Consider the following 57671-nt stretch of genomic DNA (forward strand, 5'->3'; position numbering starts at 1 on the left):
GAGCGGCGTCACGGCGGGCATCGCCGCGCCGGCCGCGCTCGGCATTCCGGTCACGCAGCGCGGCGACGCGCAGGGCGTGATCTTCGTCACGGGCCACGGCGCGAGCGCCGATGAACCCGACTGGCGCGCGCTCGCGGCCACGCGCATGACGATCGTCGTCTACATGGGCATCCGCCGGCTCGACACGATTGCAGCCGCGCTGCGCGAAGGCGGCCTGCCCGGCGACACGCCGTGCGCGGCGATCGAGAACGCGACGCGCCCCGAACAGCGGCACGTGCTCGCGACGCTCGACACGCTCGTCGAGCGTGTCGGCGCGACCGGCATCGGTTCGCCGGCGATCGTCGTGATCGGCCGCGTCGCGGCGTTCGCCAACGATCCCGCGGTACGCGCCGCACTCGGCAGCCGCGCATGATGCGCGTCGCGATCGGTGTCGGTTTCCGCGCGGGCGTGACGGCCGCGCAACTCGATGCCGCGATCCGCATCGCGCTGATGCGGTACCCGGCTGCCGAACCGGCGCTCGTCGCCACGCTCGCCGACAAGGCGCGCGCACGCGCGCTGCGCACGCTGTGCGCGAGACGCGGCTGGCCGCTCGTCGCGTTCGACGCGGCACAGCTCGCGAGCCGCCCCGAACTGGCCGTGAGCGGCCCGTCGGATGCCGCGCTCGCCCGCTTCGGCGTCGCGGGCGTGGCCGAGCCGTGCGCGCAGCTCGCGGCGCCGCACGGCCGGCTGCTGGGCCCCAAATCCATCCGGGACGGCGTGACGGTCGCACTCGCCGGCCCGCTCTGAACCCTTTGTTTCGCTTTCTTTCGACAGGACGAATCCGATGAAAACCGACGCCGAATCCCATCAACGGATGACCGAACGCCGCCGCGCGGGCCACGAGAAGAAACAGGCCGCCGCCGTCAACGAAAAGGGCCTGCTGATCGTCAACACCGGCAACGGCAAGGGCAAGAGCACGGCCGCGTTCGGCATGGCCGTGCGCGTGCTCGGCCACGGCATGCGGCTCGGTGTCGTGCAGTTCATCAAGGGCGCGCTGCACACGTCCGAGCGCGACTTCCTCGGCGCGGTTGCCGAGTGCGATTTCGTGACGATGGGCGACGGCTACACGTGGAACACGCAGAACCGCGACGCCGACATCGCGACCGCGCGCAAGGGCTGGGACGAGGCGCGCCGGATGATCGAAAGCGGCGACTACCGGATGGTGATCCTCGACGAGTTGAACACGGTGCTGAAGTACGAATACCTGCCGCTCGACGAAGTGCTCGCGACGCTTGCCGCGCGTCCCGATTCGGTCCACGTCGTCGTGACCGGGCGGCATGCGCCCGACGCGCTGATCGACGCGGCCGACCTCGTCACCGAGATGCGGCTCGTCAAGCATCCGTACAAGGAGCAAGGCGTGAAGGCGCAGCGCGGCGTGGAGTTCTGAGCATGCCCGCCTGCCCCGCGCTGTTCGTCAGTGCGCCCGCGTCGGGCCAGGGCAAGACGTCGGTGACGGCCGGCCTCGCGCGGCTGCACCGCCGGCTCGGCCGCCGTGTGCGCGTGTTCAAGACCGGGCCCGACTTTCTCGATCCGATGCTGCTCGAACGCGCGAGCGGCGCCCCCGTGCATGCGCTCGATCTCGGGATGGTCGGCGAGGCCGGCTGCCGCGCGTTGCTTGCCGATGCCGCACGCGATGCCGACCTGATCCTGATCGAAGGCGTGATGGGGCTGTTCGACGGCACGCCGAGCAGTGCCGACCTCGCGGCTGCGTTCGGCGTGCCGGTCGTCGCGGTGATTTCAGCGAAGGCGATGGCGCAGACGTTCGCGGCGATCGCGTTCGGGCTCGCCCGGTTCCGGCCGGGGCTGCCGTTTCACGGCGTGCTCGCGAACCGCGTCGGCTCGGCCCGGCACGCGGAACTGCTGCAGCAGGCGCTGCCCGAGGACCTGCGCTGGCTCGGGCACGTGCCGGCCGATGCGGGCATCGCGCTGCCGGAGCGGCATCTCGGCCTGCACCAGCCGGCCGACATCGACGATCTCGACGCACGGCTCGATCGCGCGGCGGACGTGCTCGCGCAGACGGCGCTCGCCGAATTGCCGCCCGCCGTCGCGTTCGCCGAACCGGACGCCGCGGCGCCGCTGCCGCGTGCGCTCGCCGGCAAGCGGATCGCGATTGCGCGCGACGCGGCGTTTTCGTTCATCTATCCGGCGAATCTCGCGCTGCTCGAGGCGCTCGGCGCGCGGTTGCGCTTCTTCTCGCCGCTCGCCGACGAACCCGTGCCGGACGATTGCGACGCGCTGTTCCTGCCGGGTGGCTATCCGGAACTGCATGCGGCGACGCTCGCGGCGAATGACGCCACCGCACGGACCCTTCGCGCGCATGCGGCGGCTCGCCGGCCGATCGTCGCGGAATGCGGGGGGATGGTGTATCTGTGTGAATCGCTGACCGACGTCGACGGTGTCACGACGTCAATGCTCGGGCTGTTGCCGGGGCGGGCGACGATGCAGCGCCGGTTCGCGGCGCTCGGCATGCAGCAGCTCGATACGCGTACCGGGCCGATGCGCGGCCATACGTTTCATTATTCGACGCTCGCGACGCCGCTGGAACCGGTCGCGAACGCGGCGCGCCCCGACGGCAAGCCGGGCAGCGGCGAAGCCGTCTATCGCCACGGCGCGATCGTCGCGACGTACATGCACCTGTACTGGCCATCGAATCCGGAGGCGGTCGTGGCGCTGTTCGGCGGCACGGCGTTCTGACCGAAAAACCGGCGAGGCGCCGCGATGTCAGGGTTTTTCGCGGCCCGGCGCTTCCGAGCGCGAAGTGCGGATCACGGTGCCGTCGGGCGAGAAATGCGCGTTGAACATCGCGTCGCCCGATACGCCGCCCTCGGCCCAGTGCCAGCTCCACACCTCTTCGTGGCTCAGCGCGTATTGCGCGATCTCGGTCGGCTTGCCGAGCAGTTGGCGCACGTCGTCCTTCGACATCCCGGGCACGACCTTCGCGATGTTCGCCGCCGTCAGCGCCTGCGTGATCGACACGAGCCGGCCGTCGGGCCCGAAATCGAGCATGTAGGTGCTCGTGCCGTACGGGCCGCGCGGATATTCGAACCGTTGCGAGCCGTCGTCGCCCTGCCTGACCATTTCCGGCTTGCCCGCCTGGCGGAGTACGTCCTCGGTCGTCGACACGCCCGGCTGCAGATTGCCGAACGCCATCGGATCGGGCTTGATCGCATTCACCGCGTCAGCTACTTTCTGGTCGTCGCACCCGGCTGCCAGCATGGCGACCGCACAGGCGGTCAGCACGGTCAGAAACTGTTTTCGCATTTCATCCACACCTGTATTCATCGCGCCGGTCCGGCGTCGCGCGCAGCGTAGCACGCGACCTGTTCCGTCGATGTCAAGGAGCGTCAAATGCGGTCACGGCCGCCAGGGCAATCGCATGAAGGGGCGTTAACAATCAAGGAGTTACGCGCGGGGTTGTAAACCGAGGCGAATCAAGCGTTTACTACTATCTTTTGCGGAGGCATCGGATGGAGGAAACGCAAGCCTTGAGCATCGAAGACGCGTTCGGCGAGTTACGCGATCCGCGCAGCCGAACGCCTGCGCACGACCTGTCAGAGATGCTGGTGGTGGCGCTGTGCGCGATTCTCTCGGGAGCGGATAGCTGGGTAGCCATTCAGATCTGGGGTGAAGAGAAACTGGAGTGGCTACGCGGCTACGTGCCGCTGCGCAACGGCATCCCGTCCCACGACACGTTTGGACGGGTGTTCGCGGCCCTGAACCCACGTCAGTTCGAGGCGTGCTTCACGCGCTGGATGAGCGGTGCGTTTCCAACCTTGTCCGGCGAGGTCATCGCGATCGACGGCAAGACGGTGCGTGGCTCGCATCGCAATGGGGAGCGTGTCATCCACCTTGTTTCGGCCTTTGGAAGCGGCCTGGGCGTTGTACTGGGGCAGGTGCGCACGGCCGACAAGAGTAACGAGATCACGGCGATTCCGGAACTGCTCGATGCACTACTGCTCAAGGGTGCAATCGTAACGATCGACGCCATGGGCTGCCAGCAGGCGATTGCTCGCCAACTCGTCACGAGCGGAGCCGACTACGTGCTGGCGGTCAAGGAAAACCAGCCGACGCTGCTGGTGGAAGTTCGCACCACGCTCGAAGCCATCGACCGTCTTGCATCCGATGACCGATGGGACTGTTCGAGTGAATATCGGGAGGTCGAGAAGGACCACGGCCGGATCGAAACACGTCGTTGCCTGGTCAGTGATGTGATGAACACATGGCGCGCGGCCGCGCTCTGGCCGGGCATGCGCTCGATCGCTATGGTCGAGGCCACGCGTGAGATCGGCGAGACGGTGTCGGTCGAGCGCCGATATTACGTGAGCAGCCTGCCCGCCGATGCAACGCGCATTGCACACGCCGTACGCTCGCACTGGCGGATCGAGAACTCGATGCACTGGGTGCTCGACGTGGCGTTCGGCGAAGATCAATGCAGGGTGCGGGTCGAACATGCGGCGCAGAACTTTGCAATTCTGCGCCGCATTACGATGAACCTGCTGCGCAAGGACACGCAAACCAAGGCGGGCCTCAAGATCCGCCGGCTCAAGGCCGCCACCAGCGACAACTATCGCGCTCAACTCCTTGGCTGGTAAGCCCCTTCATGCGATTGCCCTGTCACGGCCGCCGCGACCGGTTTTGCAGGCGCGGCTGCTTGCACGCCGCCGCATCACACCAGGAACGCCTCGGCCAGCTTGACCCAGTACGACGCGCCGGTAGGCAGTGCCGCGTCGTTGAAGTCGTAGCCGGGGTTGTGCACCATGCAGCCGCCCTCTCCGTCGCCGTTGCCGATGATCAGGTAGCAGCCCGGCCGCTTCTCGAGCAGGAACGCGAAATCCTCGCTGCCGGTGAGCGGCACCATCCCGTCGATCAGGTTCGCTTCGCCCAGCCACTCGCGCGCGACGCCGCGCGCGAACGCGGTCATATCCGTGTCGTTGACGAGCACCGGGTAGCGGCGCTGGTAGTCGATCGTCGCGGTCGCGCCGAACACGGCGGCCTGCGCATGCACGACTTCCTTGATGCGCGTCTCGAGCAGGTCGCGCACCTCCGGCTTCAGCGCGCGCACCGACAGGCGCATCTGCGCGCGATCGGGAATCACGTTCGGCGCCTCGCCCGCGTGGATCGCGCCGACCGTGACGATCGCCATGTCGAGCGGCGACACGTTGCGCGACACGATCGTCTGCAGCGCAATGACGATCTGCGCGCACACGACCACCGAATCGACCGCCTTGTGCGGCACCGCGCCGTGGCCGCCGCGGCCCTGCACGTCGATGACGACGGTATCGGACGACGCCATGAACGGCCCCGGCAGGAAGCCGAATTTGCCCGTGGGGAACCCCGGCATGTTGTGCATCGCGAAGATCGCGTCGCACGGGAACAGCTCGAACAGCCCTTCGTCGAGCATCTTCTTTGCGCCGCCGAGCCCTTCTTCCGCCGGCTGGAAAATCAGGTTCAGCGTGCCCGAGAAGCGGCGCTCGCGCGCAAGATGCTTCGCGGCGGCGAGCAGCATCGCCGTGTGGCCGTCGTGACCGCATGCGTGCATCTTGCCGGCGATCTTGCTCTCGTACGGCAGGCCCGTGGCCTCGTGGATCGGCAACGCATCCATGTCGGCGCGCAGGCCGAGGCGCTGCGTGCCGTTGCCGACCTTCAGCTGCGCGACGACGCCCGTGCCGCCCAGCCCGCGATGCACCGTGTAGCCCCACGACTGCAGTTGCTCGGCGACGAGGTCGCTCGTCGCGAATTCCTCGAAGCCGAGCTCGGGGTGGGCATGGATGCGGTGCCGGATCTCGATCATTTCATCGGCGAGGCCTGCGGGAATCACGCTGTGCGTCACGGTGTCGTCTCCTGTCTCTGCGGGGAATGTGCAGGCAAGGATAGTCGGTTCGCCAGCAACCGGAAAGACGAAAAGTCGTCGCGGTAGCAACCGATGGTTGCCGGACAGGGTACCGCGCACGATATGAGCTGACCGGCCATCCGGATGACTGCCGCACATGGTTCGGGCGAGCGAGACTGTGGGCTTGACAGCGATTTGACGAGCGCCAGGATTCGACGATGACCGTTCAAGCATCCGGAATAATGCCGACACATCAACGTGTTACAGGTAATTGTTCACTTTTTGACGCCTGTACATTTTTTGTGTACGCTGATGAGGAAGTGAACAAGCAATCGCCGCCGATGCCCGAGAACGCCCCCCTTCCTCTGTCGGAACAGCACGTGCTCGATGAAGCCTGCGCCGCGTTCGAACGCGCGACCCGGCGCTTCGGCGCGCGGCCCGTGCGCGTGCCGGCCGCGTATGCCGGGCAAGCCGACGCGATGATCCGCTTCGACGTTGCCGGGCACGTATTCGAGATGCCGGCCGCCGTGAGCCTGCGCGTCGAATCGCTGCCGGGCGCACTCGCGGCACTGCGCCGCCGCGGCGGCGCGACCGCGACACCCGGCGAGCGGCCGCTGATGCTGATCGCCCCCTATCTTTCGGCCGAACTGGTCGCCGGCCTGACCGACCAGGGCATCCCGTTTCTCGACACCGCGGGCAACGCATGCCTGATTCAGCCGGAAGCGACCGTGATGATCGCGGGCCGGCCGAAACCCGCACGCACGCCGCGCCGGCAGGCATCGCGCGCGACGACGCCGAAGGGGCTGGCCGTGATGTTCGCGGTCGCGACACAGCCGGGCCTCGTCGCGCAGCCGTATCGGGCGATTGCGACCGCATCGGGTGTCGCGCTCGGCACGGTCAACCTCGCGATGGACGACCTGATCGCGCGCGGCCTCGTCGGGCAGCGCCGCAATGGCGAGCGCCTGATACCCGACTGGCCGCGCTTCGTGCACGAATGGGTTGCGCTGTACCCGAGCCGCCTGCGCGCGAAACTGCCGAGCCGTCGTTATGCCAGCCTCGCGCCCGACTGGTGGCGCGATTTCGATTTCGCGTCGTTCGATGCGCGGCTCGGCGGCGAACCGGCGGCCGACCTGCTGACGCACGATCTGAAGCCGGCCGGGATCACCGTCTATACGCACGGCGCGGCATCGAACCGCCTGCTGCTCCAGGCCCGCCTGCGCCCGGACGACCACGGCGACGTCGAAATCGTCGAAGCATTCTGGCCGCACTCGCCCGCGCTCGATTGGCACGAGCCGCGCATGCCGCTCGTACCGCCGCTCCTGATCTATGCGGATCTCGTCTCGTCCGGGGACAGCCGCAACCTTGCCGCCGCCGAACGGATCCATGACCGATACCTCGCCCATCCGCCCGCTTGAAGTCGACGCGCGCCGGCCGCTCGACCCGGCGGCCGTCGCGCTCTTGCAAGCGGTGAGCCGTGCCTGCGCGCGCGTCGATGCGGCCTTCGTCGTCGCCGGCGCAACCGCGCGCGACATCCTGATGTGGCACGTCCACGGCATCCGGCCGGTGCGTGCGACACGGGACGTCGACGTCGCGGTGTGCGCGGTGAGCTGGCCGTTTCACGCGCAGCTCGTCGATACGCTCGTTGCGACCGGGCAATTCACGCGAGCACCGAAACAACAGCAGAAACTGCTGTTCGACAGCGGCACGCACGGTTTTCGCACCGAACTCGATCTCGTGCCGTTCGGGCCGCTCGAAACGCCGCCGGGCGAGATCGCTTGGCCGCCGGGCGGCGAATTCGTGCTGAACGTGCTCGGTTTCCAGGAAGCGGTGGACACCGCGCAGTCGGTATCGATCGACGCGCGCACCGTCGTGCCGGTGGCCAGCCTGCCGGCGCTCGCGCTGCTGAAGCTGCTCGCCTGGAAGGACCGGCGGGCACGCCAGAACAGCGATGCGTACGACCTGCTGTTCCTGCTGCGGAATTTTCACGATGCAGGCAATCGCGAGCGCATCTGGGACGCCGCCCCCGACCTGCTGGAGCTGCATGCGTTCCAGCCCGGCCTTGCCGCCGCCGCGCTGCTCGCGCGAGACGCGAAACGGATTGCCTCGCCGCACACGCGCGACGCGATCCGCGTGCTGTTGTCCGACGAAGCGACCTATGCCACGCTCGGCCAGGATCTGCTGGCACGTGCGTTCGCGCTGTTGCCGGGTGAATTCAGCGATGACGCCAACCGGTATCTCGACGCATTCCGCGACGCCTTTCTCGCGGATTCACCCGCACCGCACGCATGACACGACGCCGTGGATGTGAAGCCGCGACGTCATCCCGCTTTCGCACTGCCGCGCTCAGGCCGCCCAGTCTTCGAGCGACAACCCGGCCACCCGGCCGAATTCCCGGCCGTTGTTCGTGACGAGCACCGCACCGGCGGCGATCGCATGCCCGGCGATCGACGCATCGTTCGCACCGATCGGCGTGCCGCGCGCGGCGAGATCGGCACGAATCGCGGCCGTCGCATCGACGGCCGCCGTATCCCACGACAGCACGCCATCGAGCCGCGAGACAAAGGCCGTCACGAGTTCCGCATGCTTCGGCGACGCCTTCCTGCCGACTGCGCCGAACCGCATTTCGGCATAAGTGATGGCCGACACGACGATCCGGTGCTGCGCATTGACGCACGATTGCAGCCGCGACAGCACTACCGGCGGCCGCTCGCGCATGATGAACGAACAGATGTTCGTATCGAGCATGTAGAGCGTGGTCACTGGCCGGACTCCGTCGGCGCGGTGCCGCCGGAAAGGTCGAAGCGGCCGGACTCGATCACGGCGGGGCGTTCGACGAGGAAATCGGCGTCGGCCAGCGGTTCGCTCGCGAACGAGAGCCACGTGGGCCGCACCGGCCGCAGCATCAGTGTGTCGCCCTCGCGGCGGATCTCGAGTTCCGTCACCCCCTCGAACTCCATGTCCTTCGGGATGCGGATTGCCTGGTTACGGGCGTTCTTGAAAATGGAAACGGTGCGCATGAGCCACTCCATGGGAGTACGATGCGCCCATTCTAGACATATGCCAGCATATGTCAAATTGAGAGGACGCAAATCGGACGTCGCGCCCCACGCTGCCACGGGTGTTTTTGTCATGTTGCCGGCCTGTCGTCGATGAGGAGAGCGATCCATTCTTCACGAGGCAGGCCACGCAGTCCATATCCCGAACGGCCGATGCCGGTGCGGCACCGCACCGCGCGCAACGTCGCACCGACGCTGCGCACCCGCGCCGTCACGGCAACCGGAAAGTGTCGAAGAATGTGTCTCGCTCGATCACGGTGAGCGCCGCGCGCTTGTGCGGGAAGTCGAACTCCTTCAGCGTGTAGAACCCGAGCCGGTGCATGTACGCGATGTGCCGCACGTGATCGACGCGCGGCTCGCCGACGAGCCGCTGCGTGCGCGGTTCGTCGACGAACATGTAGTGCAGCACCCCGCTCCACCATGCATGCAGCTTGCCGGCGCTCTGGAACCGCGAATCGCCGATCAGCAGGTGCAGCCCGCGATCGTAGTCGTGCGCATCGTAGAACGGCGCGAGACGATCCTCCTTCGCCCAGTAGAACTCGAAATAGCCGAACGGCGTGTCGTCGAAATAGCCGATCATCGGGTGCATGTGCGGATCGGCGAGCCGCTCGGCAAGATACGCCGCATGCTCGTCGCGCGTGCCGCGCTGGTCCCAGAAATGCGCGACGCGATCGAGGTTCATCCAGCCGCTGAACAGGTCCGCATGCGCGTCGATGTCGACGGTGCGCAGGCTGAACGTCATCCCGACCTGCGGCATATGGCGTGCATAGATCTCGCCGGCCGGCGACGGCGGCCGCACCGGGTGCCGGTGCCCGTTCGTGATCGCATGGCGCAGCGGCATCCCGCCCGACGCGGGCGCCTTCAGCCACGGTCGCGGGTTCTGCCAGAAGGTCGTGCGCGATACGGTGAACCGCAGCGTGTCGCCCTCGGCCTGCGCGCCGTCGATCACGCCCTCGCGCACCGCGCGCGCCACGTACGACGCAACAGCCGCCGCATCGGCGCCGCCGAGCGGCACCGTGATCGTCGCCGCGTCGTATCGCGTGTCGGTGTTGAAGAGCGCGACGAACGCCGCGAGCAGTGCCTCCGGCGAATCGTCGGGCCGCCACGCGTCGAGCGAGCGCTCGGCGACCGTCAGCGCCGGCCCGTGCGCGGCGCCGTCGAGCGCCGCGGCCACTTCACCTTCGACGGCGTCGGCGGCGCCGGCCGGTTTCGTCAGCGTGTCTTGCATCACAGTGCTCCCGCGTCGTGGCGATCGGCGAGAACGTGCAGCCCCCGCTCGAGCGCCGGAAACAGGCTGCGCTGGAAGTTGTTCCAGCGCAGTTCGAGAATCGTGTCGCCCGGTGCGATCGGCGTGTCGAGCACGTCGCAGATCACCTCGCCGGAATCGATGCCGTTGTCGACGTAGTGGAACGACGCGCCCGTCATCATCACGGGCTCGACGGACGACGTCGCGCCGCTCGCCCAGTCGACCCGTTCGCCGCGCGCGCCGTGCAGCGCGTCGAGCGTCGCCCATGCGCCGCGCCGCTGGTACGGCGAACCGTCGGCGGTGATGCCCGGGTGGATGTTGGCGATGCGCCGGTGAAAGCGCGCGCCGGGCCGTACGAGCTCGTCGAGGATCACGAGCAGCCCGTCGAGCACGACGACATCGGCTTCGAGTTCGAGCAGGCGCTCGAGCAGGCGGCGCTCGAACGCCTGTTTGCCGGCTGCACGCTCGCGTGCGTCGCGCGGCAGCCGCCGGTATGTCGACGCAATCGTGCAGAACAATTCGTCGACCGGCCGGCCCTGCACCGTCAACCCTTCCGGCAGGATCCACGGGCGGCCCGGCGTACGGGCGAAGCCGTAGTCGGCCACCTTCGCGCGGTCGGCCGGCGAACCGTCGTCGTCGTCGACGATCACGCCCTTGAGCGTGTAGCGCTCGCCGAGCAGCGAGTCGTTCAGGCGCTCGACGAGGAATTCGAGCGGCGCCTTCATGTAGCGCGTGCCGCCCTGATAAGCGACCGGCTGGCCGGCGCGATCGGCTGCGCCGTTGCGCAGCGACTGGATGTAGACGAGATTTTTCTTCGGCATGGATGCGTCGTGGAAAAGCGGACGAAGGCGCCGCGACCGGCCCGCGCCGGCCACGAAGGCCGGCCGGCGGGCCGCGGCGCGCATCGTCACCAGTTGTATTTCGCGGTCGCGATCACCGTGCGGTCGGTGCCGAACACGCAGACGTTCATCGACTGGCAACCGCTGATGTAGTGGCGGTTGAACAGGTTCGTCCCGTTCACGGCGAAGCGCCAGTTACGCGTGTCGTAATGCACGCCCGCGTCGAACAGCGTGACGCTCGACACCGTCAGCGAGTTGTCGGCCGCACCGGCCGACGCGCTCTGGTAGCGAACGCCGCCGCCAAGGCCCAGGCCCGACAGCGGCCCCGTGTGCCACGTCCAGTCGGCCCACAGCGACGCCATCTGGCGCGGACGCGGAATATCGACCGGCCAGTTGTTCAGCGACACGTCGTTCGCCTTCACGTTCTTCACGTCCTGGTACACGTACGACGCGATCAGCGACAGGTTCCGCGTGACCTTGCCGGTCGCGCTCAGCTCGATCCCGCGCGAACGCACTTCACCGGTCTGCACCGACTTCGTGCCGGTAGGGTCCTGATCCGGCAGCGCCGGCGTGAGCACGTTGGTCTGGTTGATCTGGTAGATCGCCGCGTTCAGCATCAGGTTCTTGCCTGGCGGTTGCCAGCGCAGGCCGGCCTCGATCTGCTTGCCGCGCGTCGGCTGGGGCAGCCCGCCGCCGAGCAGGTTCACGCCGATCAGCGGGTTGAACGACGTCGCGTAGCTGACGTACGGCGACAGCCCGTAGTCGCCCTGGTACGTGAGGCCGACGCGGCCGGTGAACGCCGTCACGTCCGCCTTCGTCGACGTGCCGCCCGCGCGGTCGTCCATCCGCATGTTGACCCAGTCCTCGCGGCCGCCGAGCGTCAGCGTCCAGCGGTTCCACTTGATCTGATCCTGCGCGTACAGGCCGAACGTGTTCATCGCCGTGTACGTGTTCGTACGGAACGTGGTGTCCGGATTCGAGAACACCGACAGCGTGACCGGCGTGTAGACCGGGTTGTAGATGTTCAGCGGCGACGCGGCGGCGAGCCATTCGCTGTCGGTCGCGGTCTGGCGGTTGTACTGGAAGCCGAGCAGCAGCGTGTGCTGGAGCGGGCCCGTCGCGAAGCGGCCCTCGACGTTGTTGTCGATGTCGAAGCGGCTGTAGTTCATCTGGAACACGCCGGCCCAGCGCGACACGTCGGTCGTGCTGCCCTCGACGAAGCCGTTGCCGAACACCGAGCCGTTGTCGAGCGACAGGTGCATCAGGCGGACGTTCTGCCGGAACTTCCACGCCGAAGTCAGGTTCTGCTCGAACTGGTAGCCGACCGACCACTGCTTCTTGCGGTAGTAGTTGAAGTTCGGGTCGCCTTCGTAGACGTCCTTGTTGATTTGCCCGCTCGGGTTCGGCAGCACCGTGCCCACCGCCGGGACGAAGTTCGACGAGATGTCGCCCCAGTCCTGCAGGTACGTCGCGGACAGCGTCAGCGACGTATCCGCGTTCGGGCGCCAGCGGAACGACGGCGCGAGCGCGACGCGCTGGTCGTTGTTCGGGCCGGTCAGCGCGTTGCCGTCGCGCGCGACGCCGACGAACCGGTACGCGTACTTGCCGTCCGGGTCGAGCTTGTCGCCCACGTCGATCATGAACTGCTTGCGCGCGTAGTTGCCGATCTGCACGCCGGCCTCGCGCACGCGCTCGCCGTCGGCGAGCTTGGTCTGCACGTCGATGATCGCGCCGGGGTCGCCCGCGCCGTACAGCACCGAGGTCGGCCCGCGCAGCACGGTGATGCTGTCGATCATGTACGGATCGACGCGCCAGCTCGCGAGGTTGATCGTGTTCGGCACCTGCAGCCCGTTCACGTAGGCGGTCGGCGTGAAGCCGCGCAGTGCCGCGTACCAGTCGGAACGGTTGTCCGAGCCGTACGACGAGAAACCCGGCACGTAGCGCAGTGCCGCGTTCACGTCGGTCGCGCCGGTCATCTCGATCTGCTGCGCGGTGACGACGTTGATCGTCTGCGGGATCTCGTTGATCGGTGTATCGGTCTTCGTGCCGGTCCGGCTGCGCTTCGCGACGAGCCCGACCGTGCCGTCCCCTTCCGAGGCCGCGTTGACGTTGATCGTCGGCAGCGTACCGGTCGACGCACTGGCCGCCGCACCGCCCTGCGCACTGCTGGCCGACGCCGCGGCGCCTGCGTTCACGGCCGGCGCCGTCTGGGCATATGCCTGCCCCGCCGCCGCACCGAACGCCACGCTTGCCGCGGCTGCGATCGCACGCAAACGCGTGCCTGTTGCCCACTCCATCTTTCTCTGCTCCACTTTTTTCATGCGGTCTCCGACCGCGCCTTTGTCAAAGAGCGAAAGCCATCCGGCCCGCGCTCACCCCGTTTTCTTGTCTTGCCTTGGCCGCGCCTTCGTCATGGGCGGGCGCGATCCCGTCTTCGAGCGACGCGCAGATTTCGTCCGCGCGGCATGCCAGTACCGACAGCAACGTGTCGGACAATCCATGGCTGTCTTCGCAGCAGCCTTGCAGGTAGATGCGCGGCGCGAAGTGCGCGGGCGTCGCGAGCAGGTAGTCGCGCGTCACGTCGCCACGCTCGAGCGCATCGCCCAGGTGCGGCGCGAGCCCTTCGAGCAGCGCCGAATGCGTGTCGCGGCGGTAGCCGGTCGCGAGCACGAGCGCGTCGAAGCGCTCGACGCGCGTCGCGCCGCTCATCCGGTCGCGCAACGTCAGCTCGATGCGGCCGTCGGCGGTGCGCGCCGCGTCCTCGATCGCGCTGTTCGCGAGCAGCGCATGACGCGGCGTGCCGTCGATGCGCTGCAGGTACAGCATTTCGTAGATCTGTTCGATCAGCGGCCGGTCGACCACCGCGTAGTTCGTGTCGCGATAGCGCTCGAGCAGCGCGCGGCGCGCGTCATGCGGCTGCGCATAGACGACATCGGTGAATTCGGGGCTGAAGATCTCGTTGACGAACGGGCTGTCGTCGGCCGGCTTGAGCGCGCCCGCGCGCATCACGAGGCTCGCGTCGACATGCGGGAAGCGGCGCGCGAGATCGATGAACACCTCGGCCGCGCTCTGCCCCGCGCCGATCACCGCGACGCGGCGGCGCTCGCCGTCCGGCGATGCGACGAGCCGGTCGATGTCGGTCAGGTAGGACGACGAGTGGATCACGCGGTCGCGGCCGAGCGCGGCGAACGCGTCCGGGATCGCCGGCGTCCCGCCGACGCCGACCGACAGCGCGCGCGTGACGCGTTGGCGCTCGTGGCCGGCGGCGTCGCGCGACAGCACGCGCAGCGCGTCGATCCGCGCGCCGTCGCCGCGCACGGGCTCGATGCCCAGCACGGTCTCGCTGTAATGGACGCGATCGTCAAACGCGTCGGCCACCCAGCTCAGGTAGTCGTGGAATTCGACGCGGGTCGGGTAGAAGTTCTTCAGGTTGACGAATTCGTTCAGCCGGCCGCGTTCGAACAGGTAGTTGATGAACGTGTAGCGGCTTTTCGGATCGCGCATCGTGACGAGATCCTTCAGAAACGAGATCTGCATCCGGCAGTCGTCGAGCAGCATCCCGCGATGCCAGCCGAATTCAGGCTGGCGCTCGACGAAGCAATGGGCGAGCGTACGTGCGCCGCCGCGCTCCGCGAGGCGCACGGCCAGCGCCAGATTCGACGGCCCGAAGCCGACGCCGATCAGGTCGAATACGGTTTCTCTCTGCATGTCTCAGCTCCCTTGTCGGTGAATCCGGCCCGTCAGACGTGACGGCCGGAGAAGAACGTCTCGCGCAGCGTGCGCATCCACAGCGGCTGCGCGTCGGCCAGCGCGAGACGGCGCTGCCGCGCGAAGCCATGCCGCGCGAGATGGTCGGCAACCCGCGCGTGGCCGGCCGGAACGGCACAGCCGACCGCTTCGGTACGCGGGTCGTCGAGAAACAGGTAATGAACGACGGACGGCAGCCAGCCCGCCACGCAATGCGGGCCGCGCCAGCGCGATTCGCCGACCAGCATCCGCAGCCCGCGGTCGTAGTCGCGCGCCGCGACGTGCGGCGCGAGCGCGTCTTCCTTCAGCCAGAACGCCTCGAAATACGCGAACGGTTCGCCGTCGAAGCAGCCGACGAGCGGCGTGACGTGCGGGTCGGCATCCGGCGCCGCACCTTGCCCGCCGTCCACGCCAGGCTGCGCGCCCGGCCAGCCGTCGCGCACGCGCGGCTCGTCGAACCAGCGCGCGACGCGTTGTGCATCCTCGGCCGGCTGCCAGCCGCGCAGCGTGAAGCGCACGCCGAGCGCCGGCAGGTCGCGCGCATACACTTCGCCGCGCGGCGCCGGCGGCCGGCGCGGGTGGCGGCGGCCGTCGGTGAACACCGGCAGCGTCGCGCACGGCAGATGCGGGCCGACGAGCCACAGGTCGGCCTGCTGTGCCCAGCCTTCGCGCATGCAACGGCCGGCGTCGGCGAGCACGCCGCTCGCGCGCAGCGCATCGAGCGCGACCGCCGGCCATGCGGCCGGGTCGAGCCGGATCGACGCGTGGCGCGCGCTGTCGGAAAACGCCGCGGCCAATGCGGCCAGCAGCGCACGCCGCTGGTCGGTCGGCGACGCGCGATGGTTGTATGCGACGAGGCGCAGTGCGCCGTCGTCGCCGAGTTGCGCGCGCAACAGCTGCGCACCGATGCCGTCGCCCTGCGCGACGCGGATCTCCGCGCCGTCGCGCACGGCGAACAGGCCGTCCGCGAACGCGAGGCGGTAGGTATCGAGCATCGTGAATCCGTCCGGACGCACTTCAGCCAGCATGGCGTTCCTCCTGTCCCGTTTCCGTGCATGCCTCGAGCCGCGCGCCGAGTGCTGCGAAGGTCGGCGACGCGAACAGGTCGGCGACCGTCAGCGCGTGACCGGCCCGGCTGGCCGCGTCGACGAAGCGCACGACGTCGAACGACGTCGCGCCCGCTTCGAACAGGTCGGCATCGGGCTCGGGCGCGGCCGTCGCGAACGTGTCGGACCACAGCGCCGCGAGCGCGGCAGCCGCATGCGGTGCGCGTGACGACGTTGCGGCGCGTGCGTCGCCTGCCGCGGGCGCGCGCGGCGATGCTTGCGCAGCGGCATGCGTGTCGGGCGCGCCGAGCGCGGCTTCCGACGCGCCGGCGAAGCGCGCGACTTCGTCGTGGTAAACGTCGACGAGCGCATCGACGAAGCTGCGGTCGAGCAGTTCGTCCGCATACGAGAACGCGGCGCTCACGCGCCCGTCCGGATGCTCGACGACGTCCAGCTCCAGCGTGAACACGACGCGATGGCGTACCTCGTCGAACCCGGCCAGCGACAGGCCGGCCCAGTCGCGCGCGGCGGCACCGGTCGGGCGCAGGTAGTTGAACATCACCTGGAACAGCGGATTGGCCTGCGCGGCACGCGGCGCGCGCAGCGCCGCGACGACGTCCGCGAACGGCACGTCGGCGTGCGCATAGGCCGCGAGCGCCGTGTCGCGCACCTGTGCCAGCACGTCCGCGCGACGCGCGGCCGGGTCGATCCGCGTACGCACGACGACCGAATTGATGAAGAGGCCGAGCGCCTCGCGGGCCGCGTCGCCCGTCAGCTCGCGCGTCGACGCGAGCACGCCGACCGGCTGGTCGGCCGCACCCGTCGCGCGGAACAAGGCGGTGTTGAGCGCCGCGTGCAGCAGCATCGGCAGCGTCGCGTGCGCGGCCGACGCCGTATCGCGTGCGGCGCGGATCAGCGCGCCGTCGAATTCGAACGCGATGCGCGCCGCGCGCCATTGCGGCACGGCCGGCGCGTTGGCGCGCTGCGGCAGCAGGCGCACCGGCAGGTCCGTCAGCGCATCGCGCCAGTAAGCGACGCGGGCCGGATGGCACGGCGCGGGCAGCACGAGCGGCCGGGCGACCGGCTGGGCGATCTCTCCGGCTGCCACAGCACCGCCCTGCATGCGGGCGACATAGCGCGCGCGAACCGCATCGAGCCACAGCTCGATCGATTCGCCATCCGACACGATGTGATGAATCGTCAGCGACAGCACGTGATCGTCCGCGCCGAGCCGCAGCACCCGCGCGCGCCACAGCGGCGCATCGGCCGCGAGGTCGAACGGCGCGAGCGCATCCTCGTCGGTCAGTGCCGCCGCGCGGGCAAGCACATCGGCTTGCGCCGACAGGTCGATCACCGGCAGTTCGACGGAAACGCCTGCGTCGATCCGCTGGCCCGGCAGCGCGCCGTCACGCGCCACGAGCCGCGCGCGCAGCGCCGGATGCACGGCCACGACGTCCGAGAAGGCCGCACGCAGCGCATCGACGTCGAGCGGGCCGCGCACCCGCAGCGCGACCGGAATGTTGTACGCGGCGCTGTCCGGCTGCGCGCGCCACAGGAACCACAGGCCGAGCTGCGCCGGCGACAGCGGCCATACGCCGTGGGCGTCCGGTTTCGCCACCGCAACACCCGGCGCCGCGGCACCGGCATGCGCGGCGCGCGGGGCATCGGCCACCTGACGCGCGTACTGCGCGAGCACCGGCGCTTCGAACAGCGCGCGCACCGGCACGTCGCGGCCGAGCCGTTCGGCCACGCGCGTCGCGACGCGCACGGCGGCGAGCGAATGGCCGCCGAGATCGAAGAAGTGATCGCCCCGGCCCACACGCTCGAGATTGAGCACGTCGCACCAGATCGCCGCGAGCGCGGCTTCGTCGCCGTCCTGCGGCGCTTCGTACGCGCGTTCGACGCGCACGGGCGCCGGCAGCCGTGCGCGGTCGACCTTGCTGTTCGCGTTGCGCGGCAGCGCGTCCAGCACGATCAGCTGCGCGGGCACCATGTAATCGGGCAGCGTGCGGCGCAGGTGTGCGTCGAGCGTCGCGGCTTCAACCGGCTGCGCGGCCGCCCGTGCGTCGGCGGTCAGCTCGACGTACGCGACGAGCTGCGCGAGTGCGCCCTGCCCGTGCACGACCGCGCATGCTTCACGCACCGCGTCGTGCGCGGCAAGCTGTGCCTCGATCTCGCCGAGTTCGATGCGCAGCCCGCGCAGCTTCACCTGGTGGTCGACGCGGCCGATGAAGTCGAACACGCCGTCCGCGCGGCGCCGCACGAGGTCGCCCGTGCGGTACAGCCGCGCACCCGGCGCGCCGTACGGATCGGGCACGAAACGCTCGGCCGTCAGCGCCGGGCGGTCGAGATAGCCGCGCGCGACGCCGATCCCCTCGCCGCCCAGATACAGTTCGCCGATCACGCCGACCGGCAGCGGATGCAGCCGCTCGTCGAGCACGTGCGCGGTGCGTGCGCCGACCAGCGTACCGATCGGCAGGTACGCGGCGTCGCCGAGCTTCGCGAGATCGTCGCCGGGCCGGAACATCCACAGCGTCGGCGTGATGACCGTCTCGGTCGGCCCGTAGCCGTTGACCACGCGCACGTTCGGCAGCGCGCGGCGCAGCATCGCGAATGCCTCGCGCGACGTCGCTTCGCCGCCGACGGTCAGCGACCGCAGTGTCGGCGGCGCGCCGTGCGCGAGCGCCCATTCGGCGAGCTGCGCGGCGCAGCCGGGCGGCACGTAGGTCATCGTCACGCCGTCGCGGACCATCATCGCGCAGGTCTGCGCGGGCGGCCACAGCACGTCGGCCGTCACCGACACGGCGGCGCCCGACATGTATTGCGAGAACCAGCCTTCATGCGCGCCGTCGAAGTTGACCGACTGGAACAGCAGGAACACGTCCTGCTCGCCCGCGCCGTAGCGTTCGGCGATCGCCGCGCAATGCAGCGCGAACGATGCATGGTCGACGATCACGCCCTTCGGCTTGCCGGTCGAGCCCGACGTATAGATCGCATAAGCCGCGTGCCCCGGCAGCACGTCCGGCAGCACGACGTGCGCCGCTTCGTCGAGTGCAGCGACTTCATCGGCGCGCCACACGCGCAGCGCCGGCAGCTCGGGCAGCGACGCGGCGCTCGCGCCGTCGGTCAGCACGTGCGCGATGTTCGCGTCGCCGACGATCTGCGCGAGCCGTTCGCGCGGATGAGCCGGATCGAGCGGCACGAACGCGGCGCCCGACTTCAATACCGCGATCAGCGCGACGAGCAGGTCGACCGAGCGCTGCAGCGCGACGCCGACCCGCATTTCCGGCCGTACGCCGGCCGCCACCAGATGGCGCGCCAGGCGGGCCGCGCGCGCATCGACTTCGCCGCGCGTGAACGCACGATCGATATCGGCGACGCCGCGCGCGTCGGGCCGTGCCTGCGCATGCGCGGCGATGCGTGCATGCACGGGCACGAACGGCTCGGCATCGGTCGCGCCGGCCGGCGCGTTCCATGCAAGGAGCTGCGCGCGCTCGGCGGCGGGCAGCCAGTCGAGATCGCCGACCGGCATGTCGGGGCGCGCGAGCGCATCGGCGAGCAGCGTGACGAAGCGCGCGGCCAGCCGTTCGATCGCATCCGCATCGAACAGGTCGAGCGCGTAGATGAACGCGGCGTCGAAGGTGCCGTCCGGCGTCGCTTCGACCGACAGCGTCAGGTCGAATTTCGCGGAGGGCGTACCGGACGGCAGCAACGCGGCCGACGCCGCGCCGAGCGCCGGCAACGCGCGACGCTCGCCGTACGCGGCCATCACCTGGAACAGCGGATGGTGGCTCGCGCTGCGCGGCACGCCGAGCGCGTCGACCACCTGCTCGAACGGCACGTCCTGATGCATCTGCGCGTCGACGAGCGCACGCTGCGTGCGCGCGACCAGCGACGAGAAATCGCCGTGCGCGGGCACGTCGACGTCGATCGCCAGCGTGTTGACGAAGAAGCCGATCAGGCCGGCGACTTCCGCGCGTTCGCGGTTCGCGGCCGGCACGCCGACGCAGATCCGCGCATCGCCCGTCGCGCGCGCGAGCAGCGCATCGAGCGCGGCGAGCAGCACCGCGAACGGCGTGGCGCCCGACGCGGCCGCGAATGCGCGCAGTTGCGCACCGATGCGCGCGTCGAGCGAAAACACGTGGCGGGCGCCGCGCGCACTGCGGCGCGCGGGTCGTGCGGCCGCGCCCGGCAGCGTCAGCACGCCGCGCTGCGGATCGAGCCGTTCGCGCCAGAACGCGAGCTGGCGTTCGCGCTCGCCGGCGTCGAGCCAGCGGCGCTGCCACAGCGCGTAGTCGGCGTACTGGATCGGCAGCGGCGCGAGCGGCACCGGCCGGTCGGACGCATACGTGCGATAGAACGCCGCGAGTTCCTCGAGCATCACGCCCGACGACCAGCCGTCCGACACGATGTGGTGCACGGTCAGCGCGAGCCAGTGATGCGTCGCGTCGAAGCGCACCAGGTGGGCACGCACGAGCGGCGCCACGCCGAGATCGAACGGTTCGGCTTCCTCGGCCGTCGCGACGGCTTGCGCGCGCGCCGTGCGCTGCGCGTCCGGCAGCGCTTCGAGACCGGTTTCGCGCCACGGGCAGCGCATCGGCGCGTGGATCGTTTGCGCGACGCCGTCCGGCGCTTCGTCGAAGGTCGTGCGCAGCGCCTCGTGGCGCGCGATCAGCGCGTCGCATGCAAGCCGCAACGCGTGCGCGTCGAGCGGGCCCGTCAGGGCCAGGCGCTCGGTGATGTGGTACGCGTCGGGTGCATCGATCAGCCGCGCATGCAGCCACAGCCGCGTCTGTGCGAACGACGCCGGCACGCGGTCGCTGCGCGGCGTACGCGGCGGGATCGGCAGCACGCGAAAATCGATGCCGGCCGCGCCGAGCTTGTCGATGAACACCGCGCGCTGCGCGTCGGGCAGTTGCGCGAAACGCGTCGCGAGCGCCAGCCAGTCGGGTTGAACCTTCGTCATCCGTCGTCCTTATTGGGTTTCCAGTTCGCCGAGCAGCGCGTCGATCGCGCTCGCCGCATCGGTCGCGCCGCGTGCCGCGCAGGCCGCATCGATCGCTTCCGCGCAACGCGCCAGCGTGCGCGTGTCGAACAGCGTGCGCAGCGGCAACGCGAGCCCCCAGTGCAGGTTCGCCTGCGCATGGGCCTGCGTCGCGAGCAGCGAATGGCCGCCGAGCAGGAAGAAGTCGCCGTCGCGGCCGATCGCGTCCACGTGCAGCACGCGTTGCCAGATCACGGCGAGCGCGCGCTCCGTGTCGGTCGCGAGTGCCGCTTCGGCCGCCGTCTCGCGTACCGGCGCGGGAAGCGCATGGCGGTCGCACTTGCCGTTCGGCGTGACGGGCAACGTGTCGAGTTCGACCAGCTGCGACGGCACCATGTAGGCCGGCAGTTGCGCGCGCAGCGAGTCGAGCAGCGCCGCCCGGTCGAGCGGAGCCGCATCGCCGCGCGCGACATAACCGACCAGTTGCTCGTCGCGCACGATCACGACCGCATCGTTCACGCCGGGCGCCGCGCGCAGCAGCGCCTCGATCTCGCCCGGCTCGATCCGCTGGCCGCGCAGCTTGACCTGCGTATCGACGCGGCCGAGGTAGTCGAGCGCACCGTCCGCACGCCGTCGCGCGAGGTCGCCCGTGCGGTACATGCGCGCGCCCGGGACGAACGGATCGGGCACGAAGCGCTCGGCGGTCAGCGCCGGACGGCCGAGATAGCCGCGCGCGAGGCCCGCGCCCGCGAGATACAGTTCGCCGGTCGCGCCGGCCGGCACCGGCTGCCATGCGGCATCGAGCACGTGCAATTGCAGGTTCGCGATCGGATGGCCGATCGGCACCGCGACCGCCTGCGCGTCGTCGGGGCCGCACGTCCAGTGCGACACGTCGATCGCGGCCTCGGTCGGCCCGTACAGGTTGACGAGCGTCGCGTGCGGCAGCAGCCGCGCCATTTTCTCGACGAGTTCGGGCGCGAGCGCCTCGCCGCTCGCGACGATCAGGCGCACGCTGTCGCATTGCGCGGCGGCCGCGAAATCGTCGAGATGCGCGGCGAACGCGGCGAGCATCAACGGCACGAAGTGCAGCACCGTCACGCCGTGCGCATGGATCGCGGCCGCGAGACGCGCCGGATCGCGATGGTCGCCGGGCGCGGCGATCGCGAGCTTCGCGCCGATCGCCAGCGGCCACACGAATTCCCACACCGACACGTCGAAGCCGAACGGCGTCTTGTGCAGCACGACGTCGTCGCGCGTCAGCCGGTACGCGTGCTGCATCCACGCGATCCGGTTCGCGAGCGCGCCGTGCGTGTTGCCGGCGCCCTTCGGCTTGCCGGTCGAGCCGGACGTGTAGATCAGGTAGGCAAGCTGTGCGTCGTCGACCTCGGCGGTCACGCCGGCGTTGTCGTCGACCGTTTCGTCGACCGTTTCGTCGACCGTTTCGTCGACCGTTTCGTCGACGGTTTCGTCGACGGTTTCATCGGCCAGCAGGTCCGCGACCGTCAGCAGTTGCGTCGTTGCACCGTCGCCCAGCGCCGCCTCGACCTGCTCGCGCAGATGGGCCTGGGTGATCGCGACGGCCGGCCGCGCGTCGCGCAGCAGATACGCGATGCGTTCGGCCGGATAGTCGGGATCGACCGGCAGGTAGGCCGCGCCGGCCTTCAGCACGCCGACCAGCGCCATCACCATGTCGAACGAACGCTCGACGCACAGCGCGACCGGCGTATCGGGCCGCACGCCGCGCCGGCACAGCGCGGCCGCGATGCGCGACGTACCGACGTCGAGCTCGCGATAGGTCGCGCGATGCACGCCGCCGTGAACGTCCGCGTATTCGAGCGCGATCGCGTCGGGCGTCGCCCGCGCCGCATCGGCGAATTGCAGGTGCAGCGGCTGCCGTTGCGAAGCCGGCCATGTGCGCGCGGTGTCCTGCGCCCGCGCCAGTGCGTCGCGGGTGGCGTCGTCGGCGATCGACAGTGTGCCGAGCAGCGCATCCGGCGTGCGGGCCAGCGCATCGAGTGCGCAGGCGAACGCGCGGTGCCAGGTTTCGACCTGCCGCGCATCGACGCGCGCGGTGTCGTAGCCGTAGTCGATCGTCAGCCCGGCGCCGCTCTCGATCACGAGCGTCAGCGCGAAATCGGTGGCTTCGATGCTGCGCACGCCGCTCAAAACCAGCGCGCGCGGATCGGCGTCGCGCGCCGTGTCGTCGACCGGGTAGTTCTCGAACACGACCAGCGTGTCGAACAGTGCGCCTCCCGCGCCGCGCGCCCAGCGCTGGATGTCGGCAAGCGGCGTATGCGCGTGCTCGGCGGCCGCCGCGTTGTCGCGTTGCAGGGCCTGCAGCCAGTCGGCCGCGCGTTGCTGCGGCGCCGGCGCGGTGATCACCGGCACCGTGTTGATGAAGAGGCCGAGCACCGAATCGACGTCCGCGAGTGCGTCGGGGCGGCCCGCGACGGTCGCGCCGAACGCGACGGCCGGCTGGTGCGTCATCCGTTGCAGCGCGAGCGCCCACGCGCCCTGCACCAGCGTGTTGACGGTCAGCTTCAGCGCCCGTGCCGTCTGCGCGACACGCGTCATCGCGTCGGCATCGAGCGTCGCGCGCCACGTGACCATGTCGGCATCCGCGCGGTCGGCCGTGCGGTCCGCGATCAGCGTCGGGGCGTCGAGCCGTGCGAGGCGTTCGGTCCAGAAGCGTTCGTCGGCGTCGCGGTCGCGCGTGCCGAGCCAGGCGATGAAGTCGCGATACCGGAGTGCCGGGCGGCTCGCGAACGGCGATACGGCGTCCGGGTCGCGATAGTCGCGCAGCACGTCCGCCAGCAGGCGCGCGGTGCTCCAGCCGTCGAGCAGCACGTGGTGACGCGTCCACACGATGCGCCATGCGTCGTCGGTCACGCGGATCAGCGTGACGCGCATCAACGGCGGCTCGCGCCAGTCGAAGCCGCGTGCGCGATCGGCCGCGAGCCATGCGTCGAAATCGGCGTCGAGCGTGTCGCCGCGCGTGCGCCAGTCGAGCTGTTCGACCGGCATCCGGGCATGGCGATGCACGCACTGCAGCGGCGCGGCTTCGTCCGGCATCACGCTCGTGCGCAGGATGTCGTGGCGCGCGACGGACGCTTCGAACGCGGCGACGAGCCGGTCGGCATCGAGCGCGGCCGCGGTCGCGACGAGCTGGTTCACGTAGCTGGCGTGACCGGGTGCGAACAGCGCATGGAACAGGATGCCCTGCTGCATCGGCGACAGCGGATAGACGTCGTCGATCGTGCGCCAGTCGAGCGGCGTGCGTTCGATCGCGGCCTGCGTGAGACCGGCGGCCTGCGCGAGCGGGAAATCGCCCGGCGTCGCGCCGGCGCCGCGATGCGCGACGCGTGACGCACACGCATCGACGAGCTCGCGCAGCGCCGCCGCGAAGCGTTCGGCACATGCGTCGATCGTCGTGCGCTCGAATTGCGGCGCACCGTAGACCCAGTGCACTTTCAGCGTGCGTGCGCCGTCGCGATCCGTATCGAGGTACGCGTGGATCGCGAGCGCATTGCCGAGCGGACCTTGCGGATCGCGCTCGACGCCGGTGCCGCCGAAGCGCGGCACGAGCACGGCATCGCGCGGTGCGTCGAACTGGCCGAGATAATTGAACGTGACGCGCGGACGCGGCACGGCGGCCAGCACCGCGCGCGTCGCCGCATCGCCGTAGTGCGCGAGCACGCCGAAGCCGAGCCCCTTGTGCGGCACGGCGCGCAACGTGTCCTTGACCGCGCACAGCGTGTCGCGCGCGGTGGCCGCGACCGGCAGCGTCACCGGGTAGTGGCTCGTCAGCCAGCCGATCGTGCGGCTCGCATCGGCATCGTCGAACAGCGCCTCGCGGCCATGCCCTTCCAGTTCGATACGGCACGAGGCGGCGCCGCTCGCGCCGGCCAGCGCCATTGCGAGCGCGGCACCGAGCAATTCGATCGTCTGCGTGCGATAGGCGGCATGCGCATCGGTCAGCGCCGCGCGGGTCAATGCCGCGTCGATCGTCTGCACGACGACGGCTGCATCGGCGTTCGTCGCCGTCGCGTCGGGATGGTCGGGCACGACGTCGTCACCCTGCGCCATGCCGGCCCAGTACGTCGCCTCGGCCGCGAACGGCGATGCCGGTTCCGTCGCCGCACGGACCAGCCGCGACGCCCAGGCATCCGCGCGCAGGCCCGGCTGCGACAGCCGGATGGGCGTGCGCTCGCATGCCGCGCGGTAGGCCGAGTCCAGGTCGTCGAGCAGGATGCGCCACGACACGCCGTCGACGATCGCATGGTGAATCGCCAGATAGAGCTGCGTCGAGCCGTCCGGCAAGCGAGCCGCGCATGCGCAGGCCAGCGGCCCGCGACCGAGGTCGAGGCGGCGCTGCAACGCGTCGAAGCGCGTGAGCGCGTCGGCTTCGTCATGTGCGGCGACTTCGACGAACGGCAGCGCGTCGTACGGTTTCGCGGCATCGCTGGCGTGCCACGTGCCGTCCGCGCCGCGTGCGAAACGCTGGCGGAATGCGTCGTGATGCGTCAGCAATGCGTCGAAGGCGCGCGCGAAAGCATCGGCGTCGAACGGCCCGCGCACGTCGAATGCGACCGACTGGTTCCAGTGGCCCGGGCGCGGGATGTCGAGCGCGAAGAAGCGCTGCTGCGCGGGCGTCAGGACCTGCGCCGTCACCGGTGCGCCGGCAGCAGATCCGGCAGCAGGCCGCGCGACGGCGGCGGCGACAGCCACGTCCTCCGTCTTCGCGATGCGTGCGAGTTCGGCGACCGTCGGGCCGTCGAACAGCTGCTTCGGCGTGAAGCGCACGCCACGCTTGCGCGCACGGGCGATCACCTGCAGCACGAGGATCGAATCGCCGCCGAGTTCGAAGAAGTTGTCGTCGCGGCCGACCTGCGGCGCCTTCAGCACGGCCTGCCAGACTTCGGCGAGCATCGTTTCGACCGCGCCCTGCGGCGCATTCCCGGGCGCCGTCGCGACCGGCGCGGCCGCCTGTTCACGCAACGCGGCACGATCGATCTTGCCGTTCGCGGTCACGGGAAGGCGTGCGAGCGCGACGAACTGCGCGGGCACCATGTAGTCGGGCAGCTTCGCGGCAAGCGCCGCGCGCACGGCGGCCTCGTCGAAGGTCGCGCCGTCGCGCATCACGACGAACGTCGCGAGCCGCAGGCGGCCATCGTGTTCGATCGCGAGCGTTTCGGCCTGCGCGACCGGCCCGGCCGCACGCACGGCCGCACTCACCTCGCCCGGTTCGACACGGTAGCCCCGAATCTTCACCTGGTCGTCGATGCGGCCGAGGAACGCGAGACGGCCGTCGGCGCGCAACCGGACGCGGTCGCCCGTGCGATACAGCCGCGCACCGGGCGTAAACGGATCGGGCACGAAGCGCTCGGCGGTCTGCGCCGGGCGCCCCAGGTAGCCGCGCGCGACGCCCGGCCCGCCCAGATACAGCTCGCCCGTCGCGCCGGCCGGCACGCACGCGCCGAACGCGTCGAGCACCAGCGCGCGCGCATTGGGCAACGGCAGGCCGAGCGGCACGCCGCTCGCGGGATCGCGCGCATCGGCGGGGATCGACGCCGTATCGCACGCGATCGCACCGACCGTCGCCTCGGTCGGCCCGTAGTGGTTGATCACGCGACAGGCCGGCGCAAGCGCGGCCAGGCGCGCGACGAGCGCCCACGTCAGCGTTTCGCCGCCGGTCACGAGCGCATGGCGCGGCAGCACGTCGGCCGGCACGCGCGCGTCGAGCAGCGCCTGCAGGTGGCTCGGCACGATCTTCAGCACGCCGACGTCACGGCGGCGCATCTCGTCGGCGAACAGGTCCGGATCGAACGCGCACGCGGCCGGCAGCAGGTGCAGCGTGCGGCCCGCGCACAACGCGCCGAACAGCGTCGTGTGACCGAGGTCGGCCGCGACGGTCGATACCATCGCGAACGATGCGTCCGGTGCGAACGCGAGTTCGTCGAGCATCCCCTGCACGTAGTCGGCCAGCGCGCCGTGCGACACGACGACGCCCTTCGGCGTGCCGGTCGAGCCCGACGTATAGATCAGGTATGCGCCCTGTTCCGGGTGCGGCGCGACGCGCACGCCGGCCGCGAGCGTTGCGTCCTGCGCGAGCGTGTCGACGTCGAGCGGCTGCGCGTCGATGCCGGCCGGCCACGCCGCGGTATCCGCGACGAGCGCCCAGCGCGCGCCGCAGTCGGCTGCCGCCGCGGCCAGCCGGGCGGCCGGCTGCGCGGGATCGAGCAGCACGGCGAGCGCGCCGGCCTTCAGCGCGCCGAGCAGGCCGACGACGAAGCGTGCGGAGCGTTCGATGCAGACGATCACCGGCGCTTCGGCGCCCACGCCTCGCCCGGACAGCGCGCGTGCGAGGCGGTTCGATGCGTCGTCGAGTTCGCCGAACGTCAGCGACGCCGACGCATCGGCAAGCGCGACGCGATGCGGATACGCGGCCGCCTGCCGCGCGAACGCGGCGACGATGTCGGCATGTTCGATGCGCAGCGCACGGCCGTCGCGCGGCTGGCGCGCAGCGGCCGACGCGTCGCACGGCAGGACGGCCGTCGTCTGGTGCGGATCGCGCGCGGCGGCACCGACGAGCGCCGCGTAGCTGTGGAGCCACGCGCGCGCGGTGTCCGCATCGATGCAGTCGGTCGCATAGGCCGCGACCAGTTCGATGCCGTTCGCATCGTCGGTGAAATCCACCGCGAAATCGAAGCGTGCGGCGAGATCGGGGCCCGGCGTCGCAACGGCCGTCGCGCCCGGCAGCACGCTGTCGTGCCGCGCGTCGAACTGCTGCGCGAATTTCACGCGCAGCCATTCGTCGCCGCGCTTGACCGGCGGCTTCACCGCATCGACGACACGCTCGAACGGCACGTCCTGGTGGGCGACCGCGTCGAGCGCCGCCGTGCGCGCCGCATCGACGAGCGCGCGGAACGGCAGCGTCGGCGCCACCCGCACGCGCAGCGCGACCGTATTCAGGAACAGGCCCAGCAGCGCACGCGTTTCGGGGCGCTGACGATGCGCGACCGGTACCGCGACCACGACATCCGTTGCGCCGGTCAGGCGCGACAGCCATGCGTCGAGCGCGGCCAGCAGCACCGTGAAGACGGTCGCCTGCGCGTCGCGCGCGAGTTGCCGCACATCGGCCGCGACCGCGTCGGGCAGCCGCACCGACACGCGCGCGCCTTGCAGCGTGCGCGCCGCGCCCGGCTGGCGGTCGACCGGCAGCGCGAGCGGGCCCGGCACGTCGCGCAATGCGTCGCGCCAGTAATCGAGCTGACGTTCACCCTCGCCGCCGGCCAGCATGTCGCGTTGCCAGTCCGCATAGTCGGCGTACTGGATCGGCAGATCGGGCAGCGACGGCGCGCGGCCTTCCGCATACGCGCGATAGGCGGCCGACAGTTCGTCGAACGCGCAGCGCGAGCTCCAGCCGTCGGTGATGGCGTGATGGGCGGTCAGCAGCAGGCGGTGACGGTCGCCCGCGAGCGCGACCAGCGTCGCGCGCAGCAGCGGGCCGCGCGCGAGGTCGAACGGTTCGGCCGCCTCGCGCTCGGCAAGACGCGCGGCTTGCGCGTCGCGGGCGGCGGGCGGCTGGTCGCGCAGGTCGACGTCGGCGATCGACACCGGCAGATGCGCATGAATCCGCTGCATCACCACGCCGTCGTCGTTGTCGACGAGCGTCGTGCGCCATGCCTCGTGCCGGCCGATCACGTGATCGAGCGCGCGTTGCAGCGCGTCGCGATCGAGCGTGCCGTCGATCGTCCAGTGCGCGGCGATGTGATAGGCGGCGCTCGCGTCACGCGTTTGCGCGAGCACCCAGAAACGTTGCTGCGCGAGCGAGGCGGCGCGATCGACGTACGGCGCGCATGCCGCGGCGGCATCGGCCGCATCCGTCGTCGAACGGCGCGCGGCGATCGTGGCCAGCGGTTCGCCGGTTTCGCGTTCCGCACGATCGACCGCTTCGGCCAGTTCGGCGAGCGCCGGATCGGCGAACAGCGTATCGAGCCGCAGGTTCACGCGTACCGCGGCACGGATCGCGGCCTGCAACTGCATCGCGGCGAGCGAATCGGCGCCCAGCGCGAAAAAGCGGTCGTCGCGCGACGGTGCGGCATCGAGGCCGAGCAGCGCCTGCCAGAGGCCGGCGAGCTGCTGTTCGGTCGGCGTGCGCGGTGCGTCGCCGCCACCCTGCGTCGTGTCGCGCGCGGCGACAATCTTCTCGCGCAGCGCGGCACGGTCGATCTTGCCGTTCAACGTATACGGCAGCGCATCGCAACGCACGAACCGGTGCGGCTGCCATGCCGCCGGCAGTTGCTCGGCCACGTGCGCCTTGAGCGCCGCATCGTCGGCCGCCGCGCGCAGTGCGACGCACGCGATCAGGCGCGTCGGCCCGTTGCCGGTTTCGGCGACCACGGCCGCATCGGCCACGGCCGGATGCGAGCGCAGGCACGCGGCGATTTCGGCCGGCTCCACACGCACGCCGCGTACCTGGACCTGGTCGTCGAGGCGGCCGATATAGTCGAATGCGCCGTCGTCGCGCAGCCGTGCGAGGTCGCCGGTACGGTACACGCGCGCACCGGGTTCGCCGTCGGCATCCGGAATGAAACGTTCGGCCGTCAGCGCCGGGCGGCCGTGATAGCCGCGCGCGACGCAGGCGCCGCCCAGCAGCAATTCGCCCACACCGTCGCCCTCGCCGCCCTCGCCACCGTCAACGCGCGCGACGCGCGGGCCGATCACGCGGCCGATCGGCAACGACGCATAAGCATCGTCGGCGGCCAGCGCGGGCGTCTCGCCCGGTTCGACCGGCCACAGCATCGGCGAAATCACGGCCTCGGTCGGCCCGTAACCGTTGATCAGGCGGACCGACGGGAAGGTGCGGCGCACGAACTCGAACGCCTGCTGCGGCAGCGCTTCGCCGCCGAACGCGAGCACGCGTAGCGCCGGCGGCACGCCGTCGCGCGCGGCCACCGCGGCGAATTCGCGCAGGTACGCGGGCGGGAACGCCGCCACGTTGACCGCTTCGCTCACCATCAGCGCATGCGCGGCATCCGGCGCGAACGGCTGCGGCGGTGCGACGACGATGCTCGCGCCGGTCGCGAGCGGCGCGAGCCAGCACTCGTGCGCGGCGTCGAAATTGACCGACGCGAAATGCAGCAGGCGGTCGCCGGCCTCGATCGGCAGCGCGGCCGCGAGCGCGTCGCAGTGCGCGGCGAGCGGCCCGTGCTCGACGACGACCGCCTTCGGCGTGCCGGTCGAACCCGACGTGTAGATCATGTAGGCGGCCGCACGCGGGTGGACGGGCGCCGCCTCGTCATCCTGGGTGACCTCCTGGCCGTCCGCCGCATCGGCTGCCGCGTCGAACGCGTGCTCGAACGGCGCGCCGAGCGCCGCGCGGCCGGCCGCGTCGACGATGCCGTGCCGCAGCTGGGCATCCCGGACGATCCAGTCGAGGCGCGCGGCCGGATGGCGCGGGTCGAGCGGCACGAACACGCCGCCCGCCTTCAGCACGGCCAGCAGCGCGACGAACAGTTCGCACGAACGCTCGACGCACACGCCCACCCGCACTTCCGCGCCGACACCGGCCGCGCGCAGTTGCCGGGCCAGCCGCGACGCCCGCGCGTCGAGCGCGCCGCGCGACAGGCGCAAGCCGTTCTGGAAAGGTGCCGCGATTGCGGGTGCGTCGGGCGCGATGCGCGCCAGTTCGCGGATTCGGTGATGCAGCGCAGTCGGGAAACTCGTCATGTGCGTGAAGTCCTTCGGTCCGGCCGCTTCGGCCAAGTCTCGGGGCCGCTTGGGGCGGCTTCACTGGTGTGACGAACGGCGCGGCCGATTTTTTACCGTTTTGTGCGCAAAGTGCGGGCGGACGCTTTTTTTGAACGCGCGGCTAAATATTTGCGCGGCCCGTTCGTCTATCAGGGAGGAAAGCCGCAACGGGGCCCCGCCTCGCCCGCCGCTTTCGCGCCAGTTTTGCCGTTCTGGCGTTTTCGCCTGCCTTCCCTTTACCGACGTTGCCGATGACCGCTGCCCACGAGCCTTCTTCCCCGCCGTCCCTCGACGCCTCCCCCGCCCGCCCCGCGGCGCGGCTGATCCTCGCGCTGCTGCGCGAAAGCCGCGCGTCGCTCGCGCTGGCGCTCACCGCGTGCGTGCTGAACGGCGTCGCGAGCGTGCTGCTCGTCGCGACGCTGAACCGCGCGCTGTCGCAGCCGGGCGCGGCCGACGCGTCGCTCGCATGGCGCTTCGCGCTGTGCGCGGTGATCGCACTCGTCACCCGGATCGTGTCGGGCACGCTGTTCGCGCGCCTGTCGCAGGACACGATGGCGCGGCTGCGCGTGCATCTCGCGCGGCGCGTCGGCGCGGCCGAGCTGCGCGACATCGAGCGGATCGGCGCGGCGCCCGTGCAGTCGGTACTGACCGACGACGCGACCAACGTGTCGATGCTGTTCTTCGCACTGCCGAACCTGGTCATGCACGGCTCGATCGTGTTCGGCTGCCTCGGTTATCTCGCGTGGCTGTCATGGCCGGTGTGCCTGCTGGCGCTGGCCGCGATCGTCGCCGGCTCGCTCGGCTATCACACCGGCGATCGCCGCGCGATCGCGTCGCTCGAGGCGGCCGGTCAGGCGCAGGACCGCCTGTTCGGCTATCTCGGCTCGCTGTTTTCCGGCGCGAAGGAGCTGAAGCTGCACGATGAACGCGCAAGACAGTTCGTCGACGGCCAGCTCGGCGCCGCGATCGGCGAAGTGCGCGACCACCGCCGCCGCGCATTCAGCGCTTACGCGGTCGGCGTCGGCTGGATCATCTTCCTGTTCTATGCGTTCCTCGGCGTCGCGTCGTTCTGGCCGCAGCTCGGCGTGCATGCCGATCCGGCCGCGGCCGCCGGCTACGTCGTCGTGTTCCTGTTCATGCTCGTGCCGCTCGACGGGCTGCTGAACAACCTGCCGACCGTCAACGCGGCACGCGTGTCGCTGACGCGGATCGAAGGCGTGATGGCCGAATTCGGCGCGCTGCGCACGGTGCCGCCCGCGGCCGACGCACCCGACGTGCCGCCGGCCGGCGCCGTCACGCTGCGCGGCGTCACGCATGCGTACTTCCACGAACGCGACGAACGGATGTTCAGCGTCGGGCCGATCGACCTGACGATCAGGCCGGGCGAGCTCGTGTTCATCGTCGGCGGCAACGGCAGCGGCAAGACGACGCTCGCGAAGGTGCTGACGGGGCTTTACGAACCGGAGGAAGGCACGATCGAGGTCGACGGCCGCCCGATCGGCTGGCGCGAGCGCGCCGCCTATCGGCAGCGCTTCAGCGCGGTGTTCAACGATTTCCACCTGTTCGATGCGCTGCTCGGCATCGTCGATCCCGACGATCCGTCCCGCGCGCAGGCCGATGCGCGCGCGAACGCGCTCGTCGCGAAGCTCGCGCTCGATCACAAGGTGAAGGTGGTCGACGGCGCGTTCTCGACCCGCGCGCTGTCGACCGGGCAGCGCAAGCGGCTCGCCCTCGTCGTCGCGTACCTGGAGGACCGGCCGTTCTACCTGTTCGACGAATGGGCGGCCGACCAGGATCCGTCGTTCAAGGCCGTGTTCTACGAACAACTGCTGCCCGAGCTGCGCGCGCGCGGCAAGGCCGTGATCGTGATCACGCACGACGACCGCTACTTCGATCTCGCCGACCGCTTGTTGAAGCTCGACAACGGACGTATCGTCAGCGACACGATGCCCGCGCGGTCACGCGCGCAGGACGGCGTCGACGCGCTGAGCGCGTAATCCGGCAGCCGATGAAAAAATCGCCGGTGGGCTGCAATGGCAGCGCACCGGCGAAATTCGTTTCGGAAGGAAATGTGGGTGGCGCGCGGCGCGATCGTCGCAATGCCCCAGCCGTCCAGCGCGAGTCGGGGCTACCGCCACACCCTGCCCGCCCGGGCGGCAATCGACCGCCGCACACTCAACGCACGGCCGGCAGCTTCAGCATCGTGTCGGTCATCACGTCGGCCAGTTTCAGTGCCGACATCGGCCCGCCGAACCCCCAGATATTGCGTTCAATCAGCGCGATCCGGCGTTCCTTCATCGCGGGAACGAAACGCCACACCGGCGAATCGAGTTTCGCGGACAGCGGCACGTCCATGCCCGATGCGGTCACGAACAGCACGGCCAGCTCGCGCTGCCTGAGCAGATCGGCCGACGTCACGTACAGCGTGCCTTCCCGCGTCGGTTTCTTCGGCCACGGATCGAGCCCGAGCGCCCGCGCGAGGCCCGCCGACGTGCTGTTGCCCGTATAGGCCCAGTAGCGGTCGGGCAAGCCGAGATCCTGCAGCAGCGCGATGCGCTCGCCTTTCCTGCCCGCGGCCGCGAGCCGCGCCGCATTGCGCGCGATGCCCGCATCGAGCTGCGCATCGACCGCCTGTGCGCGCGCGTCGCGCCCCGTGACCGCACCGATCGTCCGGAAGATCTGCCGCATCCAGTCGAGCTGCGTCACCGGCACGCCGCCGTCCGACACGTTCGGGCTGAACTGGAACAGGATCGTCGGCGCGATCCGGTCGAGCGCATCGAAAATCGGCGCATGACGAAAGCCGACGCCGATGATGAGATCGGGCTTGACCGCCGCAATCGCCTCGAGGCCCGGCTCCTGGCGCGAACCGATGTCGGTCACGTTGGCGAGCCGGTCGCTTTGATAACCGAGCCAGCCCGGATAGAACGCCGTATCGGCCATCCCGACCGGCACGAGATCGAGCGCGATCACGCTTTCCGCGAACATGAAGTCGAGCGCGACCACGCGCTGCGGCCGCACCGGCATCGTCGCGCTCGCCTGCGACACGACGGGATTGCCGGCCAGCGATACCGCACCCGGCGCGCCCTGCGCGCGACGTGCATCGAGGGCCGCGGCAACGGCGCCGGACGAGGCCGACAGCGCGCCGCAACACGCGGCGCCGAGCGCCGCGAGTGCGCCGATCGCGCCGAGTGCGTGCCGGCGGCCGGCATCCGTCACCGGATCGCGTCCTGCTCGGCCAGCGCCGCGTCGTCCATCGTCAGTAGCAGGGGGCAGCTTCCACACAGTTGCGTTTCTCCAGGAATTTCATAGCGCAGGCAGCACACGCGTCGCGCGCGGAACGGCGTGGGCAGCAGCGCCGAACGCGGCACCGCATCGCGCACGGGCATGCGCAACGGATTCGGTTCGCACGCAAAGCACGTCGCACCGAACAGCCAGCCCGCGTCGCGCACCGGATCGGCCGCGCATGGCAGCGCACGATACGTATCGAGCAGATAGTCGAGCAGGTTGCCCGCGTTGCTCCACAGCACGCGCGGCGTGACGCGCCCCATCGCGGCGAGCAGGTCGATCACCGCGCCGAGATGCGCGACGAGCCCCGCGTAGCGTGGCGCCGGGTCGTCGCAGGGTTCGCCGAGCGCATCGTGCGTGAAATACAGCGCGGCGGGCATCCCGTCGTCGAGCGCGACGAACGTGCGCTCGGGTGTCATGTCGAGCGGCCGGCCGAGCGTCAGCGCGGCGACGACGCCGGCCGGCGCCGCGCGGCCGAAATAGTATTTGCTCCATTGCGACATCAGCGCGCGCGCGTGCTGCGCCGGATCGCCGCCGTAATGGCGGACCATCGCGTCGAGCACGATGTCGCGGTGCGCGGGCAACGCGCTGACCGGCACGACGAGGCGGCCCGGCGCGTGCGCGTCGTCAGGCAAACCGAGCCAGACGACGTCGAGATGGTCGGCGAACGGTTCGGGCGCGAACGCCGAAAAACGCGTGGCGCGCGCGCCGTCGAGCGGCAGCGTCATCGCCCCGCGCGCCGGGCGCGGCGCCCCTCGAGGATCAGGAGCCCGAGCAGGTACGGCGCGCCGATCAGCGCGGTCAGCACGCCGGCCGGCACTTCGCGCGGCGCGACGACCGTGCGCGCCGCGAGGTCCGCCACACCGAGGATCAGCGCGCCGCACGCGGCCGCGAGCCACAGCCGCGTACGGTGCCGGCGCGCGCCGAGCATCGTCGCGACGTGCGGCGCCATCAACCCGATGAAGCCGACCGGCCCGACCGCCGCGACGGCCGCACAGGCGGCGAGCGTCGCGATCGTCAGCGCGAGCGGCCGCAGCACAGCCACCGGCAGGCCGAGCGCGGCCGCCTGGTCGTCGCCGAGCGCGAGCATGTCGAGCGGTTTCGCGAGCCACGCGAACACGGGCACCGCGAGCACGCACCACGGCAGCAGCATCGACACCTCGCCCCAGCTGCGGCCGTAAGTCCCGCCGACGAGCCACACGACGAAGCGCGCGGGCTGCACGCTTTCCTGCGTGATCAGCCATTGCGCGAGCGTGGTCCACAACGCGCCGATCACGATGCCCGTCAGCGCCACCGCGAGTGGCGCATAGCGATGCCGGTGATTCAGCGCGAGCGTGATCGCGAGCGACAGCCCGCCGCCGATCAGCGCAGCCGCCGCGAGCGTCGCGTGGCCCATCAGCGGCCACGTCGACAACGCGAACAGCGTGACGAGCCCCGCACCCTGCGTGACGCCGAGCACTTCGGGGCCCGCGAGCGGATTGCGCACGACGCTTTGCATCGCGACCCCGCTCACCGCGAGCAGCGCGCCCGCGAGGAGCGCGCACAGCAGCCGCGGCATGCGCAGGTCGATCAGCATCCGCGCGAGCGCATCGTGGCCGGACAGCGCAGCGGACCAGCGCGCGATCGACAGCCACTCGGGGCCGGCCGACACGCCGACGAACACGGCCAGCACCCCTGCCACGACGAACAGCGCCGTGCGCAGCGGCCAGCCGAGCCGTTCGAGCCAGCCGACGAGCCGCGTCGCGCCGCCGCCCGCCGCGCGTTCGGCATCCGCATGCAGCACGCCCGACCACGCGGCGCCGCGCCGGATCATCGCCAGCATCAGCGGCGTGCCGACCAGCGCGATCGCGACGCCGGTCGACAGCGTGGCGTCGAGCCCCGACGCGAGCACCGCGCTGTCGGTGACGAGCACGAGCGCACCGCCCGCGAGCGCCGACAGCGGCACGAGCACGCCGAGCCGCGCGGCGCGCGCGCCGCGCACCTGGCGCAACAGGTTCGGGGCGACGAGGCCGACATACGACAGCGGGCCCGCGATACTGACGGCCACGCTCGTGAACGCGACCGCGACGATCGTCGCGGCGAGCCGCGTCGCGTCGACGCGCACGCCGGCCGCGGCCGCCGCGTCGTCGCCGAGCGTGAGCGGATTCAGCGGCCGGATCACGAACGGCAATGCGATCAGCGGCACGACGAGCCAGCGCGCGGCGAGCGCGAGGCCCGTCGCGCCCGGCTGGTACAGGCTGCCGTTGGTCCACAGCGCGGCGCCCGCGATGTTCTGCTCGAAGAAGGCGAGCACGAGCGTCGACAGCGCGGCGAACAGCAGCATACACACGCTGCCCGCGAGCACGAGACGCAACGGCGTCGCGCGCCAGCCGCCGGCCGCGACGATCGCGCAGGCGGCCGCGGCCAGCCCGCACACGAACAGCAGCGGCACCGACGCGACGCCGGCCAGCGCCGGCACGAGCATCGCCGCGAGCAGGCCGAGCTGGGCGCCGCCCGTCACGCCGAGCAAATCAGGCGACGCGAGCGGATTGCGCGTGAGCGACTGGAACAGCGCGCCCGCGATGCCGAGGCACCCGCCCGCGACGAGCGCGGCCGCGACGCGCGGCAGGTTGAGGTCGAACAGGAACACGTGCGCAAGCGCAGCGGCATCGCTGCCGGGCACCGCGCTCCACCACACGCGCAGATCGGGGGCGACGCGCAACGCCGCCAGTGCCGCGATCAGCGCGACGAGGCCGATCGCGATCGCACCGGCCCGGCCCGATGTCGTGCCCCTCCCCGCCGCCGCGAGGCGCTTGCGCATCGCGAACGTGGTCATACGGCGAGATCCCGGTCGAAGACACCGGCCGCCTGCGGCGCGCCGTCGGTTGTCGGCCCGTAGGCCGGCACGCACATCGGTGCGCCCGTCTGCGGATGCGCGAGCTTCAGCATCTCGACGCCGAACGCCGCGCGCAGCCGCGCCGGATCGAGCATCGCGTCGGGCGTGCCCTGCGCGACGAGGCGGCCCGCGCGCATCAGCACGATTTCGTCGCTGTATGCGGCCGCCTGGTTCAGGTCGTGCAGCACCCAGACGATCGTCAGCCCGCGCGTGCGGTTCAGCGTGCGCAGCGCATCGAGGATGTCGAGCTGATGATGGATGTCGAGATAGGTCGTCGGTTCGTCCAGCAGCACGATCGGCGCCTGCTGGGCGAGCGCCATCGCAATCCACGCACGCTGGCGCTCGCCGCCCGACAGTGCACCGACGTCGCGCTCCGCATCGCCGGCGAGGCCGCTCGTGTCGAGCGCCTCGTCGATTGCCGCGTGGTCGGCGCGAGACAGGCCGCGCAGGAAGCCGCCGTACGCATAGCGCCCGTACGCGACGAGTTCGCGCACCGTCAGGCCCGACGGGATCTGGTTGAACTGCGCGAGCATCGTCAGTTCGCGCGCGAGCGCGCGACGGCGAAACGACGCGAGCGGCTGCCCGTTCACTTCGACATGGCCGGCACGCGCGGGCTGCAGGCCCGCGAGCGTGCGCAGCAGCGTGCTCTTGCCGCAGCCGTTCGGCCCGCACAGCGCGGTTACGCGGCCGGCCGCGATCGACAGGTCCAGCCCGTCGATCACGACATGGTCGCGATATCCCACCGACAGCCCGCGCGCGGCAAGCGCGGCGGTACTACGCGTCATCAATCCTCCGTTCGGTCGCGCGGGACCGTATAACTCTGCGCCATCGCGACGACGACCTTGCGCGGCCCCTCGAACGGGTCGCGCGCATGCGCGGTCAGCATGTTGTCGAGCATCAGCACGTCACCCGTGCGCCACGGGAACACGATGCGCTGCTGGTCGAGCACGCCGCGGATCTCCGCGAGCGCGTCGGCTTCGAGCGGTTCGCCGTCGCCGTAATACACGTTGCGCGGCACGTTCTCGAGCCCGACCGCGTCGACGAGCGCTTCCTGCATGTCGTCGTCGAGCGCCGACAGGTGAAACAGGTTCGCCTGGTTGAACCACACGCGGTCGCCGGTGCGCGGATGGCGCGCGACGGCCTGGCAGCGTTCACGCGTGCGCAGCAGCAGCTCGCCGTCGTCATCGGTGCGCCACGCGCATTCGATGCCGCGCGCCGCGCACATCCGTTCGACCTCGGCCGGTTCGTCGGTGCCGAACGACTGCTGCCACGGCAGGTCGAGCCCCTGCCCGAAATTGCGCACGTACAGCAGCTCGCGCTTCTCGAAACGCGCGACGAGCGCCGGATCGAGCGCGCGATACACCGCGCGGCTGTCCGCGATCGGCGTCGCCCCGCCCTTCGGCGCGGCGAGCGCGCAGTGGAACCAGATCCGCAGCGGCCATTCGCGCGTATACGACTGCTCGTTGTGCAGCGGAATCGCGCGGTGCGGCGGGTACTCGGTCGACGTGTAGACGGCGCCCTCGACCTGGCTGCGCGGTGTCGATGCGTATTCATAGCCGATCAGCGGATCGCCGAACGACGCCGCGAACTGCTGGAACGCGTCGATCGACGGCACGTGAAAACCCGTGAACAGCACACCGCCCGCCCGTTCGAGCGTATCGGCCGCGATCTCGCGCGTCAGCGGCGCGACGTCGTCGATCGACATCCCGTCGCTGCCGCGCGGCGACACGACGGTGGGCAGCCCCGGCTCGATACGCAGGTCGTCGAGCGTCGGCAACGAAAGCAGGGTCATGCAACGTCCTCTTCAGGTAGCGCGCCGCCCACGCGGCGCGGCGGGTCACGACGCGCGCGATGCGCGCTCGCCGTCCATCGCGCGGCGCAGGCTTGCGGGGCGCATGTCGGTCCAGACGGTCTCGATGTGCGCGAGACAGTCGGCTTTCGGGCCGCTCACGCCCACTTCGCGCCAGCCGGCCGGCACGGGCCGGAACGTCGGCCAGATCGAATACTGTTCTTCGTCATTGATGACGACCGTATAGACGAGATCGTCGGTGTCGGCGGAAGGCGTCGTGGCTTGCGTCATGATCGGAAATCGCTGAGGCGGTTGAAAGTGGCAAAGCGGATGGCAAAGCGGCGGTTTCGGCCGCTCCTGTCTGATAGACGATTGGCCGGCGCGTTTTTTTACCCGCGCTTACCGGCGCCGCGTGCGGCCGCCCAGGAACACCGGGCACGCGACACCGCGATGGCATGCGTCGAGGCATTCCGCGCAGTGGCGCTCCGCGTCGCGCACCATGAAATGCACAAGCGTCTGCGACACGTTCAGCGCGCGCGCCGCGGTCTGCAGCGTCTCCTCGCGCAGCCGCACCATCTCGAAGGCTGCGCGGCTGCGCGCCGGCAGGTCGTCGAGCGCGGCCCACACGCGCCGCAGCGTATCGCGCGTCAGCAGTGCGGCTTCCGGCGTCGGCTCGGGCGACGGCACGTCGAAGCCGTCGTCCTCTTCCGTGTGATAGACGTTCTCGAGGTTTTGCCGGCGGCACGCGTCGATCGACGCATTGCGCACCATCCGCGTCACGTACGCGACCGGCTGGCGCACCGCATCCTGGTTCGGGAATTCGACGAGCTTCACGAACACGTCGTGCACGACGTCCTCGGCACGGCTCGCACAGCCGACGAAGCCGCGCGCAACGTTCACGAGCATCGCGCGATGCGAGATCAGCACGTCGAGCAACGCGCCTTGCACACGGGGCTCCGTGGCGCGGCGCGCACGCGGCGGCCGGTCGGGATGACTGCCGAGGAACGGGTTCGCCGCTGCCGCCGCCGGTCGGTCGAGCACTTCCGCCATCGCCATCGATCTGCTCCGTCAAATTCCGAGATAGCGCAATTTAACGTAAACGCAAATCATTCTCAATCTGATTACTGAATGCCCCTTTCAGTCGACAGGATTTGTCTGAACAATTGGCGGAATCGTTGCCCGGGTGGAGGGGGCGCACGGCGGCTGGTTCGGTACGTGGTCATCGGCTAATCCGAACGGCGCGACCGGCCTGCGCCCCACCGACACGATCTTTCACGCGTCTGACAAAACGCCTGCACGTGTCATGTGCGGTAGCAACTTCTTACTACGTGAAATTTTGGGGGCTCGTACGATCGGGGTGCTGTTTCCAAGGGAGAAAACCATGAAATCCATCGTGTTGTCCGCTGTCATGGCTGGCGCGCTGTCGAGCGTGATGCTGACCGGGTGCGTCGCCTATCCTGCCGGTCCGGCTCAGGTCACGATCGGCTGGCATGGCGATCGTTACTGGGACGGCAATCGCTACTGGGAGCGCCGCGACTGGGAAGCGCAGCATCCCCGCGGATATGACGACCGCCGGGACGACCGACGCGATGACCGTCGGGACGACCGACGCGACGATCAGCGGCCGCAGTGGTAAGGCGTTCCCTCTTCCCGTGATTCACTTTTCAACGATCAGGACTGCAACATGAAAACGCTACTGAAATCGCTCGCCGTCGCGGCGCTCGCCGCCGCCGTGCTCGTGCCGGCCATCGCCGAAGCGCATCCGCACCGCGTGTGTCACTTCGACCATCACCATCACAGGATGTGTCGCTGGGTGCGGTAAACGAAACAAGGCGCCGGAAAACCGGCGCCTTGTTTCATCGCTTCACCTGCGTGCGACCACGCTCGTCAGCGTGCGGCCGGCAACCGCGGCAGGCATCGCGCGAGCTGCGCCGGGCTGACGGGCATGCGGCACACGCTTCGCTGCATCGCTGCGTCCGGCTTCGCCGCCAGCATGCGTGACGCCGCCTTGCGCGGCGAAGCCCGCACCCGCAATGCGTCGGCGCCCGGGCTCGCCGGCTGCAACGCACGCAGGGTCGCCGCATCGATGTGCACTTGCCAGAACTGCGGCCGATAGTCGGGATCGCCGTCGCGATAGCCCTGCCCCGTGATGGTCTGCCCGTCGGGGCTCACACCGATCACGTTGGTCAGGTTCAGCGTGCCGACCGACAGGCCGGCCGCTTCGAGCAACGCAACGAGGCTGCGCATGCCGCTTTGCGGCGTCCACACGAAGACGCGCTCGGCACCGGTCTGCCCGTTGCTCGATGTGCCGATGACGACCCGCCCGTCCGTGCTGATCGCTTGCGCGTAGCTGCTGTCGTCACCGTTGAGAAAACCGAGCCGCTGAATGCTGTCGCCGCCGTTCGTCCACAGCACGGCCTCCGAGTCGACCCGTTGTCCGTCCGGCGTGACTACCAGGGTGCCGAGCGAGCCGGCGATCGTCCGTTCGTCTTCGGTCACGCCGCGGGCCATATCCATTCTCGCCACGCCCGCGTTGATCGTCGGCAATAGTCGTTCACCGATTCGTTCTGTCCAAAGGAGCGCACGCGAGCCATACACGCCGTCGACATTGCCGGCGAACCCCGCTGCCGCATTCCCGGACGAGGTCATCGACAGGAGCTGCACGATATAGTCGCCGCCCGGCGGCAACTCGCGGAAACCCCTCGGCTGGTCCCACATGAACCGTGCATTCCGGCCGTCTGTCGCCGTGAAACTGCCCGTCATCCTCGTGCCGGCGAGGTTCGCGACTTCGACCGATGCGTCCCGGCCCGCCGTATCCGGAACGAGTTTCTGTGTGCGACCGTCGCCGGGCCATCGCACCGCCCATCGATCGACGTTGCTGCTTTCCGCCTGGCGCGCACTGATCGAGCCGCCGATCACCTGCCCGTCGCCCGACACCGTCTGTGCCAGCGAGTCATAGGCGTTCGCCGGCGCGGCCAGCCGTTGCCAGCCCGTCGCGGCCGACCACGAGAAGGCCATCGAGTTACCGGGCTGCGCTTCGCTCCAGTAGGAACCGATGATCGTCTTGCCGTCCGCGCTGACGGCATTCCCGTTGTACCGCATGTCGCGCGGACCACCCAGGTCACCGATCACGGTCAGCGAATAACCCCCCGCCGATACCGTCTGTGCGTGAGCCGCGCCCACCGTCGAAGCAACGAACAGTGTCGCTGCCATGGTGCCCTTCAGATGCATTTTCATCTCCCCCAATAAGCGCTCGATCGTCGCCCTGCCAGGGCCTCGCGCGCGTCAGTAAATAAACAGGCGGATCGTCGCCGTTGCGTCGAACCTTCCGATCTTCGGTGGTCCGAACGACTTCAGCACCGCGTCCATCAATACGCTCTGGTTCATGACGTTCGACGGGAATTGCGCGAGCGTGAACTGTTCGTTGAATGGAATCGCCTTACCCTGGCTGTCTTCGATGCCGATACCGAAATTGCTGTCCGACGCGGGCACCAGCAAACCGTTCCGAACCGGAAAGCTCGTTTCGAAGTACCCATCGACCTTCACCGCGACATTGCATTTCTTGGTTAGCGACAACGAGAAGCGTTTGCGCGGCACCGCCGGTAGAAAGCCATTGCCGACCGACTGTACCTGCCCGAAATTGACGATGCCCGGTTCGGGCGTCACCAGCACGTCGACGAAGCACGGTGTCGGCTTGAGATTGCGCATGCCGCTCAGGCGGTACTGGAAGCTCGGGTGGATCGCATTCAGCCCCTTCGCTCCGTCGAACTGGAATACCGTGTAGATGTCGCTCGGCGGTTGCGTCCACGAGCCGCGCTTGCGGACGACCACCTGATAGGAAATGTCGATAGGTACCTTCGGGCATTGGCCCCATGCCAGTTTTTCGTCACTGCACGCCGGTACCGTCTTGCCCGTCGCCACGCCGGTGCCAGGCTGACTCCCCGCGCCAAAGTGGTCCTGTCCCAGGTACCGGATGCCGATTTCGAGCCCCCAGGCAGCCGGGTTCTGCTTGTTCGGATTCGCGTAGAAGGAGATCGGATCGTCGATGTCGATGTTGCCCTTGCCGCCCAGATCCTTGAAGCAATACCCCGTCGTCGTGCGAACCGGCGACACCCAGATCACGTAGCCGTCAGGTGCGTCGGTCGGATAGGAGGCGACACCGCCGATCGATTCCGTCATCGACGTCGCACCGCTGCTGGTCACGCAGCGTACGGCAAACGCCGGCTGCATGGCGGCGACCAGCACCGCGAAGATCGCCAGGCGCAGCCACGACGCCATCGTCAACATGCGGAGGGCCTGTCGTCCGCCCCCGCTCATTTCTTCACGCTCTTGCAAGCACCGGCCTCGCACGCATACTCGACCGCCACCTGGCCGCCGTAATCGTCGATGTGCGTGACGAACAGCGTCGCGGGCGTCGCGGCCTTGAACGGCACGTCGGCCGTGCTCATCGGGCTGACCATCACCGGCTCCAGCGGCACGTGCGTCTTCTGCGCACCCGACGCCACGTCGACGATCGTGATGTGATACGGCGTCGGATTGTCGAACACGAGCTTGTGCGCGGCCGCATCGACGCGCAACGTCATCGGCAGCGTCCAGTCCTCGTCGCGCGCGGGCTGCACGGCCTTCGGCCGGTAGAACAGCTTCATCTGCGTATGCAGCGCGATCTGCAGCGTGTTCGGCGTATCGGTCTTCGGCGGCACTTCGCGGATGTTCAGGTAGAACACCGATTCGCGATCGGCCGGCAGCTCGGTACCCGGCAGCTTCGCGATCCGCAGCACGTTGCGCTCGTTCGCCTCGACGCGCTGCAGCGGCGGCACGACCATCAGCGGCGACGTGATCTTGTTGCCCTTCGCGTCCTCGAGCCACGACTGCACGAGATACGGATACGTCGTGCTCTTGTTGGTGATCGTGACGACCGCCGCCTGTTCGCCTTCGTTGAAGATCACGCGCGTGCGATCGGGCACGATCGCCGCCTGCGCGGCGCCCGCGAGGAGCGCACCGGCGGTCGCGAGCACGCACCATGCGCGCCGCGAAAAGGAAAGGGAGAAGGAGTTTTTCATCGCTGGATCCGTGAATTCATCGTTCGACCCGCGCGGCCGCTGCATGCGACTCGCCGGGCGTCTGGCACGTCACCGGAATCGGCGTGCCTTCGAGTTGGAGCTGGTTCGGCAGCGTGTCGATCGTGCAGAGCGTGCGTTCGCCCGCGCGCACCGCCAGCGTGGATTTCGGTTGAACCTGGGTCAGGAACGCCGCGCCGCCCTCGCCGACGATGCCGAGTTCCTTGCCGTTCGCCATGTCCTGCACCGATGCGCCGAACGGCAGCGGCTTGCCGACCGGGTCGGTCAGTGTCAGGTACAGGTTGCTGCCGCGCGCGGCGGAGAACTTCACGAAGCCGATCGCGCCGTCGGTCAGCACCATGCGCTGGATCGGGTTCGACACCTGCACCTCGAGCGGCAGCTTCTCGACGTTGACCGTCGCGTCGTAGACGTTGTACGGCGAGATGCCGTCGAGCACCGTATAACCGCGCGAATCGGTATGCGAGAGCGTGCCGGACAGCGGCACGTCGGGCACACCGTCGGTCGACACCAGCAACCGCGTGTCGCCCGCGTTGCCGTTCGCGTGCGCCGCGACGCCGTATTGCGTCGCGACAAACGAGCCGTCGACTTCGAGCGACGCGGCCGCATACGCATTGGCGAGCGTCGACGCCTGCGCGGTCAGCTGATACGCCGACGAGCGCTGGCGGTAGCTCGCGTTCGCCGACGCCCGTCCGTCGGTCGCGCCCGCGTTGACCTGGTAGGTGCGGCCATCCGGATCGTCGTAGATATAACCGGCGTTCACGCTCGTGCTGCCGCTGCCCGTCGTCAGGTTCGACGTGACAGTGTGGCGGCCGCCGATCGGCAGCGTCGCGGTGACGGAGACCTGGTTGCCGCTTGCACCGGCGCTCTGCGTGCGGAACGCCGATACGCTCACGTTCAGGTTGCGCAGCGTGCCGATCGAGAACGCGCGCGTCAGCGTGAGGCCGACGCGCTGCTCGTTCGCACGTTCCCAGTAGGTCGTCTGGTCGTACGAGAAATAAGTCGACGTGTCGCCGAAACGCTTCGACAGCGTCGCCGAGTAGCGCTGCTTGCTGTTGGCGAGGCCGTACGCGGTCGGGTCGCCCGAGAACTGCGCGAAGTTCGTGTATTCGCGCTCGGAGAAGCGATAACCGAAGAAACGCACGTCGGCATCGAGCCCGTCGAAGTGCTTCGAATAGTTGATGCGGTACGAGTTGCCGTTGCGCGTCGCGCCGTTCCACCACAGGCGTGCCCGCGCATGCGTGACGTCGGCCGACAGCGCGCCGAACGCGCCGAAGTCGCGGCCCACGCCGAGCGCGATCGACGTGTAGCCCGACGCGGCGATGAAACCGCCATACGCGGTGACGTCGAACGGCAGGCCGTAGGCGATTTCACCGAAGCCGAAGAACGGCGTGATGCCGGCGCCGCCAAAGAGCCGCGGCTTGCCGACGGCGGCCTTGTAGCGCAATTGCCCGGCGCGCGCGAGGAACGGCACGGCGGCCGTCGTCACCTGGAAGCGCTGCACGCTGCCGTCCTCTTCCTCGACTGCAACGTCGAGCGTGCCCTGCACGCTCGTATTGATGTTCTGCAGCGCGAAGGCGCCCGGCGACACGCGCGTCACGTACAACACGCGGCCCGCCTGGGACACGGTCACGGTCGCGTTGGTGCGCGCGACGCCCGAGATCAGCGGCGCATAACCGCGCAGCGAAGGCGGCAGCATGCGGTCGTCGCTGCGGATCGACGCGCCCGTCAGCGCGAACGTATCGAAAATGTCGGACGTCAGGTAGTCGTCGCCGAACGTCACCGTCGACTGGATCGACGGCAGCGCGCGAAATGCATAAAGCCGGCTGAAGCGGAACGTGCGGTCCGCGTAGGCCGTATTGCCCACGTTCGATTGCGCCTGGTAGTCGCCGCGAAAGCGCCATGCATCCCAGTTCGCGCCAACCGTCCCGTAGGCCTGGATCGAATTCGTTTGCCCGCCACCCGTGCCGAAGTTGCGGTTCGTGTTCGCGATCACGCGATAGTCGAGCATCGCGCCGGGGATCCCTTCCGACCAGCGCTCCGGCGGCAGGTAGGTCGTATCGTTGAACTCGAGCGCAGCCTGCGGAATCGTGATCTTGAGCCGCCCGTCGCTTTTCAGGTAGCGCACGGTCGCCCCCTCGATCGCGCCGAGATCGACGCAACGTCCACCCTGGAAGCGCGGCAGGTCCTTCGCGAGCGTCGGCTTCAGCCCGAACTGCGCGACGAGTTCCGGGCGCAGGCACGGTTTGCCGGCCCCCGACGCGTCGACGGCGATGAACTCGATCGCCTGCAGCCCGTAGAACAGGTCGTTGACCTGTACGTCGAGCATGTACTCGCCGGGCAGCGTGAAGTCCGCCTGCGAGAACTGCGACAGATCGACGTTGTTCGAGCCGTCGATGCTCAGGAACGACGAATTGAATTCCGTCGCATGGCTCTGGCTGCCGACAACCAGCACGGAGACGCAAAGGAAGGAATGTCTGATTCGCACGCGGCGCTACCGGAAGTCCAACGAAGGGGGGAAATGAGGAAATACGAACGAGGAAGGGTGCGCGCACCCTTCCCCGGTACGGCGGCTTACTGGTAGCGGACGGTGAAGTTCGCCACGCCTTCGGCGGTACCCGGCGTCACGCCGGCTGCGGTCGCTTCGTACATGGCCGCGAAGCGTGCGACGTTCGTGCCGTTTTGCAGCACGGTCGGTGCCTTCTGCTCGGCGCCGTTGTCGAGGTATTCGCCCGACGCTGCCTGCAGGCGGATGCCGACGTTGGTTGCCGAACCGATCGTGGCGAGCAGCTTCGGCTGGCCCGCGCTCGACGTGCCCGTGAACGTGAAGTACGCGTTCTGCGCGACGCTCGTGTCGCAGTCGGTCAGCTTGATGTCGAAGTTGGTCGGCGTGGACTTGTCGCCAGCTTGCTTGAACACGTTGGTCGGCACCTTGCCGAGGTTCACGGTCTGATTGACCGAGCCCGAATCGATGCCGCATGCGCCCGCGACGATCTCGCCCGTGAAGTTGATCGTGCCGGTGCCCGCTGCGAAGGCCGAGGTCGACAGGGCCGCGAGTGCGACAGCGGTCAGGATGGATTTTTTCATGACGTTTCCCGAAAGGACTGCAAATGGAATAGATGACGTGGCGGACTCAAACGGTAGCGTGTGGTGGCTCCCGTCCGTCACGAGGCGGCATTATCGAGATAATCGTGAAAGTTTTCTGTAAATCATTGTCAAATGCATCTGACAATGTTCGATTTACCCCTCCAGATCCACACTATTTCCCGTCAATTTTCAATACGGGAATTTTTATCCGCAGTCCTTTTTTATTCCTTGGAAACAATTGAAGATTAAGGATATTTTCAATCGACAGCCAAAGCCGCCCCGCGCACCATTGCCGGCATTGGCTCCGGCAAATCATCCTCGAAAAGGACAAAACATTGTCCAGAGCCGCCATCGTTGTCCGACGACAACGCCAATATCAAATCATTTTCAACAAACAGGAAATTAACCGGCGATTCAATCAATACAATTTTTTCGCGCAAACGATTGCGACTTGAATACAAACGTTTTACCGCGACACTTTGCCGCCATCATTATTTCCGATATAGAGTTAATTCGCTTGTCAATTCCGGATCGTAAATCGCACGCATGAGCGGTCGCCGGAACCCGACATCGGGACCGCATCGCATGGGAGAAAGAAGGCAAAATGACCCGCACACGTTTGCGCGGAATTGCGACATGAGCGGTCGCAAGACGACGGCTGTTCCGGCACGCGCGCGCGTGCGTGCGTTGCCGCAGGATGAAAAACGTCCCGGCCGGCCTGTCGATGGGGAAAGATATCGCTGGAACCAGCGGTATGGATCGAAGGAAGCGGCGGCAGCACGTCGAAACGTACCGCCGCCGTCATGCCGCCCGACGCGCTGCGGCGTCAGGCGACGGGCATTACGCGGAAGCCGCGGCCTCCGCCGACGCCGGCGACCAGCCGCCGCCGAGCGCGCGGTACAGCGCGATCGCATTCGCGAGCCTGAGCTGCTTGAGCCGGATCAGTTCCTGCCCTGACTCGTACGTGCTGCGCTGCGCGTCGAGGAGTTCGAGATACGTCGCGACGCCGCCCGCGTAGCGGCGCTCCGCGAGCTTCAGCCGAGCGCCGTCGGCCGCATACACGTCCTGCTGCGCGGCGAGCTGGCGATCGATCCAGTCGCGCGCGGCGAATGCGTCGGCCACTTCGCGGAACGCGGTTTGCACCGTCTTCTCGTAATCGGCCACCGCGATGTGCTTGCGCGCGTTCGCGACGTCGAGGTTCGCGCGGTTGCGTCCGCCCGCGAAGATCGGCAACGTGATGCGCGGCGCGAACGTCCACACGCTCGTGCCGCCGGCAAACAGGCTCGAGAACGCATCGCTGACCGAGCCGTAGTCGCTCGTCAGCGTGATGCGCGGAAAGAATGCCGCGCGCGCGGCGCCGATCTGCGCGTTGGCGGCCTTCAGCCGCGCCTCCGCCTGCCGGATGTCCGGCCGCCGTTCGAGCAGCGCACTCGGTGCGCCGGGCGCCACGGGCGCGATCGACAGCCCGTCGAGCGCGGTCGTGTCGCCGGGCACGTTGCGCGCGAAGTCGCCCGCGAGCAACTGCAGCGCCCGCACCGACTGCGCATGCTCGCGCTGCAGCGCGGCCTGCGATGCGCGCGCGGATGCCACCAGCATCTCGGCCGAGCGCAGCTCGATCGCGTCGCTCGTGCCGGCCGCATAACGACGCTGCGTAAGCGCGGCCATGCGTTCGCGCGCGTCCAGCGTGCGCTGCGCCAGCGCGAGCTGCTCGTGCAGCGAGCGCTCCGACACGTACGCGCCCGCCACGTCGGCGATCACGCCGATGCGCACCGTGCGTTGCGCGTCGGCCGTCGCGAAATACTCGGCGAGCGCCGCATCGGACAGGCTGCGCACGCGGCCGAACAGGTCGAGCTCGTACGCGCTGATGCCGACGCCCGCACGATACAGCCCGCTGATCGCGCTTTCGCGCACGACCGGGTCGTACTGGCGCGCACGCTCATAACCCAGATTCGCATCGACCGACGGCATCAGGTCCGCGCGCTGCACGCCGTACAGCGCGCGCGCTTCCTCGAGCCGGCCGGCGGCGACCCGCAGGTCGCGGTTGTTCGCGAGCGCCGCGTCGATCCACGCCTGCAGCGCGGCATCGGTGAAATACGCGCGCCAGTCGTCGAGCAACGCGGCATCGGCGGGCGATGCCGCGGCCGCCGCCGCCGCCGGCGCGGCACTGTCGTCGACCGGCGCATAGGTCGCCGGCACGGGCGCCGCCGGCCGCTCGTAACGCGGTGCGAGCGTGCAGCCGGCCAGCGCGAGCGCGGCGGCCAGCGCAACCTGAACCCGCAGCGCTGCCTGTGCATTCAGCGCAAACATCATTGAGAACCCTCCATCGCCGCCGGCTGCGCTCCGCCGCGCCGGCGCGGGCCGACGTCGAACAGGCGGCCGACGATCACGAAAAACAGCGGAACGAGGAACACCGCGAGCACGGTCGCCGTGATCACCCCGCCGAGCACGCCGGTGCCGATCGCCATCTGCGCGCCGGACGCGGCGCCCGACGCGAACGCGAGCGGCAGCACGCCCACGCCGAACGCGAGCGACGTCATCACGATCGGCCGCAGCCGCAGGCGCGCGGCCTCGAGCGCGGCGTCGACGAGCGACATGCGCTGCGCGACCAGGTCCTTCGCGACTTCGACGATCAGGATCGCGTTCTTCGCGGACAATCCGATCGTCGCGATCAGCCCCACCTTGAAGTAGATGTCGTTCGGCATCATCCGCAGCGTGACGCCGAGCACCGCGCCGATCACGCCGAGCGGCACGACCAGCATCACCGCGAACGGAATCGACCAGCTCTCGTAGAGCGCCGCGAGCGCGAGGAACACGACGAGCACCGACAGCGCGAACAGCATCGGCGCCTGCGCGCCCGACAGCCGCTCCTCGAACGACTGCCCCGACCACGCATAACCGGTGCCGGCCGGCAGCTTCGCCGCGAGTTGCTCGATCGCGGCCATTGCCTCGCCGCTGCTGTGGCCCTGCGCGGCCGAGCCGTTGATCGTGAACGACGGAAAGCCGTTGTAGCGCGTGAGCTGCGGCGGCCCGAGCGTCCAGTGCAGCGTCGTGAACGCCGCAAGCGGCACCATCTCGCCATGCGAGTTGCGCACGCGCAGCTTCTTCACGTCGTCCGGATCGAGCCGGTGCAGCCCGTCGGCCTGCACGATCACGCGCCGCACCTGCGTGCCGTGCATGAAGTCGCCGATATAGTCGGAGCCGAACATCACCGCGAGCGTCGTGTTGATCTCATCCATGGACACGCCGAGCGCGGACGCCTTCGCACGATCGATGTCGAGCTTCAGCTGCGGCGCGTCCTGCGTGCCGGCGAACATCAGGTCGGTCAACGCGGGATCCTTGCGGCCCGCCCCGAGCAGCTGCTCGCGCGCGGCGCTGAACGTCGCGTAGTCGAGCCCGCCGCGGTTCTGCAGCCGGAAGTCGAAACCGCTCGACGAGCCGAGATCGGGCAGCGCCGGCGAGTTCATCGCGAACACCGTCGTGTTCGGCGTGCCCGCGAAGCGCTCGTTGATGCGCGCGACGATCGCCTGCACGTGCGCGTCCGCGGCCTTGCGCTCCTTCCAGTTCTTCAGCGTGACGAAGATCATCCCGCCGTTCGGCCCTTCGCCGTACAGGTTGAAGCCGCCGAGCGCGAACGTATACGCGGCCGGCTCGTCATGGCGGATGTACGACTCGACTTCCCGCACGCTCTGCATCGTTTCCGCGAGCGGCGTGCCTTGCGGTCGGATCACCATCACCATGAAGTTGCCCTGGTCCTCGTCCGGCAGGAACGCGGTCGGCAGTTGCGTGAGCATCAGCCCCGCGGCCGCGGTCAGCGCGCCGTACACGACGAGCCAGCGCACCGGCTTCTTCAGCATCTTGCCCACGCGCGTCGCGTAGCGCTGCGTCGAACGCGCGACGAAGCGGTTGAACCAGCCGAAGAAGCCGCGCTTCTCGTGATGTTCGCCGGACACGGGCCTGAGCAGCGTCGCGCACAGCGCGGGCGTGAGCGACAGCGCGAGGAAGGCCGAGAAACCGATCGACACCGCGAGCGACAGCGCGAACTGCCGGTAGATGTTGCCCACCGCGCCGCCGAAGAATGCCATCGGCACGAACACCGACGTCAGCACCACGGTGATGCCGACGATCGCGCCGCTGATCTGCTTCATCGCCTTGACGGTCGCGTCGTACGGCCCGAGCCCCTCCTCGACCATCAGCCGCTCGACGTTCTCGACCACGACGATCGCGTCGTCGACGAGGATGCCGATCGCGAGCACCATCCCGAACATCGTCAGCACGTTGATCGAGAAACCGGCCGCATACATCACGCCGAACGTGCCCGCGAGCGCGACCGGCACGACGAGCGTCGGGATCAGCGTCGCGCGCAGGTTCTGCATGAACAGGAACATCACGAGGAACACGAGCACGCCGGCCTCGATCAGCGTCGTGACGACCTTGTTCATCGACACGCGCACGAACGACGACGTCTCGTACGGGATCTGGTACTTCACGCCCGGCGGGAAATACGCGGACAGCTCGTCCATCGTCGCGCGCACGCGCTTCTCGGTGGATACCGCGTTCGAGCCCGGCGCGAGCTTGATGCCCATCCCGGTCGCGACCTTGCCGTTCACGTACGACGGGTAGTTGTAGTCGTTGCCGCCGAACTCGACGCGCGCGACGTCGCGCAGATACAGCGCGGAGCCGTCGGCCTGCGTGCGCAGCGCGATCGCGCCGAACTCGGCCGGCGTCTTCAGCGGCGCATCGGCGAACACGGTCGCCGCGATCGGTGCGCTGGCCGGCACCGCGGTGCGGCCGATGTCGCCGATCGTCACGCGTGCGTTGTGCGCGCGCACCGCCGACGCGATATCCGACGCGGTGAGGCCGTGCCCGGCCATCTTCACCGGGTCGGGCCAGATCCGCATCGCATATTCGGCGCCCCAGAACTGCACGCGGCCGACGCCGTCGACACGGCGCAGCGCCTGCACGACGTTCGCCGACGCATATTCGCCGAGCTGCACGTCGGTCATCCGCCCGTCGTCGGATGTCAGCGACACCACGAGCTGGATGTTGTCGGCGGCCTTCTCGACCTGGATGCCGTCGCGCCGCACCGGTTCCGGCAGCCGCGCATCGACCGTCTTCAGCCGGTTCTGCACTTCGACGGCCGCGAGATCGGCGTTGACGCCCTGCTTGAACGTCAGGTACAGCGACGCCGCGCCGGCGCTGCTCGTCGCGGACGTATACATCAGCCCCGGCGCGCCGTTCATTTCGCGCTCGATCAGCGCGGTCACCGATTCCTCGACGACCTGCGCGGATGCGCCCGGGTACGTCGCATAGATGCTGACGACGGGCGGCGCGATGTCCGGGTACTGCGCAACGGGCAGCGAGCGGATCGCGAATGCGCCGCCCAGCATGATGAAGATTGCGATCACCCACGCGAAGACGGGGCGATCGATGAAGAAACGTGCCATGGTGGTGTGGTGTTAACCGGTCAGGTTTGACGGGCGGCCGCCTGCGAAGCGGCCGCTGCCGGCGCCGCTTTCGACGGCGGCGCCTTCTCGACGGGCTTGACGGCCGTATCGGGCGCGAACTGCGCGGCATCGTCGACGATCACGCGCTCGCCGCCCGCGAGGCCGCGCGTGATGCGCCAGTCGTGGCCGCTCATCTGGTCGGCGGCGACCTCGACGTCCTTGACCTTGCCGTTCGTGCCGACCACGCGCACCGACGTGCGGTCGGCCGTGCGCAGCAGCGCATCGCGCGGCACGAGGATCGCCCGCTGGTCGACCGCCGTGTCGAGCGCGATCCGCACGTACGCGCCCGGCAGCAGTTCGCGCTCCGGATTCGGGAACAGCGCGCGCATCGCGACGGTGTCGGTGGTCGGATCGACCGCGAGATCGCTGAACAGCAGCTTGCCCTTCAGCGGGTACGCGGTGCCGTCGGCGCGCAGCAGCGTCACCGTGATGTCGTGCTGCGCGATACCCGTCGCGCGTCCGCTCTTCACCGCCCGGCGCAACGCGTCGACGTCGGCGGCCGGCTGCGAGAAGTTCACGTAGATCGGGTCGAGCTGCTCGACGGTCGTGAGCGGTGTCGCCTGGTCCTGGCCGACGAGCGCACCCTCGGTCACGAGCGCGCGCCGTGCGCGGCCCGCGATCGGCGCGGTGACCGTCGCATAGTCGAGCTGCAACTGCGCGCGTGCGAGTTCCGCCTTCGCGGACGCAACGTCGGCCTTCGCCTGCGTGTCGCCGGCAACGGCCTCGGTGTGATCGCGCTCGCTCACCGCGCGATCGCGCACGAGATCGTCGTAACGGCGGCGCTTGTCGCTCGCCGAGAGCGCGGCGGCCTGCGCCTTCGCGAGCGCCCCCTGCGCGGCGTCGCGCGCGGCCTTCAGCGGCGCGGGATCGATGCGGAACAGCACCGCGCCCTGCTTCACTTCCTGGCCTTCCTCGTAGGTGCGTGCGGTCACGATGCCCGCGACCCTCGCACGCACTTCCGCCTGCCGGTATGCATCGAGCCGACCCGGCAATTCGACGGTCATCGGCACGGCCGTCGGACGCACCGTCACGACCGTCGCCTGTTTCGCGGCCTCCGGCGCGGTGTCCTTGTCGCCCTTTCCACATCCGGCCAGGGCCAGCACGGCCGCCAGCGCGAACGGCGCCAGCCGGTGGCGCAACAGGGAGCGATTGTTATTCATATGTGACCTCGGATCGTTCGCCGCCGATACAATGCGGCGGCTCAGGGTGGCCGATTATAATCAGTCACGATTGATTAAATACGTGCCGCTTCAATCTGACCGTCATACTGTCTCAATAAAACGACAGCGAACTGTAAGGAATTTCAGGACATGGCCCGCAAGACCCGCGAAGAATCGCTCGCCATCAAGCACCGGATCCTCGATGCCGCCGAACTCGTGCTGCTTGAGAAAGGCGTCGCGCAAACCGCGATGGCGGATCTCGCCGAGGCCGCCGGGATGTCGCGCGGGGCCGTCTACGGCCACTACCGCAACAAGATGGAAGTGTGTCTGGCGATGTGCGACCGCGCGTTCGCGCGCACGTCGGAAGGCTTCGACGCGGGCGACGGGCTGCCGCCGCTCGCCACGCTGCGGCGCGCCGCCTCGCACTATCTTCAGGAATGCGGCGAGCCGGGCCCGATGCAGCGCGTGCTCGTGATCCTCTATACGAAGTGCGAACAGAGCGAGGAAAACGGCGCGCTGCAGCGCCGCCGCATGCTGCTCGAATTGCAGATGCTGCGGATCACGAAGGCGCTGCTGCGCCGCGCGATCGCGGCCGGTGAACTCGCCGCCGATCTCGACGTGCACCTGGCCGCCGTCTATCTCGTGTCGCTGCTCGAAGGCGTGTTCGCGTCGATGATCTGGACCAACCGGCTGCGCGGCAACCTGTGGAACGACGCCGAGGCCATGCTCGACGCCGGCTTCGACACCGTGCGCACGTCCGACGCGTTGCGCGGCCGCGCGCACAAATTGCCGGACTGACGAAATTTGTCGTAATAAATGCTGATTTAACCCGATTTATCGCACTGCGAAACGAATGAGCTGACCCTCTTTAAAATTTTTAACGTTGTGCGGAACACCGGTAGACTGGCGCTGTCATCTTTCTTTAGCGTCTTCGTGATAACCGGGTTCGACCCGGTATGCACGCCGCCGTTCGAAGCGGGCCCGCCCCGCGCGTTGGGTCGAACGGAAACGACACAGGCCCCTGGCGGGGCCTGTTTTGTTGCACGCCCGCCGCCCGCCCCCGTCGCCGCCCGACGGATGTGCCGCCGGCGGCCCCTGCCCACACCCCTTTGAACCGCTTTCCTGGATGTGGACACCTTGGTCAAGTCTGCCGCTACCCCTGATGCTTTCGCGCCCGGCCGCGCGCAGCGCGTCGTGCGCGCGCTCGTGCCGGCCGCCGTGCTCGGCGCCCTCGCCGCACTCGGCCTCGCCGCGCTGCCGGCCGTGTCGCAACTGCCGGGCGCCGTCGACTCGGGCACGGCCGCGCTGCCGCAGCGCGTGCTGTCCGACACGCCGTTTCCCACCGCGCAGCATTTCGTGACGAGCGAGCTCGCCCGCACGATCGGCGAGCGCAACGATTCCGACGAACACCACGACCGCAGCCAGCAGCCGGGCCTGTTCGCGCCGCTCAGCGCGCACCGCAACGACATGCTCGGTTATGCGAACCTGTTCCAGTTCGCGGCCCCCGAAAACCGGCACGGCATGCGCGCGGGCGACATCGAGCTCACGCTGTCCGATACGCTGAACCGTCTCGACGTGCCGCCCGAGGTGCGTATCCAGCTCGGCGATCTCGTCAGCGGCAAGGTCGCGATGCGCGCGAGCGCGCAGCGCGGCGACTACTACCGCGTCGCGTTCGATACGAACGACGGCACGCCGCGCCTTACCGCGCTCGAACTGCGCGTCGCCGGCCGCACGTTCGGCGCGATCTGGTTCCGCGCGCCGGGCGCCGAGCACGGCGCGTACTACGCGCTCGACGGCTCGCCGCTCGAAGCCGCCGCATTCACGATGCCGGTCAAATGGACGCGCATCAGCTCGTTCTTCGGCGAGCGCGTCCATCCGCTGTCGCAGGCGATGGCGTTCCACACGGGCGTCGATCTCGCCGCGCCGACCGGCACGCCCGTCGACGCGGCGGCCGACGGCGTCGTGTCGTTCGTCGGCACCGATCCGGGCGGCTACGGCCGCTACGTGATCGTCGATCACGCCGACGGTTACTCGACCTACTACGCGCACCTGTCGGCGTTCGCGCACGGTCTCAAGACGGGCGAAACCGTGAAGCAGGGCCAGCGCATCGGCTCGGTCGGGATGACCGGCGCCGCGACGGGCCCGCACCTGCACTTCGAGGTGCGGGTCGCGAACAACCCGGTCGACCCGCTCGTCACGCTCGCGAGCGCGCAGACGGCGCTGTCCGACATGCAGCTCACCGCATTCCGCCAGGAAGCGGCGCAATGGCGCTTCCGTCTCGCGTCGATCAATACGGCGCCGTTCGCGTTCGCGCAGAACGACGGGCCGCTGTGGGGCGATTTCGCGACCGACACGTCGACGCTGCGCGCGGTCTTCAATACGCACTACGCCGCGTCGTGACGCACAGGCCGCCCGCCGTCGCTCGACGAACAGCGGCGCGCGGCCGCCCCTCCCCTTTCCTTGTGCGTGCTGCCCGTCGGGCCCGACCAGCCCGGCGCGTTGTCCGCCGCGAAGATTCCCCGACACTGCCGCCTCACCGGCACGTCGATGCGGCCGCGGCTCGCCGTTACCGCGCCGGTTCCGTGTACTCGGCCGCCGCATCCGCGGCGCGTTGCGTGCGCGGGCGGCGTGACAACAGCCAGCGTGCCGCGCCGTCGAGCGACGTACACAGCACCAGGTAGATCAGCGCGACGAACAGGAAGATCTGCGCCGGATACACCATCAGCCGGTTGTTCACCTGCGTCGCGACGAACGACAGTTCAGGCACGCCGACGATATAGGCGAGCGACGTGTCCTTCACGAGCGCGACCCACTGATTGATGAACGACGGCGTCATGATCCGGATCGCCTGCGGCAGCAGCACGTAGCGCACCGTCTGCCAGCGCGTGAGACCGAGCGACAGCCCGGCCTGCCATTGCCCGTCGCCGGCCGCGACGATGCCCGCATGCACCGCGTGCGCGAGATACGCGCCGCCGATCAGCGCGAGCGCGCACACGACCGTCGCGAGCCCCGGCACGTCCATGTGCAGCAGCACGGGCATCAGGAAGTAGGTCCAGAAAATCAGCATCAGCACGGGAATCGCGCGGAAGAAGCCGATGAACGCGAGCAGCAGCACGCGCGCGGGGCCGCGCGCGAGCGCCATGGCAACGCCGAGCGCGATGCCGAGCACGGCCGATGCAACGGCCGACGCGATCGCGAGCAGCAGCGACAGCGCGGCGCCGCCGAGCGGCCCTTCCGGGAACGCGCCGACGAGCAGGTACGGCAGATTGGCGAGCAGCAGCGAAAAATCCATCGTCAGCGCCCCGCTCCCAGCCGGTCGCGCCATTGCGTCGCCGCATACGCGCCCGCTTCGATCGCGGCCACCGCCGCGACGTACAGCACGGTCGCCACGCCGAATGCGGCGAAGGTCTTGAACGTTTCGGTCTCGACCTGCCGCGATGCATACGACAGCTCGGCCACGCCGATCGCCATCGCAAGCGACGAGTTCTTCACGAGATTCATGTACTGGCCGAACAGCGGCGGCAACGCGATGCGCACGGCCTGCGGCAGCACCACGTAGCGCAGCGACTGCATCGGCGTGAGGCCGAGCGCGGCCGCCGCATCGTGCTGCGCGCGCCGCACGCCGCGCAGGCCGGCTTCGCATTCCTCCGCGACGAACGCGGCCGTATACGCGCTCAGCCCGACCCAGCCCGCGACGAATTCGAACGACGGCCATGCGAGCGTGAACGGGCCCATGCTCAACGCATGGCGCGCGTTCAGCCATGCGACCCACGTGTCGGGCAGCAGCGACGCGACACCGAAATACCAGAACAGCAACTGCACGAGCAGCGGCGTGTTGCGGAACGTGACGACGTACGCGGCTGCCGCCGCGCGCGGTGCCGTGCCGCGCGCATGCCGCATGACCGCGAGCAGCAGACCGCCGGCGGTCGCGGCGACGGCCGACGCGGCCGCGAGACCGAGCGTCAGCAGGAAGCCCTGCCAGAGCCAGGACAGATATTTGGGAGCCAACCCGAGCATGCTGTGTTGCGGGCGCGAAGCGCGCGATCGGAAGTCAACGGAAAGCGCCGCGAGGCCGATGATCCGGCCGGTCGCGGCGCGCGTGCGATGCGGATCAGGTCTTGTCGCCGATCCGGAAGATGCGCGTGAGCGGCGTCTTCGTCGTCGGCCCGAACCATGCGTCGTAGATCTGCACGGCACGGCCGTTCGCCTCGAGCCCCTTCAGCGTGTCGTTGACGAAGCCGAGCAGGCGCGTCTCGCCTTTCGGCACGCCGACGCCCATGTAGTCGTTCGAGATCGTGAACGCCGGGATCTCGTAGTTCTGCTTGTCCGGCACGTTCGCGAGCAGGCCGATCAGCT

At 69.3% G+C, this 57671-nt stretch carries 42 protein-coding genes (2 of these 42 running past the window's edge); 12 read left to right on the forward strand and 30 right to left on the reverse strand.

From position 1 onward, the window contains the following. The 4 genes in view from cobA to ABIC51_RS09085 are tightly spaced (at most 37 nt apart) and all read left to right on the forward strand, a layout consistent with a single transcriptional unit that may run on beyond the window. Window positions 1–412, forward strand: partial view of a uroporphyrinogen-III C-methyltransferase gene (gene cobA, locus ABIC51_RS09070; protein ID WP_175899814.1) — the 3' portion only. It extends 338 nt beyond the left edge of the window; 412 of the gene's 750 nt are visible here — the last part of the coding sequence; the start codon falls outside the window, past its left edge; it ends in the stop codon at window positions 410–412. Next, the gene (locus ABIC51_RS09075; RefSeq protein ID WP_027787430.1) at window positions 409–786 is read left to right on the forward strand and encodes a cobalamin biosynthesis protein; all 378 of its coding nucleotides are present in this window, start codon (window positions 409–411) and stop codon (window positions 784–786) included. Before cobA ends, ABIC51_RS09075 begins: the two co-directional genes overlap by 4 nt. A gap of 37 nt (window positions 787–823) precedes the next feature. Then, entirely contained in the window at window positions 824–1426 is a 603-nt protein-coding gene (gene cobO, locus ABIC51_RS09080) for a cob(I)yrinic acid a,c-diamide adenosyltransferase (protein WP_021160089.1), read from the forward strand. Window positions 1427–1428: 2 nt separating this feature from the next. Next, window positions 1429–2733, forward strand: a complete 1305-nt coding sequence (locus tag ABIC51_RS09085) for a cobyrinic acid a,c-diamide synthase CobB (RefSeq protein ID WP_124838896.1) — start codon at window positions 1429–1431, stop codon at window positions 2731–2733. Window positions 2734–2760: 27 nt separating this feature from the next. Here the strand turns inward: ABIC51_RS09085 and bamE are convergent, their stop codons facing one another. Then, on the reverse strand, window positions 2761–3300 hold the full coding sequence (gene bamE, locus ABIC51_RS09090) for an outer membrane protein assembly factor BamE domain-containing protein (RefSeq protein WP_027787432.1): 540 nt from the start codon (window positions 3298–3300) through the stop codon (window positions 2761–2763). A gap of 206 nt (window positions 3301–3506) precedes the next feature. Between bamE and ABIC51_RS09095 the strand changes: the two genes are divergently transcribed. After that, window positions 3507–4631 (forward strand): ISAs1 family transposase, encoded by a 1125-nt coding sequence (locus tag ABIC51_RS09095; RefSeq protein WP_354006417.1) that lies wholly within the window; start codon window positions 3507–3509, stop codon window positions 4629–4631. A gap of 74 nt (window positions 4632–4705) precedes the next feature. On the opposite strand, the gene ABIC51_RS09100 is transcribed toward ABIC51_RS09095, so the two are convergent. Continuing rightward, a complete protein-coding gene (locus ABIC51_RS09100) occupies window positions 4706–5869 on the reverse strand; it encodes a M20 aminoacylase family protein (protein ID WP_226129085.1) in 1164 nt (387 codons plus the stop codon). Window positions 5870–6210: 341 nt separating this feature from the next. On the opposite strand from ABIC51_RS09100, the gene ABIC51_RS09105 reads away from it, so the two are divergent. Both ABIC51_RS09105 and ABIC51_RS09110 read left to right on the forward strand, forming a co-directional pair. Next, window positions 6211–7284, forward strand: a complete 1074-nt coding sequence (locus ABIC51_RS09105) for a type IV toxin-antitoxin system AbiEi family antitoxin (RefSeq protein WP_175900138.1) — start codon at window positions 6211–6213, stop codon at window positions 7282–7284. Continuing rightward, window positions 7253–8158, forward strand: a complete 906-nt coding sequence (locus ABIC51_RS09110; protein WP_146254035.1) for a nucleotidyl transferase AbiEii/AbiGii toxin family protein — start codon at window positions 7253–7255, stop codon at window positions 8156–8158. The genes ABIC51_RS09105 and ABIC51_RS09110 overlap by 32 nt, the downstream gene beginning before the upstream one ends. 54 nt (window positions 8159–8212) lie before the next feature. Here the strand turns inward: ABIC51_RS09110 and ABIC51_RS09115 are convergent, their stop codons facing one another. The 9 genes from ABIC51_RS09115 to ABIC51_RS09155 all read right to left on the reverse strand — a co-directional run bounded on the left by ABIC51_RS09115 (window position 8213) and on the right by ABIC51_RS09155 (window position 30519). Further along, a complete protein-coding gene (locus tag ABIC51_RS09115; protein WP_027787436.1) occupies window positions 8213–8629 on the reverse strand; it encodes a PIN domain-containing protein in 417 nt (138 codons plus the stop codon). Beyond that, window positions 8626–8886 carry a type II toxin-antitoxin system VapB family antitoxin gene (gene vapB / locus ABIC51_RS09120; protein WP_146254036.1) on the reverse strand — a complete coding sequence of 87 codons (261 nt, stop codon included), beginning with the start codon at window positions 8884–8886 and terminating at the stop codon, window positions 8626–8628. Before vapB ends, ABIC51_RS09115 begins: the two co-directional genes overlap by 4 nt. Window positions 8887–9136: 250 nt before the next feature. Then, window positions 9137–10153 carry a GNAT family N-acetyltransferase gene (locus ABIC51_RS09125; protein WP_059700204.1) on the reverse strand — a complete coding sequence of 339 codons (1017 nt, stop codon included), beginning with the start codon at window positions 10151–10153 and terminating at the stop codon, window positions 9137–9139. Further along, on the reverse strand, window positions 10153–10992 hold the full coding sequence (locus ABIC51_RS09130; RefSeq protein ID WP_027787438.1) for a formyltransferase family protein: 840 nt from the start codon (window positions 10990–10992) through the stop codon (window positions 10153–10155). Before ABIC51_RS09130 ends, ABIC51_RS09125 begins: the two co-directional genes overlap by 1 nt. Before the next feature lie 86 nt (window positions 10993–11078). Beyond that, window positions 11079–13307, reverse strand: coding sequence for a TonB-dependent siderophore receptor (locus tag ABIC51_RS09135; RefSeq protein ID WP_455768392.1), 2229 nt, complete (start codon window positions 13305–13307; stop codon window positions 11079–11081). Window positions 13308–13353: 46 nt separating this feature from the next. Next, a complete protein-coding gene (locus ABIC51_RS09140; RefSeq protein WP_175899821.1) occupies window positions 13354–14718 on the reverse strand; it encodes a lysine N(6)-hydroxylase/L-ornithine N(5)-oxygenase family protein in 1365 nt (454 codons plus the stop codon). A gap of 32 nt (window positions 14719–14750) precedes the next feature. Further along, a complete protein-coding gene (locus ABIC51_RS09145; RefSeq protein ID WP_027787441.1) occupies window positions 14751–15785 on the reverse strand; it encodes a GNAT family N-acetyltransferase in 1035 nt (344 codons plus the stop codon). Continuing rightward, entirely contained in the window at window positions 15775–20769 is a 4995-nt protein-coding gene (locus tag ABIC51_RS09150; protein WP_226129087.1) for a non-ribosomal peptide synthetase, read from the reverse strand. Before ABIC51_RS09150 ends, ABIC51_RS09145 begins: the two co-directional genes overlap by 11 nt. A gap of 9 nt (window positions 20770–20778) precedes the next feature. Then, a complete protein-coding gene (locus ABIC51_RS09155; protein WP_354006418.1) occupies window positions 20779–30519 on the reverse strand; it encodes a non-ribosomal peptide synthetase in 9741 nt (3246 codons plus the stop codon). A gap of 272 nt (window positions 30520–30791) precedes the next feature. Between ABIC51_RS09155 and ABIC51_RS09160 the strand changes: the two genes are divergently transcribed. Beyond that, on the forward strand, window positions 30792–32537 hold the full coding sequence (locus ABIC51_RS09160) for a cyclic peptide export ABC transporter (protein WP_060205557.1): 1746 nt from the start codon (window positions 30792–30794) through the stop codon (window positions 32535–32537). A gap of 178 nt (window positions 32538–32715) precedes the next feature. Here ABIC51_RS09160 and ABIC51_RS09165 read toward each other — a convergent pair whose 3' ends face one another. The 7 genes from ABIC51_RS09165 to ABIC51_RS09195 all read right to left on the reverse strand — a co-directional run bounded on the left by ABIC51_RS09165 (window position 32716) and on the right by ABIC51_RS09195 (window position 39545). Next, window positions 32716–33756, reverse strand: a complete 1041-nt coding sequence (locus ABIC51_RS09165; RefSeq protein ID WP_175899831.1) for an ABC transporter substrate-binding protein — start codon at window positions 33754–33756, stop codon at window positions 32716–32718. Then, a complete protein-coding gene (fhuF, locus tag ABIC51_RS09170; protein ID WP_060358149.1) occupies window positions 33753–34553 on the reverse strand; it encodes a siderophore-iron reductase FhuF in 801 nt (266 codons plus the stop codon). The genes ABIC51_RS09165 and fhuF overlap by 4 nt, the downstream gene beginning before the upstream one ends. Then, a complete protein-coding gene (fhuB, locus tag ABIC51_RS09175) occupies window positions 34550–36640 on the reverse strand; it encodes a Fe(3+)-hydroxamate ABC transporter permease FhuB (protein ID WP_226129091.1) in 2091 nt (696 codons plus the stop codon). The genes fhuF and fhuB overlap by 4 nt, the downstream gene beginning before the upstream one ends. After that, window positions 36637–37485 (reverse strand): ABC transporter ATP-binding protein, encoded by an 849-nt coding sequence (locus ABIC51_RS09180; RefSeq protein WP_027787448.1) that lies wholly within the window; start codon window positions 37483–37485, stop codon window positions 36637–36639. Before ABIC51_RS09180 ends, fhuB begins: the two co-directional genes overlap by 4 nt. Then, the gene (locus tag ABIC51_RS09185; protein ID WP_226129093.1) at window positions 37485–38492 is read right to left on the reverse strand and encodes a TauD/TfdA family dioxygenase; all 1008 of its coding nucleotides are present in this window, start codon (window positions 38490–38492) and stop codon (window positions 37485–37487) included. The genes ABIC51_RS09180 and ABIC51_RS09185 overlap by 1 nt, the downstream gene beginning before the upstream one ends. 45 nt (window positions 38493–38537) lie before the next feature. After that, entirely contained in the window at window positions 38538–38780 is a 243-nt protein-coding gene (locus tag ABIC51_RS09190; protein ID WP_021163602.1) for an MbtH family protein, read from the reverse strand. Window positions 38781–38888: 108 nt separating this feature from the next. Beyond that, window positions 38889–39545 carry an RNA polymerase factor sigma-70 gene (locus ABIC51_RS09195; RefSeq protein ID WP_146254042.1) on the reverse strand — a complete coding sequence of 219 codons (657 nt, stop codon included), beginning with the start codon at window positions 39543–39545 and terminating at the stop codon, window positions 38889–38891. 325 nt (window positions 39546–39870) lie between these two features. Here ABIC51_RS09195 and ABIC51_RS09200 point away from each other — a divergent pair, with 325 nt between their 5' ends. Further along, window positions 39871–40125 (forward strand): hypothetical protein, encoded by a 255-nt coding sequence (locus ABIC51_RS09200; RefSeq protein ID WP_021163600.1) that lies wholly within the window; start codon window positions 39871–39873, stop codon window positions 40123–40125. Window positions 40126–40173: 48 nt separating this feature from the next. Then, complete coding sequence (locus ABIC51_RS09205; protein WP_021163599.1) at window positions 40174–40311, forward strand: HHHH-motif protein; 138 nt, start codon at window positions 40174–40176, stop codon at window positions 40309–40311. A 65-nt stretch (window positions 40312–40376) separates the two neighbouring features. Here the strand turns inward: ABIC51_RS09205 and ABIC51_RS09210 are convergent, their stop codons facing one another. From ABIC51_RS09210 to ABIC51_RS09250, 9 genes are all read right to left on the reverse strand, one after another. Then, window positions 40377–41702 carry a calcium-binding protein gene (locus ABIC51_RS09210; protein WP_226129095.1) on the reverse strand — a complete coding sequence of 442 codons (1326 nt, stop codon included), beginning with the start codon at window positions 41700–41702 and terminating at the stop codon, window positions 40377–40379. Between the two features lie 72 nt (window positions 41703–41774). Beyond that, on the reverse strand, window positions 41775–42806 hold the full coding sequence (locus tag ABIC51_RS09215) for a fimbrial protein (RefSeq protein ID WP_059484556.1): 1032 nt from the start codon (window positions 42804–42806) through the stop codon (window positions 41775–41777). Continuing rightward, window positions 42803–43549, reverse strand: a complete 747-nt coding sequence (locus tag ABIC51_RS09220) for a fimbrial biogenesis chaperone (RefSeq protein WP_175899841.1) — start codon at window positions 43547–43549, stop codon at window positions 42803–42805. Before ABIC51_RS09220 ends, ABIC51_RS09215 begins: the two co-directional genes overlap by 4 nt. A 16-nt stretch (window positions 43550–43565) precedes the next feature. After that, entirely contained in the window at window positions 43566–46052 is a 2487-nt protein-coding gene (locus ABIC51_RS09225; RefSeq protein WP_481193270.1) for a fimbria/pilus outer membrane usher protein, read from the reverse strand. An 86-nt stretch (window positions 46053–46138) separates the two neighbouring features. Further along, the gene (locus ABIC51_RS09230) at window positions 46139–46651 is read right to left on the reverse strand and encodes a fimbrial protein (protein WP_027787455.1); all 513 of its coding nucleotides are present in this window, start codon (window positions 46649–46651) and stop codon (window positions 46139–46141) included. A 257-nt stretch (window positions 46652–46908) separates the two neighbouring features. Then, window positions 46909–47091: a hypothetical protein gene (locus ABIC51_RS09235; RefSeq protein WP_226129097.1), complete on the reverse strand. Its 183-nt coding sequence runs from the start codon at window positions 47089–47091 to the stop codon at window positions 46909–46911. Window positions 47092–47491: 400 nt separating this feature from the next. Continuing rightward, window positions 47492–48958 carry an efflux transporter outer membrane subunit gene (locus ABIC51_RS09240; protein WP_146254125.1) on the reverse strand — a complete coding sequence of 489 codons (1467 nt, stop codon included), beginning with the start codon at window positions 48956–48958 and terminating at the stop codon, window positions 47492–47494. Beyond that, window positions 48958–52095, reverse strand: coding sequence for a multidrug efflux RND transporter permease subunit (locus ABIC51_RS09245; RefSeq protein ID WP_059682679.1), 3138 nt, complete (start codon window positions 52093–52095; stop codon window positions 48958–48960). Before ABIC51_RS09245 ends, ABIC51_RS09240 begins: the two co-directional genes overlap by 1 nt. Before the next feature lie 20 nt (window positions 52096–52115). Next, window positions 52116–53315, reverse strand: coding sequence for a MexX/AxyX family multidrug efflux RND transporter periplasmic adaptor subunit (locus ABIC51_RS09250; RefSeq protein ID WP_354006419.1), 1200 nt, complete (start codon window positions 53313–53315; stop codon window positions 52116–52118). Window positions 53316–53465: 150 nt separating this feature from the next. On the opposite strand from ABIC51_RS09250, the gene ABIC51_RS09255 reads away from it, so the two are divergent. Continuing rightward, window positions 53466–54113, forward strand: a complete 648-nt coding sequence (locus tag ABIC51_RS09255; protein WP_059682682.1) for a TetR family transcriptional regulator — start codon at window positions 53466–53468, stop codon at window positions 54111–54113. Window positions 54114–54452: 339 nt separating this feature from the next. Continuing rightward, window positions 54453–55715, forward strand: a complete 1263-nt coding sequence (locus ABIC51_RS09260; RefSeq protein WP_027787460.1) for a M23 family metallopeptidase — start codon at window positions 54453–54455, stop codon at window positions 55713–55715. Between the two features lie 166 nt (window positions 55716–55881). Here ABIC51_RS09260 and ABIC51_RS09265 read toward each other — a convergent pair whose 3' ends face one another. The 3 genes from ABIC51_RS09265 to ABIC51_RS09275 all read right to left on the reverse strand — a co-directional run. Further along, complete coding sequence (locus ABIC51_RS09265; RefSeq protein WP_091921525.1) at window positions 55882–56607, reverse strand: amino acid ABC transporter permease; 726 nt, start codon at window positions 56605–56607, stop codon at window positions 55882–55884. Between the two features lie 2 nt (window positions 56608–56609). Further along, complete coding sequence (locus tag ABIC51_RS09270; protein WP_060205573.1) at window positions 56610–57332, reverse strand: amino acid ABC transporter permease; 723 nt, start codon at window positions 57330–57332, stop codon at window positions 56610–56612. A 94-nt stretch (window positions 57333–57426) separates the two neighbouring features. Further along, window positions 57427–57671 carry the 3' end of an ABC transporter substrate-binding protein gene (locus ABIC51_RS09275; RefSeq protein WP_027787463.1) on the reverse strand. It continues 571 nt past the right edge of the window, so 245 of the gene's 816 nt are visible here — the last part of the coding sequence; the start codon falls outside the window, past its right edge; its stop codon occupies window positions 57427–57429.

It is taken from the genome of Burkholderia sp. 572, assembly GCF_040545135.1.
GTDB classification, from domain to species: domain Bacteria; phylum Pseudomonadota; class Gammaproteobacteria; order Burkholderiales; family Burkholderiaceae; genus Burkholderia; species Burkholderia cepacia.

Excerpts from the sequence above, each read along its gene's own strand:
- ABIC51_RS09075 (WP_027787430.1), top strand. The coding sequence starts at position 409 with ATGATGCGCGTCGCGATCGGTGTCGGTTTCCGCGCGGGCGTGACGGCC.
- cobO (WP_021160089.1), top strand. The coding sequence starts at position 824 with ATGAAAACCGACGCCGAATCCCATCAACGGATGACCGAACGCCGCCGC.
- ABIC51_RS09085 (WP_124838896.1), top strand. The coding sequence starts at position 1,429 with ATGCCCGCCTGCCCCGCGCTGTTCGTCAGTGCGCCCGCGTCGGGCCAG.
- bamE (WP_027787432.1), bottom strand. The coding sequence starts at position 3,300 with ATGCGAAAACAGTTTCTGACCGTGCTGACCGCCTGTGCGGTCGCCATG.
- ABIC51_RS09095 (WP_354006417.1), top strand. The coding sequence starts at position 3,507 with ATGGAGGAAACGCAAGCCTTGAGCATCGAAGACGCGTTCGGCGAGTTA.
- ABIC51_RS09105 (WP_175900138.1), top strand. The coding sequence starts at position 6,211 with ATGCCCGAGAACGCCCCCCTTCCTCTGTCGGAACAGCACGTGCTCGAT.
- ABIC51_RS09110 (WP_146254035.1), top strand. The coding sequence starts at position 7,253 with ATGACCGATACCTCGCCCATCCGCCCGCTTGAAGTCGACGCGCGCCGG.
- vapB (WP_146254036.1), bottom strand. The coding sequence starts at position 8,886 with ATGCGCACCGTTTCCATTTTCAAGAACGCCCGTAACCAGGCAATCCGC.
- ABIC51_RS09125 (WP_059700204.1), bottom strand. The coding sequence starts at position 10,153 with ATGCAAGACACGCTGACGAAACCGGCCGGCGCCGCCGACGCCGTCGAA.
- ABIC51_RS09130 (WP_027787438.1), bottom strand. The coding sequence starts at position 10,992 with ATGCCGAAGAAAAATCTCGTCTACATCCAGTCGCTGCGCAACGGCGCA.
- ABIC51_RS09135 (WP_455768392.1), bottom strand. The coding sequence starts at position 13,307 with ATGGAGTGGGCAACAGGCACGCGTTTGCGTGCGATCGCAGCCGCGGCA.
- ABIC51_RS09140 (WP_175899821.1), bottom strand. The coding sequence starts at position 14,718 with ATGCAGAGAGAAACCGTATTCGACCTGATCGGCGTCGGCTTCGGGCCG.
- ABIC51_RS09145 (WP_027787441.1), bottom strand. The coding sequence starts at position 15,785 with ATGCTGGCTGAAGTGCGTCCGGACGGATTCACGATGCTCGATACCTAC.
- ABIC51_RS09150 (WP_226129087.1), bottom strand. The coding sequence starts at position 20,769 with ATGACGAAGGTTCAACCCGACTGGCTGGCGCTCGCGACGCGTTTCGCG.
- ABIC51_RS09155 (WP_354006418.1), bottom strand. The coding sequence starts at position 30,519 with ATGACGAGTTTCCCGACTGCGCTGCATCACCGAATCCGCGAACTGGCG.
- ABIC51_RS09160 (WP_060205557.1), top strand. The coding sequence starts at position 30,792 with ATGACCGCTGCCCACGAGCCTTCTTCCCCGCCGTCCCTCGACGCCTCC.
- fhuF (WP_060358149.1), bottom strand. The coding sequence starts at position 34,553 with ATGACGCTGCCGCTCGACGGCGCGCGCGCCACGCGTTTTTCGGCGTTC.
- fhuB (WP_226129091.1), bottom strand. The coding sequence starts at position 36,640 with ATGACCACGTTCGCGATGCGCAAGCGCCTCGCGGCGGCGGGGAGGGGC.
- ABIC51_RS09180 (WP_027787448.1), bottom strand. The coding sequence starts at position 37,485 with ATGACGCGTAGTACCGCCGCGCTTGCCGCGCGCGGGCTGTCGGTGGGA.
- ABIC51_RS09185 (WP_226129093.1), bottom strand. The coding sequence starts at position 38,492 with ATGACCCTGCTTTCGTTGCCGACGCTCGACGACCTGCGTATCGAGCCG.
- ABIC51_RS09190 (WP_021163602.1), bottom strand. The coding sequence starts at position 38,780 with ATGACGCAAGCCACGACGCCTTCCGCCGACACCGACGATCTCGTCTAT.
- ABIC51_RS09195 (WP_146254042.1), bottom strand. The coding sequence starts at position 39,545 with ATGGCGATGGCGGAAGTGCTCGACCGACCGGCGGCGGCAGCGGCGAAC.
- ABIC51_RS09200 (WP_021163600.1), top strand. The coding sequence starts at position 39,871 with ATGAAATCCATCGTGTTGTCCGCTGTCATGGCTGGCGCGCTGTCGAGC.
- ABIC51_RS09205 (WP_021163599.1), top strand. The coding sequence starts at position 40,174 with ATGAAAACGCTACTGAAATCGCTCGCCGTCGCGGCGCTCGCCGCCGCC.
- ABIC51_RS09210 (WP_226129095.1), bottom strand. The coding sequence starts at position 41,702 with ATGGCAGCGACACTGTTCGTTGCTTCGACGGTGGGCGCGGCTCACGCA.
- ABIC51_RS09215 (WP_059484556.1), bottom strand. The coding sequence starts at position 42,806 with ATGAGCGGGGGCGGACGACAGGCCCTCCGCATGTTGACGATGGCGTCG.
- ABIC51_RS09220 (WP_175899841.1), bottom strand. The coding sequence starts at position 43,549 with ATGAAAAACTCCTTCTCCCTTTCCTTTTCGCGGCGCGCATGGTGCGTG.
- ABIC51_RS09230 (WP_027787455.1), bottom strand. The coding sequence starts at position 46,651 with ATGAAAAAATCCATCCTGACCGCTGTCGCACTCGCGGCCCTGTCGACC.
- ABIC51_RS09240 (WP_146254125.1), bottom strand. The coding sequence starts at position 48,958 with ATGTTTGCGCTGAATGCACAGGCAGCGCTGCGGGTTCAGGTTGCGCTG.
- ABIC51_RS09245 (WP_059682679.1), bottom strand. The coding sequence starts at position 52,095 with ATGGCACGTTTCTTCATCGATCGCCCCGTCTTCGCGTGGGTGATCGCA.
- ABIC51_RS09250 (WP_354006419.1), bottom strand. The coding sequence starts at position 53,315 with ATGAATAACAATCGCTCCCTGTTGCGCCACCGGCTGGCGCCGTTCGCG.
- ABIC51_RS09255 (WP_059682682.1), top strand. The coding sequence starts at position 53,466 with ATGGCCCGCAAGACCCGCGAAGAATCGCTCGCCATCAAGCACCGGATC.
- ABIC51_RS09265 (WP_091921525.1), bottom strand. The coding sequence starts at position 56,607 with ATGGATTTTTCGCTGCTGCTCGCCAATCTGCCGTACCTGCTCGTCGGC.
- ABIC51_RS09270 (WP_060205573.1), bottom strand. The coding sequence starts at position 57,332 with ATGCTCGGGTTGGCTCCCAAATATCTGTCCTGGCTCTGGCAGGGCTTC.